Origin of the sequence: Enterococcus sp. PF1-24 (genome assembly GCF_029893325.1) — a bacterium.
Taxonomy (GTDB): Bacteria; Bacillota; Bacilli; order Lactobacillales; family Enterococcaceae; genus HY326.
Genome location: NZ_JARXWL010000002.1, coordinates 115,344 through 162,949 on the forward strand (window position 1 = coordinate 115,344; position 47,606 = coordinate 162,949).

Annotated in this window: 49 protein-coding genes, 2 pseudogenes, 3 riboswitches and 1 other annotated feature (1 of these 55 only partly in view); of the genes and pseudogenes, 47 read left to right on the forward strand and 4 right to left on the reverse strand. The window is 33.7% G+C overall.

Annotation, left to right across the window (positions count from 1 at the left end):
* From M2139_RS01585 to M2139_RS01600, 4 genes are all read left to right on the forward strand, one after another.
* Positions 1-46, forward strand: partial view of a hypothetical protein gene (locus M2139_RS01585; protein WP_280736959.1) — the 3' end only. It extends 536 nt beyond the left edge of the window; the window shows 46 of its 582 coding nt (coding positions 537-582); the start codon falls outside the window, past its left edge; its stop codon occupies positions 44-46.
* 67 nt (positions 47-113) lie between these two features.
* A complete protein-coding gene (locus M2139_RS01590) occupies positions 114-716 on the forward strand; it encodes a hypothetical protein (RefSeq protein ID WP_280736958.1) in 603 nt (200 codons plus the stop codon).
* A 35-nt stretch (positions 717-751) separates the two neighbouring features.
* A complete protein-coding gene (locus M2139_RS01595) occupies positions 752-1,582 on the forward strand; it encodes a hypothetical protein (RefSeq protein WP_280736957.1) in 831 nt (276 codons plus the stop codon).
* A 497-nt stretch (positions 1,583-2,079) separates the two neighbouring features.
* Entirely contained in the window at positions 2,080-2,526 is a 447-nt protein-coding gene (locus M2139_RS01600; protein ID WP_280736956.1) for a hypothetical protein, read from the forward strand.
* Between the two features lie 341 nt (positions 2,527-2,867).
* Here the strand turns inward: M2139_RS01600 and M2139_RS01605 are convergent.
* Positions 2,868-3,681: pseudogene (locus M2139_RS01605) on the reverse strand (SDR family NAD(P)-dependent oxidoreductase).
* Positions 3,682-3,792: 111 nt separating this feature from the next.
* Positions 3,793-4,158, reverse strand: a complete 366-nt coding sequence (locus M2139_RS01610; protein ID WP_280736955.1) for a MerR family transcriptional regulator — start codon at positions 4,156-4,158, stop codon at positions 3,793-3,795.
* A gap of 471 nt (positions 4,159-4,629) precedes the next feature.
* Between M2139_RS01610 and M2139_RS01615 the strand changes: the two genes are divergently transcribed.
* Complete coding sequence (locus M2139_RS01615; protein ID WP_280736954.1) at positions 4,630-5,229, forward strand: hypothetical protein; 600 nt, start codon at positions 4,630-4,632, stop codon at positions 5,227-5,229.
* A 545-nt stretch (positions 5,230-5,774) separates the two neighbouring features.
* Positions 5,775-7,109 carry an FAD-dependent oxidoreductase gene (locus M2139_RS01620; RefSeq protein ID WP_280737086.1) on the forward strand — a complete coding sequence of 445 codons (1,335 nt, stop codon included), beginning with the start codon at positions 5,775-5,777 and terminating at the stop codon, positions 7,107-7,109.
* Positions 7,110-7,158: 49 nt separating this feature from the next.
* On the opposite strand, the gene M2139_RS01625 is transcribed toward M2139_RS01620, so the two are convergent.
* The gene (locus tag M2139_RS01625; protein WP_280736953.1) at positions 7,159-7,563 is read right to left on the reverse strand and encodes a hypothetical protein; all 405 of its coding nucleotides are present in this window, start codon (positions 7,561-7,563) and stop codon (positions 7,159-7,161) included.
* Between the two features lie 466 nt (positions 7,564-8,029).
* Here M2139_RS01625 and M2139_RS01630 point away from each other — a divergent pair, with 466 nt between their 5' ends.
* From M2139_RS01630 to M2139_RS01715, 18 genes are all read left to right on the forward strand, one after another.
* A complete protein-coding gene (locus M2139_RS01630) occupies positions 8,030-9,892 on the forward strand; it encodes an Ig-like domain-containing protein (protein WP_280736952.1) in 1,863 nt (620 codons plus the stop codon).
* 95 nt (positions 9,893-9,987) lie between these two features.
* Positions 9,988-10,209, forward strand: a complete 222-nt coding sequence (locus tag M2139_RS01635) for a DUF2829 domain-containing protein (protein ID WP_280736951.1) — start codon at positions 9,988-9,990, stop codon at positions 10,207-10,209.
* Positions 10,209-10,955, forward strand: coding sequence for a 3-oxoacyl-ACP reductase (locus M2139_RS01640; RefSeq protein WP_280736950.1), 747 nt, complete (start codon positions 10,209-10,211; stop codon positions 10,953-10,955). The genes M2139_RS01635 and M2139_RS01640 overlap by 1 nt, the downstream gene beginning before the upstream one ends.
* A 21-nt stretch (positions 10,956-10,976) precedes the next feature.
* A riboswitch (PreQ1 riboswitch) is annotated at positions 10,977-11,078 on the forward strand.
* A complete protein-coding gene (locus M2139_RS01645) occupies positions 11,076-11,585 on the forward strand; it encodes a QueT transporter family protein (RefSeq protein WP_280736949.1) in 510 nt (169 codons plus the stop codon). Its footprint overlaps the riboswitch before it by 3 nt.
* 301 nt (positions 11,586-11,886) lie before the next feature.
* A riboswitch (cobalamin riboswitch) is annotated at positions 11,887-12,054 on the forward strand.
* Between the two features lie 138 nt (positions 12,055-12,192).
* On the forward strand, positions 12,193-13,134 hold the full coding sequence (nikB, locus tag M2139_RS01650; protein WP_280736948.1) for a nickel ABC transporter permease: 942 nt from the start codon (positions 12,193-12,195) through the stop codon (positions 13,132-13,134).
* The gene (nikC, locus tag M2139_RS01655) at positions 13,131-13,961 is read left to right on the forward strand and encodes a nickel transporter permease (RefSeq protein ID WP_280736947.1); all 831 of its coding nucleotides are present in this window, start codon (positions 13,131-13,133) and stop codon (positions 13,959-13,961) included. The genes nikB and nikC overlap by 4 nt, the downstream gene beginning before the upstream one ends.
* A 29-nt stretch (positions 13,962-13,990) precedes the next feature.
* Positions 13,991-15,571, forward strand: a complete 1,581-nt coding sequence (locus M2139_RS01660) for an ABC transporter substrate-binding protein (RefSeq protein WP_280736946.1) — start codon at positions 13,991-13,993, stop codon at positions 15,569-15,571.
* A 49-nt stretch (positions 15,572-15,620) separates the two neighbouring features.
* Positions 15,621-16,391 carry an ABC transporter ATP-binding protein gene (locus M2139_RS01665; RefSeq protein WP_280736945.1) on the forward strand — a complete coding sequence of 257 codons (771 nt, stop codon included), beginning with the start codon at positions 15,621-15,623 and terminating at the stop codon, positions 16,389-16,391.
* Between the two features lie 30 nt (positions 16,392-16,421).
* Positions 16,422-17,234 (forward strand): dipeptide/oligopeptide/nickel ABC transporter ATP-binding protein, encoded by an 813-nt coding sequence (locus M2139_RS01670; protein ID WP_280736944.1) that lies wholly within the window; start codon positions 16,422-16,424, stop codon positions 17,232-17,234.
* 10 nt (positions 17,235-17,244) lie between these two features.
* Entirely contained in the window at positions 17,245-18,180 is a 936-nt protein-coding gene (locus M2139_RS01675) for a M14 family metallopeptidase (protein WP_280736943.1), read from the forward strand.
* 80 nt (positions 18,181-18,260) lie between these two features.
* Positions 18,261-18,435: riboswitch (cobalamin riboswitch) on the forward strand.
* A gap of 177 nt (positions 18,436-18,612) precedes the next feature.
* Positions 18,613-19,017, forward strand: a complete 405-nt coding sequence (locus M2139_RS01680; RefSeq protein WP_280736942.1) for a hypothetical protein — start codon at positions 18,613-18,615, stop codon at positions 19,015-19,017.
* Between the two features lie 458 nt (positions 19,018-19,475).
* A complete protein-coding gene (locus M2139_RS01685) occupies positions 19,476-20,276 on the forward strand; it encodes an SDR family oxidoreductase (protein ID WP_280736940.1) in 801 nt (266 codons plus the stop codon).
* 17 nt (positions 20,277-20,293) lie between these two features.
* A complete protein-coding gene (locus tag M2139_RS01690) occupies positions 20,294-20,902 on the forward strand; it encodes an HTH domain-containing protein (RefSeq protein WP_280736939.1) in 609 nt (202 codons plus the stop codon).
* On the forward strand, positions 20,862-22,121 hold the full coding sequence (locus M2139_RS01695; protein ID WP_280736938.1) for a PRD domain-containing protein: 1,260 nt from the start codon (positions 20,862-20,864) through the stop codon (positions 22,119-22,121). Before M2139_RS01690 ends, M2139_RS01695 begins: the two co-directional genes overlap by 41 nt.
* On the forward strand, positions 22,118-22,597 hold the full coding sequence (locus tag M2139_RS01700) for a transcriptional regulator GutM (RefSeq protein ID WP_280736937.1): 480 nt from the start codon (positions 22,118-22,120) through the stop codon (positions 22,595-22,597). The genes M2139_RS01695 and M2139_RS01700 overlap by 4 nt, the downstream gene beginning before the upstream one ends.
* Positions 22,598-22,690: 93 nt before the next feature.
* Entirely contained in the window at positions 22,691-23,242 is a 552-nt protein-coding gene (locus M2139_RS01705) for a PTS glucitol/sorbitol transporter subunit IIC (RefSeq protein WP_280736936.1), read from the forward strand.
* A gap of 38 nt (positions 23,243-23,280) precedes the next feature.
* On the forward strand, positions 23,281-24,273 hold the full coding sequence (locus M2139_RS01710) for a PTS glucitol/sorbitol transporter subunit IIB (protein ID WP_280736935.1): 993 nt from the start codon (positions 23,281-23,283) through the stop codon (positions 24,271-24,273).
* 24 nt (positions 24,274-24,297) lie between these two features.
* On the forward strand, positions 24,298-24,657 hold the full coding sequence (locus M2139_RS01715) for a PTS glucitol/sorbitol transporter subunit IIA (RefSeq protein ID WP_280736934.1): 360 nt from the start codon (positions 24,298-24,300) through the stop codon (positions 24,655-24,657).
* Between the two features lie 92 nt (positions 24,658-24,749).
* On the opposite strand, the gene M2139_RS01720 is transcribed toward M2139_RS01715, so the two are convergent.
* A complete protein-coding gene (locus tag M2139_RS01720) occupies positions 24,750-25,031 on the reverse strand; it encodes a metal-sensitive transcriptional regulator (protein WP_280736933.1) in 282 nt (93 codons plus the stop codon).
* A gap of 291 nt (positions 25,032-25,322) precedes the next feature.
* Here M2139_RS01720 and M2139_RS01725 point away from each other — a divergent pair, with 291 nt between their 5' ends.
* The 23 genes and pseudogenes from M2139_RS01725 (at position 25,323) to M2139_RS01835 (ending at position 47,484) form a co-directional block, all read left to right on the forward strand.
* Complete coding sequence (locus M2139_RS01725) at positions 25,323-25,976, forward strand: FusB/FusC family EF-G-binding protein (protein ID WP_280736932.1); 654 nt, start codon at positions 25,323-25,325, stop codon at positions 25,974-25,976.
* A 105-nt stretch (positions 25,977-26,081) separates the two neighbouring features.
* Positions 26,082-26,210, forward strand: a complete 129-nt coding sequence (locus tag M2139_RS01730; RefSeq protein ID WP_280736931.1) for a hypothetical protein — start codon at positions 26,082-26,084, stop codon at positions 26,208-26,210.
* Positions 26,211-26,366: 156 nt separating this feature from the next.
* Entirely contained in the window at positions 26,367-27,950 is a 1,584-nt protein-coding gene (gene abc-f, locus M2139_RS01735) for a ribosomal protection-like ABC-F family protein (protein WP_280736930.1), read from the forward strand.
* 37 nt (positions 27,951-27,987) lie between these two features.
* Positions 27,988-29,181, forward strand: a complete 1,194-nt coding sequence (locus M2139_RS01740; protein ID WP_280736929.1) for an MFS transporter — start codon at positions 27,988-27,990, stop codon at positions 29,179-29,181.
* Positions 29,182-29,238: 57 nt separating this feature from the next.
* Positions 29,239-29,489, forward strand: a binding site (T-box leader).
* A 109-nt stretch (positions 29,490-29,598) separates the two neighbouring features.
* Positions 29,599-30,339 carry a cyclase family protein gene (locus M2139_RS01745; RefSeq protein ID WP_280736928.1) on the forward strand — a complete coding sequence of 247 codons (741 nt, stop codon included), beginning with the start codon at positions 29,599-29,601 and terminating at the stop codon, positions 30,337-30,339.
* A gap of 174 nt (positions 30,340-30,513) precedes the next feature.
* Positions 30,514-30,954 (forward strand): GAF domain-containing protein, encoded by a 441-nt coding sequence (locus tag M2139_RS01750; RefSeq protein ID WP_280736927.1) that lies wholly within the window; start codon positions 30,514-30,516, stop codon positions 30,952-30,954.
* Positions 30,947-31,951, forward strand: coding sequence for a sensor histidine kinase (locus M2139_RS01755; RefSeq protein ID WP_280736926.1), 1,005 nt, complete (start codon positions 30,947-30,949; stop codon positions 31,949-31,951). The genes M2139_RS01750 and M2139_RS01755 overlap by 8 nt, the downstream gene beginning before the upstream one ends.
* A 27-nt stretch (positions 31,952-31,978) precedes the next feature.
* Complete coding sequence (locus M2139_RS01760; RefSeq protein WP_280736925.1) at positions 31,979-32,611, forward strand: response regulator transcription factor; 633 nt, start codon at positions 31,979-31,981, stop codon at positions 32,609-32,611.
* A gap of 37 nt (positions 32,612-32,648) precedes the next feature.
* On the forward strand, positions 32,649-33,356 hold the full coding sequence (locus tag M2139_RS01765; protein WP_280736924.1) for a CbiX/SirB N-terminal domain-containing protein: 708 nt from the start codon (positions 32,649-32,651) through the stop codon (positions 33,354-33,356).
* Positions 33,357-33,608: 252 nt separating this feature from the next.
* Positions 33,609-36,035 carry a nitrite reductase large subunit NirB gene (gene nirB / locus M2139_RS01770; RefSeq protein ID WP_280736923.1) on the forward strand — a complete coding sequence of 809 codons (2,427 nt, stop codon included), beginning with the start codon at positions 33,609-33,611 and terminating at the stop codon, positions 36,033-36,035.
* Complete coding sequence (locus M2139_RS01775) at positions 36,035-36,343, forward strand: nitrite reductase (NAD(P)H) small subunit (RefSeq protein WP_280736922.1); 309 nt, start codon at positions 36,035-36,037, stop codon at positions 36,341-36,343. The genes nirB and M2139_RS01775 overlap by 1 nt, the downstream gene beginning before the upstream one ends.
* A gap of 132 nt (positions 36,344-36,475) precedes the next feature.
* Positions 36,476-37,267, forward strand: a complete 792-nt coding sequence (locus M2139_RS01780) for a formate/nitrite transporter family protein (RefSeq protein ID WP_280736921.1) — start codon at positions 36,476-36,478, stop codon at positions 37,265-37,267.
* A gap of 357 nt (positions 37,268-37,624) precedes the next feature.
* Positions 37,625-38,470: pseudogene (locus M2139_RS01785) on the forward strand (sugar-binding domain-containing protein).
* A 314-nt stretch (positions 38,471-38,784) separates the two neighbouring features.
* Positions 38,785-39,468, forward strand: coding sequence for a fructose-6-phosphate aldolase (locus tag M2139_RS01790; protein WP_280736920.1), 684 nt, complete (start codon positions 38,785-38,787; stop codon positions 39,466-39,468).
* Positions 39,469-39,492: 24 nt separating this feature from the next.
* The gene (locus tag M2139_RS01795; protein WP_280736919.1) at positions 39,493-40,587 is read left to right on the forward strand and encodes a glycerol dehydrogenase; all 1,095 of its coding nucleotides are present in this window, start codon (positions 39,493-39,495) and stop codon (positions 40,585-40,587) included.
* Between the two features lie 117 nt (positions 40,588-40,704).
* Complete coding sequence (yqeK, locus tag M2139_RS01800) at positions 40,705-41,310, forward strand: bis(5'-nucleosyl)-tetraphosphatase (symmetrical) YqeK (RefSeq protein WP_280736918.1); 606 nt, start codon at positions 40,705-40,707, stop codon at positions 41,308-41,310.
* A 521-nt stretch (positions 41,311-41,831) separates the two neighbouring features.
* On the forward strand, positions 41,832-43,688 hold the full coding sequence (locus M2139_RS01805) for a transcription antiterminator (RefSeq protein ID WP_280736917.1): 1,857 nt from the start codon (positions 41,832-41,834) through the stop codon (positions 43,686-43,688).
* 10 nt (positions 43,689-43,698) lie between these two features.
* The gene (locus tag M2139_RS01810; protein ID WP_280736916.1) at positions 43,699-44,034 is read left to right on the forward strand and encodes a PRD domain-containing protein; all 336 of its coding nucleotides are present in this window, start codon (positions 43,699-43,701) and stop codon (positions 44,032-44,034) included.
* Between the two features lie 37 nt (positions 44,035-44,071).
* Positions 44,072-44,431 carry a glycine-rich SFCGS family protein gene (locus M2139_RS01815; RefSeq protein ID WP_280736915.1) on the forward strand — a complete coding sequence of 120 codons (360 nt, stop codon included), beginning with the start codon at positions 44,072-44,074 and terminating at the stop codon, positions 44,429-44,431.
* A 30-nt stretch (positions 44,432-44,461) separates the two neighbouring features.
* Positions 44,462-44,818, forward strand: coding sequence for a DUF4312 family protein (locus M2139_RS01820; RefSeq protein WP_280736914.1), 357 nt, complete (start codon positions 44,462-44,464; stop codon positions 44,816-44,818).
* Between the two features lie 339 nt (positions 44,819-45,157).
* Positions 45,158-45,946: a DUF4311 domain-containing protein gene (locus M2139_RS01825; RefSeq protein ID WP_280736913.1), complete on the forward strand. Its 789-nt coding sequence runs from the start codon at positions 45,158-45,160 to the stop codon at positions 45,944-45,946.
* Between the two features lie 32 nt (positions 45,947-45,978).
* Positions 45,979-46,641, forward strand: coding sequence for a DUF4310 family protein (locus M2139_RS01830; protein ID WP_280736912.1), 663 nt, complete (start codon positions 45,979-45,981; stop codon positions 46,639-46,641).
* Between the two features lie 99 nt (positions 46,642-46,740).
* Positions 46,741-47,484 carry a KDGP aldolase family protein gene (locus tag M2139_RS01835; protein ID WP_280736911.1) on the forward strand — a complete coding sequence of 248 codons (744 nt, stop codon included), beginning with the start codon at positions 46,741-46,743 and terminating at the stop codon, positions 47,482-47,484.
* Positions 47,485-47,606 lie beyond the last annotated feature (122 nt).

Here is a 47,606-nt window from a genome sequence, read left to right on the forward strand (position 1 = left end):
ACCGGTTATAACTTTTATCTTGGGTGTGATTACTAGCAAAATCTAAAATCGAAACATAATCTATAATGTTGTTAGCGATGTATTGTGAAAAAATAAAAAAAGGCGGTATTGGTATGGAGTTAACAGAAAACATTTTCAAATTAATAGGTGGAGCAAACTTAATAGCAATTATTGTAAAATGTGTCTACGATTTTTTTAATGTGAGAGCTTTAAAAAAAAGGGAAGCAGTTTATCAAAAAGATATTGAAAAATTAAAGGCAGTCTTATCAACAAAAACAACTGTTTCGAATATGCAATATCAAAAAGAATTTGATATTTATTTGGAATTATTTGCAAAAATGTCTGAAATGATTCGATTGACTTCTGAGCTAGTACAAGAAGGAAAGGAAAGCACAGGAAATCGTGAAGAGGACAATAAAGGATTTGCGCAGCGATATGAATTTTTTGCAAAAGCAAGAAATGAAATGATTGATACTAAAAGAAAATATTCTCCGTTCTATCAAAAAAATGTAAGTATAAAAATCTCAGAAGTTATTAATCTATGTGATAAAAGAGCAGATTGTTTTAAACAGTGGGTTGAGAATAACTATGTTTTTTCTAGTGGTAAAACATATGAAAAATTGCATAGATTGCTACCAAAGAAAATTACTATTAAAGAGCAAGAAATAGAAAAAGCAGTTAGAGAATATCTAGATAATTTAAGAATCAGTAACTGAAAAAATATTTATAAATTGAATTTGAGGTGATTGCAATGGGGAAAAAAGAAGTTCAAAGAGAAAAACAGAAAGCAAATAAAGAAAATAGAAAAACAGAAATGAAGAACAGTGATGAAAACCAGAAAGAAATCATAAATACTATAAATAAAATTTTAGAAAGTTTGAATAAAAAAGAAAAAATAACCATATTGAGTAAAGTAGGAATATTTTTTCGAGATTTCGCTATTCCAATTGCTAGTATTGTAGTTGCTGCTATTTTCGCTCTCAATGCAAATAGAATATCACAAGAAGGGCAGCCACTACGGGTAAATACGAGTTTTAATTTTTCTAGAAATGAAGAAAAAGAAGAAAAAAACGAATGGGTTTTCGACTTGAACGCAAATATAGAAATTGAAAGAGGTAAAATGCAAGTTGCATATTTTGCGTATTTTACCGAAAGCAATAAAATTAGTAGTTATGAAATTGAGAAAGCGGATTTTGAAAATGGTAAATATAATTTCACTCTGGCTGCGAACTACGAGAAAGTAGCAAATCCTAAATCTCAAATTATTGATTTCTTTCTAATATTTGTAGACGATCAAGATGACCTTCATTTTGAGTATGGAATAATTCCACCCATGTATATAACTTCACTATTAATTAAAGTAGTATCTGATGAAAAATATGTTGAAAAAGAAACTGAAAATGAATTTTTTAAACTAAGTAATGAAGATTTAGTTGGTAAAGCAGGAGCTACAAAAAAACTAAATGAGTTTAACTATAAACATGGCGGCAATTTAGATATGCCTGATGTGGAGGAAATAAAAGAAAAGATTTCTGTTTTAAGAGATGAAATATCTCAAGGATTGTTTTATGAAGAGAATTAGAGCAAACTCCAAATATCTTTTATAATATTCAAAATGATACTAACGCCCCACGTTAGACGAGAATTTTTTGAATGCCATATTGAATGCCATTTAGTTTAAAACTAGAGAGATTTAAAGAAATACAAATCAGCTAAAGATTTTATTTTTTATCATTTTATTAATTGCTGAAATGCTGAAAAACAGGTATTTTAGTCTAAGATGTACAGAAAATAAAAGATAAAAAGGACTTATAAACGTTGTTAAATCAATGAATAAGTGTATGTATCGACGCCACTAAAGAAGATAGATAAGAAGAATCGTGTGATTCAAATGATAGATGGCGCTGAAGTACTACTATCTGTTCGTGCCACGAAGCGATTGAAAATTTAAATGCCTAATATACTGTGTTAAGTAAAACTAAATCTTATAAGCTGATAACTACTTTATTTTTTTAGAAACAATATACAAATAAAAAAATAATTAATTACAGGGTAAGAAAGAAATAGGTGAGAAGTAAAATGAGTGAAATTCAACAATTGTGGGAAAAAGAATGTTTACCAACTAAAGACGGTATATATTTCAAGAATGGTCAGGCACAAGCTATGATTGTAAAATATTTTCCTAAGCCAAACATTGAATTTAAAGAATATTTTAATGATAGTGATTTTATCAAACAGTACTGTGGTGATGAAATTACAAATATAGATACTTTAGATAAGGTTATATTGAAGAATTTACGCGGAACTGTATATGTTGGTGAGGGCAGTTTTGGTTCTGAGGGTTTTATTTCCTATGTGGATAATGACGATAGCTTGACTTGGGTGTTTTATTTTGAAGAATCAAATCCATTTATCAAAGTAACTGAAGCATCAAACGGAAGCATAAATGTTATTTCTAGTGCAGGCTATTCACTGAATATTCCTATAAATGAGCCACAACGAATTAGTATATTGAATTTAGATTAGCGATAAGTAAATGTTATTAAAGTAAATAATAGCTTAATGCTCTTTAACGGTTTTTTTCTTACGTTTTTATAACTATTTTTATTGTGTTCGTCCTTTTAGACTAAAGATATAACTAAGTCTAAAAGGCGAACTAGCAAAATGAAAAATATTAAAATAAATGAAGCTTGTAATGCCAAAGGGTATCAAGAAAAATTTAATCAAGCCACTGCATTGCAGAGTTACAAGTTTTGAATCTTGACGAAATAGTCAGTTACGGAATGTGCCGTTTGCAGAGTGGTATTAGTTATAAATACTCTGTAGTTGTTATCGGCAAGTAATTTATTAAATGAACACCATTACAGTCAATATTGTTTTTCTTCTTCTGGAGAACAATATTGGCTTTGATTATTTTTGGATTGACCTGCATAAGGTAAACGATTATCTGTTAATTCAAAAGTAAAGCTTTCACGATTGACGTGACCAACTGAATAATCACTATCATATAGTTGTAGCAAAAGTTCAGCGATTTCTTTGCTAGTATGATATTTTTGAAAAGCTTGATCGTAATCATAAGTAGTAAGATTATTGGCAATCTGACCGAATTCAGTTTTGGTAGCAGCAGGTGCTAAGACTTTGGCTTTCATTTTTGCCCCAGTTTGAATTAACTCTTGCGCCAAACCTTCTGTAAAAGCACTAACGAAAAATTTTGTTCCACAGTAAACAACAGCAGTTGGAACAAGAGTATATCCACCAGCCGACGGGATATTAATTAATTGCGTACCAACTGTATCATTATATTTTTTAACAAATAGTGTTGAAAAAATAGTTAAGGCTTCAATGTTTAGCTGAAGCATGGCTTCGATTTTCGCCAACTGATTTGTACTAACATCCCCATACATACCAAAACCAGCGTTATTAATCCACGTTTCAAGTTCATATTTCTCTAAATCAGAAAATACTTGATAGACATTCTTCTTAATTGTTAAGTCAAATGGCAAAATAAGTACCTTAATATCAGCTTGATTTTGCAAAATTTCATCTTTTAATTGTTGAAGCTTATTTTTTTCTTTTAGCGATAAGAATTAAATTTTTTCGTCTTGCAGCAAATGCTTTCGCTGCTTCATAACCAATTCCAGAACTAGCGCCAGTGATAACGGTATATTTTTCTTTTGACATTGTGATTGCCTCCTAATTTATGGTTGGGATATATGTGATAGATTACATGCTGGAGTATACTCAATGTCAAGGAAGAAAATAAAAAATGAGCTGAAATCTTTTGATTTCAACTCATTTTTTTTCAGCTAACATCTCTTTATAAATCCTGATTTTCTTTTGAAGAAAATCAAGATGGTTATCAATTTCATTTTTCTGTTCAAGTAAAATTGTAGCTTGTTTTAATAGTAATTCTAAGCGCTCTGAGATAGTTTCATCACCTTGATAGCGTAATTGGGCGTAAACTTTGATGTCTTTCAATTTCATACCTGTCAATTTCAGTTTTTTGATAAAATCCATCCAAATAATATCTTGCTCCGTGAAAACTCTGCGATTGTTAGCATCACGCTTAGGAATAATCAGACTCTCTTTTTCGTAATAACGGAGCGTATCAATTGAAAAACCAGATAGTTCAGCAAATTTTCCGATGCTATAATTCATAATTTATCTCCTTAATGATTAATTATTAGATGCTAATTTATCATAACATTAAAAGCTAGTTTAAGATAAATAAAAATTAGTGATTTAATTTATTAGCTGAGCAGCTATTAAAGATGATTATTTCTTGATTTATAGATTAGAAACTATCTACTTTTTCTCATTTTTATGTTATAATTATTTAGAAATAGAAGATATTAGCAGGAAAAATTTCAGGTTTTGATTTTGGGGAAATTTTAAACTGGAAGTTGTTAATTATTGTTTATTGTTTATTAAAATTAGGCGGATTGTTGCTTGAAAAATAGAAAGCGTTTTTTTGAGTGGCATAGTCTGATTTTTGTACTCATTGAAAAATTAGCTGAGTAGAGAAAATTTAGCAATAGGAGATGACGGCAGTAACAATAGGGGACAGGTATAGCAAGTAATAAGTGTTTAAGTGTAAAAGAAATATAGGAAGAAATGGGGATTTCAAGGATGAAAAAAGAAACAAAAATGATATTAGGCTGTATGACTTTAGGGATGGTGTTGATTGGCGTGAATCAAGCAGTTGAAGCAACGAGTCAGGCACCAGTCGTAGAAATGCATCGCTTATACAATAAAAGCACTGGGGAACATTTCTATACTGCAAATGTAGCGGAAAAAAATAAATTGGTAGCAACTGGTTGGAAATATGAAGGTATTGGTTGGTATGCGCCTGCAACTGGGGATAAAGTTTATCGCCTATATAACGCTAACACTGGCGACCATCATTACACAACAAATTTAGAAGAGCGCAATGTTTTAATTGATAAAGGCTGGATTAATGAAGGGGTTGGCTGGTATTCTGACCCGCATAAAACAGTTCCATTATATCGTGCTTACAATCCTAACGCGAAAGCGAGTAGCCACAACTATACAACTAATAAGCTTGAACAAAAATACTTAGTAAAACTTGGATGGAAAGATGAAGGTTTTGCGTGGTATGGTATTGCTTTAGGAAATGTAGTTGAGGAAGAAAAACCTGAAGAGAGTACTGAGGATACAACTGAAGACTTTGTAGTAACAGAAGATAGTCAAACAGAAGTTACCAAGTAATTATTTTAAATTAATAAAAAAGTGTAACGCCTAAAAATTTTATTTTAGGCGTTTTTTCTATCTATGACAATAACAGAAAATCTTTAAGCGTTAGCTTTCTTTGTTAAAATGTCCGGGATAGATGTTTTTTTGTTATTTAATTTTGGTGATTGTTTGTGAAAAAAGTCATAAGTCGCAAAGTTTGATTGTCATTTTTTTAACGTGAGCATATAAGTTGCGTTGATTTATGATAAACTGCTATAATGATACTTTAGACAGTTGAAAAATCTATGAAATTAAGGTTGTACAATTGTGATTTTAGCTACAAAATCGATAGTTTTTCTCAAAAATTTTTCGTTTTCGATAAAAAAACGAATAAACAAAGGTAATTTTTTGCGGTATACTATTAGTGAAATAAGAAGCAATCAAGTTGTAAAAGTGAACGATTTCACGATTATTTAATTCGTGATTTTTATCATAAAAAATTTATAACTTTGCAAATTAACTTAGCCGTAAATATTGGTGGAACCTTTGCTAATATTTTCCGCTACCAAACACAGGAGGGAATTTCTTTGAAAACTGTAATTGTAGGAACCAACCATGCAGGTATTGCTGCAGCGAACACTTTGTTAGATAGCTATCCTGATCAGGAAGTTGTCATGATTGATCGTAATACGAACCTAAGTTACTTAGGTTGTGGAACTGCGCTTTGGGTAGGCCGTCAAATTGAAGGCTACGAAAATCTTTTCTATACTAATAAAGAAGCTTTTGAAGCAAAAGGTGCTAAAATTAGCATGGAAACTTCAGTAACAAAAGTCGACTTTGATAATAAAGTCCTTTATTGTGAGAAAAAAGATGGTTCAACTTTTACTGAATCATATGACAAATTAGTTTTAGCAACAGGTTCAGCACCAATTTCTCCAAATATTCCTGGTAAAGATTTAAAAGGGGTTAACTTCTTAAAATTATTCCAAGAAGGTTTAGAAGTTGATCGTCAAATCAGCGATCCAGCTGTGAAAAGTGTAGCGGTTATCGGTGCCGGCTATATCGGTGTAGAAATTGCCGAAGCAGCAAAACGCCGTGGTAAAGAAGTCCGTTTATTCGATGCAGAAACAACTTCATTAGCAAGCTACTACGATGAACATTTCTCTAAAGATATGGATAAAAATTTAGCAGAACATGGCATTGAATTGCATTTCGGTGAATTAGCAACAGCTTATAAAGGCGTTGACCATGTTGAAACTTTAGTTACTGATAAAGGGGAATACCCAGTTGATTTAGTAATCAATGCGATTGGTTTCGGTCCAAACAATCTTTTAGGTAAAGATCATTTGAAACTATTCAAAAATGGTGCTTACTTAGTTGACCGTCATCAACATACTAGTGACCCAGATGTTTATGCAGTAGGGGATTGCGCAACAGTTTACTCTAATGCTTTAAGAGAAGAAGCTTATATTGCTTTAGCAACTAACGCTGTTCGTTCAGGTATCGTAGCCGGTCATAATATTGGCGGCACACCATTAGAATCAATCGGTGTTCAAGGTTCAAACGGTATTTCAATTTTTGGATACAACATGGTTTCAACTGGTTTATCTGTAAAAGCAGCTGAAAAAAGCGGCATGAAAGTTAAATTTACAGACTACGAAGACTTACAAAGACCAGGCTTTATGAAAAATAATGCTAATGTTAAAATTCGGATTGTTTACGAAGAAAGTTCTCGCCGAGTTGTAGGTACACAAATTGCGTCTACAGAAGATATTTCAATGGGCATCCATATGTTCTCATTGGCAATTGAAGAAGGCGTAACGATTGATAAGTTGAAACTATTAGATATTTTCTTCTTACCACACTTCAATCAACCTTATAACTATATTACAATGGCAGCTTTAAGCGCTGAATAATAAGATAAAAAGAACCCCCTCAAGAATTTACTTGAGGGAGTTCTTTTCATTATTTACTGATTAGTTCATCTTTATAAAATACTAAATTTTCAGTGATTTCTTCTTTGTCAGCTTTATATTCGTACTGTAAAACTTTAACTTCAGAACCTAAGTCATTGTAGTTTTGTAAGTTAGCAATAGCTTTAATTTTGTCTTCTACTGCTTTATAGTTTTTATCACCTGATTCAAGGCCGTTTAATTCTCTCATAGAAGCATTAAACTCATCCAACAGAACCGTTGCGATTTCTTCTTGTTTAGAAAGAGTTTTACTAGGTTTACCTAAAACTTCAACCACTTTTTCTTCTTTCATACCTTCTTCAACTTTATCAAAAGAGGATGCTTCTAGTGAATTACCACTACAACCTGCCAATAATAAAAATAAGCTTAAGACAAATAAGGATACTGTTTTCTTCATCATAAATCTCCATTTCTTTAAATTGATTACTTATTATAAAAAGATTACCTCATTTATTGAAAAAAGGTAAATATTCTAGCTTAAAATAGTGATCAACAATTGCTAAAATCAGTTTAAAATTTGTAATCACACATTTTGAGCAACTAAACTTCATTATGAAATATTTTTCAAAGCGTGTCAATCTTATTTTTAGAAATCTGGCTAAGTTTTAAATATTTGGAACAACAGAAAGCCCTTTAATTTTAAAAAATCAAAAAAAAACAAAAATAATGAAAAAAATTTACTGGAATATCTTCTAAAATTGTTCAATATTTGATAGAATTAACTTGTGGTGTGTACTTATAAAATATCTTGGCTAATTGATTTATAAAATATCAAAATCAATGACTCAAAAGGTACTGAGTAAATGACCATTTAAAAGTGATTTTTAACATCATACAATAAAATTTAGTAAGGAAGTGTTATCATGAAATTGAAAAAGTTAGGTTTGTTATCATGTTCGGTATTACTACTTAGCGGCGCCTTTGCACCAAGTGTCGTTGCTTTGGCCAATGAACCATCAGCAGAAATTATGGCACAAAAAGATAATGAGGAACTTAATGAAGTCTTGAAAGGGTTTGAATCGAAAAAAATTATTGATAATTTTCTAGAAGAAGGATATTTAGAAAAAACTGATTCTGGAGAATTAGAAGTAACTGAAGCTTACGTTGCAGAAACCCAAAAAGAAATTGGTAATGATTTTGTTGTTAGTGCTGAAGGAAATATGTTATTAATAACACCAAAATCTGCGAGGGTAGCAGTTCCAGCTGGTGGCGTTACAGGGATTATTTTTGAAGGTACTGTAGTTAAACTTTATTTGAGTCAAAGCATATGTGATTTAATTCTTAATGGTTCAACAGGCTTGCTTAAAGGGTTAATTAAAACTATTGTTTCTTTGATTCCAGGCGCTGCTGGTATCGGTGAGATTACAGATGTGGTTATTGATTTTATAGTGAATTCAATTTTGACAATATTAGGTGCTACGGATATTAAGAATGGGATTGTAATTTCATTTGGAATTACAGCAACATTTCCATTTATAGTGTTTGATATCTCTAAACAGGAAAATGATTCAAGTGGTGGTGCTGAAGATGTTAAAGTTAGTAAATTGAAAATTCATCCCGATGCAAAAGAATTATTTGTAGATGAAGAATGGCAATTATTACCAGAATTTACTCCTTCAAATCCGTCAAATAGAGATTTGAAATGGTCAAGTAACAATGTAGATATTGTTACTGTTGATGCAAACACTGGTTTAATAAAAACTAAAAAAGCTGGAACAGCAGTTATTACTGCAGTGACTCAAGATGGTACAGCAATTGAAGCTAAAGCTACAATTACTGTGAAAAATAGAACAGTTCATGCAAATGATGTAACTGTGACTCCTTCTTATCGTGAGTTACCAATCGGTCAAACAGAAAAATTTGAAGCAACGGTAAGTCCTGAAGATGCAGCTAATAAAAATGTAAAATGGTCTTCTTCAGATGAAAAAATTGCTAAAGTAGATGAAACTGGTAAAGTGACTGCTATTGCTGAAGGAGTAGCAACTATCACAGTTACTACTGAAGATGGCGGTAAGACTGGTACTGCAGTTGTTAAAGTAGGTCCAAAAATTATCAGTGTTGAATCTATTAAGGTTACACCAAAAACAAAAGAAATGAAAATTGGTGATACTCAATTATTAGATGCAACAATTTCACCAGCTAATGCTTCAAACCAAACATATACATGGTCAAGTGATACACCTGAAGTAGCAACTGTTTCTTCAAAAGGTTTAGTTACCGCTAAAAAAGCTGGCTATGCTTTAATTACAGCAACTACTAAAGATGGTAATAAAATTGGCACTTGTATTGTTAATGTGAAAAAAGAAGAACCTGTAATTGAAAAATCAGTTGCAATGTTACGTATGTACAATCCAAACAGCGGCGAACATTTCTACACAGCTAACCCTGATGAGAAAAATGTTTTAGTTGATTATGGTTGGAGATATGAAGGTATTGGTTGGTATGCACCTGAAAAAGGCGCAGCCGTTTACCGGATGTACAATCCTAATTCTGGCGATCACCATTACACATTAAATGTTGTTGAAAGAGATAACTTAGTGTTTACTGGTTGGGAATATGAAGGAATCGGTTGGTACTCTGATGTTAATAAATCAGTAGCATTATACCGTTCTTACAATCCGAATGCTAAAACTGGGAACCACAACTACACAACTGTTCTTGATGAACACAAAAACCTACTTAACTTAGGTTGGAGAGACGAAGGAATCGGTTGGTATGGTGTGTAAACGCACCAAAATAATATTATAAAGATAGTATCTTTTCGGAGTGGAGAAATCCACTCCGTTTTTCTACATATATAAATGATTGCGAGGAAGATGAAATGAGCTTTGAAGAAATTTTACCAAAATTAAAACAAGGAGCAAAAATTATTCGTGAAGGTTGGGGTGGTTTTGAAATGTATGTGACTTTAGTTCAAGATGAAAACTATGATGGCTGTCCAGTGACACCTTACTTTTTGATTAAAACTGCTGATGAAGGTTTTTCAAGTTTTGCACCAACGGTTTGTGATATTTTAGCTGATGATTGGAAAGTAGTAGAATAATGAAGGAATTTGAAAATAAAGTCGTACTAGTAACGGGTGCAGCTTCAGGAATTGGTTATGCACAAGCAGAAGCCTTTTTGAAAGCTGGTGCCAAAGTGTTTGCAGTAGATATTCAAGCGGATTTTGGTGATTTAGGCAATGAATATTCAGAGAATTTTGCTACTTTTTCTGGTGATTTAAGTATTGCGGAAAATTGCCAGGCAGCAGTAAACATTTGTGAAAAAATTTTTGGCAAGGTGGAAATTTTACTGAATACAGCTGGTATTTTAGATGAGTATAAACCTTTAATAGAAACAGATGAGCAATTGTGGCATAAAATTCTATCAACTAATTTAGATAGTATGTTTTATTTAACCAAAGCGGTATTGCCGAATATGTTAGATAGAAAAGCTGGCACAATCATCAATATGGCTTCGATTGCTGGGTTAGTTGCTGGCGGTGGCGGTATTGCTTATACGACTGCCAAGCATGCGATTGCTGGTTTTACAAAACAGTTAGCGCTAGATTATGCGGCTGAAGGAATCCATGTTAACGGAATTGCCCCAGGCGCGATAAAAACACCAATGAATGCAGCTGATTTTGCTGGCGACGGAGCGATGGCTAAGTGGGTTGCTGAAGAGACGCCAGTGAAACGTTGGGCACAGCCACAAGAGGTTGCGGAGTTAACTTTATTTTTAGCTAGCGAAAAGTCTAGTTATTTACAGGGGAATATCGTGCCAATTGATGGTGGCTGGCTACTAAAATAAATTCTTGAAAAAATTTTTCTTTCTGTTATGCTTATTAACGGTGGTAAACCACCACTGCGGCACTTCAATCCTTTGGCCGCAGTTATGACCAAGACCCTGTCTTGCAAAGGAGAGAAAAAAATGAATAATCAAGAATCACGTTCAGTGACTCACTGGACAACAGCAGAAATCACCAAAATCGCCTTAGTAGCTAGTTTGTACGTTGCCTTAACTGTTTTATTGTCAGTTATTAGTTTTGGCGCGGTACAAATACGCTTGTCAGAAATGTTCAATTATTTGGCATTGTATAACAAGCGCTATGTATGGGCAGTAACCATCGGTGTATTGATTGCCAATCTGGCTTCCCCTAATGGTTTGATGGATGTAGTTGTCGGGAGTATCTGCACGTTTTTAGTGTTGCAATTTAGCCGCTGGGCAACAAAAAATATCCAGTCTTTAAAACTAAAAATGGTTTTGACCGCAATCATATTTGCAATTTCAATGTTTACGGTTGCCGGACAATTAAAAATATTATTTGATGCACCTTTTTTTGAGAACTGGTGGCTGATTGCTATTGGCGAATTACTTTCAATGACGATTGGTGGACTTATTATCTATTTTGTAGGAGAACGAATTGATTTAACTGAATAAATAAAATTTTGCTATAAGTAAATTAAAGGATTGTTATAGCAAATGAAATAGAAATTTAGCACAGCTAGCAGAAATTGTTAGCTGTGCTTTTTTATATCGATATATTATTATACTAGAAAAATAAAAAACATTTTTTTATTAAATAAATTTATTTTAACATATAAAATTAAGCAATATTAATCAGAATAGAGATGGGGGGTATCCCCATTAAATAACAAAATAATGCTAATTGTTTTGGATTATTATAACAATTTTGTTCTTATCTTTAAAAGTACTGTTTTTCCATTTGAAATAGCTTACAATAAAGAAAAAATAATAATTGCATAATAATCATAGGGAATGAGGTGAGAATCCTCAGCAGCCCCTTTCTACTGTATACGCAGACGAAATCAAAAATGCCACTTAACGGGAAGGCATGAGAGTAGGATGAAGCAAAGTCAGGATACCTAGATTAAAATGCGTATAGGAAATTGGATTGGGAAAATTTTTTATTGTAAATCATTGAACCCTAAAAGGTTTATTTTGAGATGCATAAATTCCTTAAATTCATTTTTGATGAGTTTGAGGAATTTTTTTATCGTTTCTAAGTTTATATAGGGAGAAAAATATGAAGATTTTAAAGAAAAATCAACGATTATTACATATTTTGATTGTACTATTTGGTATCAGCTTTTTAACTTTTTCATTAGTTTATCTTTCACCAGGCGATCCTGCTGAAATTATGTTAACGGAATGTGGTAATATTCCAACGCCAGAATTGTTAGCGAAGGCACGAGCAGATTTAGGATTAGATCGCCCTTTTTTAGTGCAATATGGTAGCTGGCTAAAAGGGGTAGTAACTGGTGATATGGGTCAAAGCTATGCTTTCAAAATTCCAGTAGTTCAAAAATTGATTAGCTGTTTTTTCCCAACGCTTTCCTTGGCTATTACTTCGTTAATTATTATGTTAGCGATTGCGATTCCTTTTGGTATTTTATCAGCTATTTATCAAAATAAATGGCTAGACTATTTTATTCGTGGCTTTTCTTTTATCGGCATTTCAATTCCCAGCTTTTGGCTTGGTTTAGTTTTTCTGCGATTTTTTGGAGTTAATCTTGGTTGGGTGAGAGTTTCTGGAGGAGATACTGGTTTTAGAGGCTTGATTTTGCCTGCTTTGACTTTAGCGTTAGCGATGGCGGCTAAGTATACCCGTCAAATAAGGATTGCTGTGATTGAGGAGTTAAGTAAAGAGTATGTAATAGGAGCTAGATTACGCGGAATTAGTGAAAGAAAAATTTTATGGCGACATGTGTTACCTAATGTTTTATTGCCATTAGTAACGATTTTAGGGTTATCTTTAGGGAGCTTATTAGGTGGAACTGCAGTCGTTGAAATTATTTATAATTGGCCGGGTTTAGGTAATATGGCAGTGAGAGCGATTGCTTGTCGTGATTTTCCACTAATTCAAGGATATGTCTTGATGATATCTTTATTATATATGTTGATTAATTTAGCAGTAGACTTATCTTATCCATTGATTGATCCTAGGAGGCGGGAGGAAAGACATTGATTTCAATTAGTCAGTTTATTAAGAAAAATAAACAGTTTTGTTTTTCAATATTGCTGGTTTTTCTTATTATTTGTATAGCGATTTTTGCAAAACAAATTGCGCCTTTTGATCCACTTGAAGCGGTGATGTCAAAATCTTTATATGCACCTGATAATGTGAATAGGTTAGGTACTGACAAATTAGGGCGAGATATTTTATCACGAGTGATCTTTGGTACGCGAACTTCATTAGGCGCAACCTTAATCATGGTAGGAACAATCTTTTTTATGGGGACGCTTATTGGAATGATTAGCGGTTATTTTGGTGGCTGGCTGGATAGCTTAATTATGCGAATCGCTGATATGATGATATCTTTTCCTGGCTTGGTTTTGGCGATTGCGATTGCTGGTGTTTTAGGACCTAATTTGATGAATGCAGTAATTGCGATTACGGCGGTTAGTTGGACGAAATATGCTCGTCTTTCTAGAAGTTTAGTTTTAAAAATGAAAACAAGTCTGTTCATTGAGGCAGCAATCGTAACCGGTGTTAGAGATGCTAAAATGATTTTTCGCTATCTCTTACCTAATATTTTACCTGTTATGGTAGTGACGGCGGTAACGGATATTGGTACGTTGATGTTAGAAATCGCAGCACTTTCTTTTTTGGGATTCGGAGCTCAGGCACCAACGCCAGAGTGGAGCTTGATGTTAAATGAAGGGCGAACGTATTTACAAACAGCTCCGTGGTTGATGATTTATCCAGGTTTAGCAATCGTTTTTGTAGTCGTGGCATTTAATCTTTTGGGAGATAGCGTTGGCGATTTGCTAAATCCTAAAAGAGAGCAGTAAATAATAGTGTGAGAAATGAGGATAATAAAATGAAAAAAATGTTTAAAAGATTGTTCTTAGTAAGTTGCTTTGCCTTAGTGGCCGCTTCATTAGTCGGGTGTGGTAGCGAAAACAAAAAAGAAGATTCAAAAAATGATACAAAATCAGAAGAGAAATCAATGGTGGTTGGTGTAACTAGTTTTGCAGATACTTTAGAGCCAACTGAACAATATTTTAGCTGGGTGGTATCTCGCTATGGTGTAGGGGAAAATTTAGTTCGTTTTAATGAAAATGGTGAGTTAGAAGCTTGTTTAGCAGAAGAATGGTCAGTGAGTGAGGATCATTTAACTTGGGATTTTAAGATTCGTGAAGGTGTGCAATTTTCAAATGGTACAGAATTAACACCTGAATCGGTTAAAGATTCATTAGAAAGGACTTTTGAATTAAGTCCGAGAGGGGAAACTTTCTTTAAACCGGCAGCAATTGAAGTAGAGGGACAGTCTGTTTTGATTAAAACGGAGGAACCAGTGGCAATTGTTCCGGGAAGCTTGGCAGATCCTTTATTTTTAATTGTTGATACAACGGCAGATACTGAAAAATTTGCACAAGATGGGCCAATTTGTACGGGGCCTTACATTGTTGAAAGTTTCAGTCCGACAGATACCTGTGAATTAGTAAAAAATGAAAACTATTGGGATGGCGAAGTTCCTTTAGATAGAGTAACTATGAAATGTATTGATGATCAAGCAACACGCTCTATGGCATTGCAAAATAATGAAATTCAAATTGCTTATAATTTGAAAACAGAAAACATTGCAGAATTTGAAGGAAATGATGAAATTGTTATTGATAAATTGGACTCTTTACGTTCAACCTATGCTTTTATGAATCAAAATGGCCCGCTAAAAGATAAAAAATTAAGACAAGCTTTACTCCAAGGAATTGATCGTGAAACTTATGTTAAAAATCTTTTGCAAGGTGGTGCGACTGCGGGTAAAGCGCCAATTCCACCAACTTTAGATTATGGCTTTGATGAATTAGTTAATGAAAATACCTTTGATCCAGAAGCAGCAAAAAAAATACTGGTTGAAGCAGGCTATCAAGATAAAGATGGTGATGGCTTTGTTGAAACACCTTCAGGAGATCCATTGGATTTAGAATTTGTTATTTACACAAGTCGTGAAGAACTGAATGTTTATGCTCAAGCCATGCAAGCAAATATGAAAGATATTGGTGTCAAAGTTACTTTAAATACCGTAAGTTATGAAACATTATTAGATATGCGTGATGCTAGTAGCTTTGATTTATTGATTTGGAATGTTTTGGTGGCGAACACTGGTGATCCTGAAAACTATTTAAAAGAAAACTGGTACAGCAGTTCACCATCTAATCAAGCTGGCTATCGCAATGAAAAAGTAGATGCAGCGCTTGATAAAATGGCGGTTACTTTTGAAGAAGAGGAACGTAAAAAATTAGCTATGGAAATTCAACAAAATATTATGGATGATGCTGCTACCATGTTCTTTGGCTATGAAACAACATATCTATTTTCTAATGCAACAGTTGAAGGCGTAAAAATGTTTCCAATGGATTATTATTGGTTAACAAAAGATATAAAATATGCTGATTAATCCGCTATATTTAAAAAATTTATCTGATGAAGTATAAGGAGGCCCGACAATGCTTAAAATAGAAAATTTAACAGTTAATTATCTAAATCAGCAACAAGCAAGTGTGAAAAAATTTAATTTAACTGTTAATTCTGGTGAAATTGTCTGCATTGTTGGTGAAAGTGGTAGTGGTAAAAGTACGGTTTTAAAAACAATTTTAGGCGCACTACCTAAGACCATTCAGATTCAAGCTGACAAATTAACTTTGGCGAAGCAATCATTATTAAGTTATACTGCAAAAGATTGGCAAAAAATTCGTGGCAGTAAGGTATCGTTGATTTTTCAAGATAGTGGGGCAGCATTAAATCCAATTCGTAAAATTGGTGATCAATTTGTAGAGTATATTCAACAGCATAGCAAGCTTTCTAAACAAGTTGCTTATCAAAAAGCTAAAGAGCTGTTAGTCAAAATGCATTTATCAGATGAAGAAAGTATTATGCAAAGCTATCCTCATCAACTAAGCGGGGGCATGTGTCAACGAGTGGGGATTGCTTTAGCAATGACTTTTAATCCAGAATTATTATTAGCTGATGAGCCCACTAGTGCTTTAGATGTCACTACCCAACGGCAAATAGTGAATGAACTTTTAGCTTTGCAGAAAAACTTTAACACATCGATTGTGATGGTTACTCATAATTTAGGCTTAGCAGCGTATATGGCAGATCAATTGATTGTCATGGAAAAAGGTCAAGTTGTTGACAGTGGACCAACGATTAACGTTTTGGAAAATCCACAAAGTGACTATACTAAAAAACTTTTAGCAGCTGTACCTGAAATATAATTTTCTTAAATAAGAAGGTGGTTGATGATAGTGAATGAAATTATTTTAGAAGTGAAAAATTTAACGAAAAAATATCAACTACCTAATGAGAAATTTTTAACAGCTTGTAACGAGATTTCTTTTCAAGTTGAAGCTGGCAAAACAATTGGAATTGTTGGTGAAAGTGGTTCAGGGAAATCTACTTTAGTAAAAATGTTAATGGGAATGGAAAGTGTCACGGCTGGAGAAGTTTATTTTCGAAAACAGAATATTTTGAATTTGAACAAACAAGCGCTATGGAAATTACGCCCACAAATTCAAATGGTTTTTCAATCACCAGTAGCTTCTTTACATCCTAAAATGAAAATTATTGATATTGTGACAGAACCATTGTTTAACTACAAGCGTTTGAAACGTAGTGAAAAGCTAGCTAAAGCTAAAGAATTATTAGCGATGGTGGAGTTATCAGAAGAATTTCTAAATCGATATCCTCATAGTTTAAGTGGTGGCCAGTGTCAGCGGGTAAGTATTGCTAGAGCTTTGGCGTTGAAACCAGCAATTTTAATTTGTGACGAAGCAACTTCTGCTTTAGATGTTTCTGTTCAAAAAAATATTGTTGATTTATTACTTAAACTACAAGCCGAACAGAAGATGAGTATTTTATTTATTTGCCATGATTTGGCGCTGGTTCATTCTTTTGCTCATAAAATTTTAGTTATGGAAAAGGGAGTTTTAGTTGATGAACTTTCAGAAGGAGAATCTTTGACAGAATCAACTGAAGAGTATACGCAAGCCTTAGTTGATTCTGTTTTTTCTTTAAAAGAAATCAAGAGAAATCTACAAATAAATAATGCTAGAAAGTAGGCCTATTTTAATGATAAAACCTGCCTTAAATACAAAAGAAATGACTTACTATTCTGTTCCAGAAACTGATTTGCAATTACCGATGATAATTATTCAAGGGGCGGAAGTGGGCCCAACTTTATTAATCACTGCTGGAATTCATGGTTCGGAATATGCGGGAATGGAAGCTTGTCGACGATTTGCTCAGGAAATTGATTCACGAAGACTTAAAGGTAAAATAATTATATTACCTTGTGTTAATCAGCCGGCTTTTCAAGCAGGGACTGCTTTTCTTAATCCATTAGATCAAAAAAATTTAAATCGTTGTTTCCCAGGAAATATTGAAGGAACTGTAAGTGAAAAAATTGCTTATTATTTAGAAAAGGATTTTTTCACTGCTGCTGATTTTTATCTGGATTTACACAGTGGGGATTTACCAGAAGCTCTATCGCCATTTGTATTTATTCCGACAGTTGGCAAAACTGAGGTTGTCGCTAAAGCACAAAAAATGGCTGAAGTTATAAATGTTCCTTATGCTGTGCTCTCACAAGCAATAAGTGGTGCTTACAATTACGCTTGTAAAAAAAGCATACCTGCTTTGTTGATTGAAAGAGGAGGTTTCGGTAATTGTGATGAAAAAGATGTCTTCGCATTCATGGAGGATATTTATCGGATTTTAAGTTATTTGAAAATGATGAATTTCTCTGATCAATTACCAAAAGAAAAGAATTGGCAGCTGTTGACTACAGTTGTTTATGAAGAAGCACAATATGCGGGGATTTGGCGCCCAAACTATCAGGTAGGAGATCAAGTAGTAGCGGGAGCTGTCTTAGGTGTAATAGAAAATTTCTTTTCTAAGGAGATTATGTGTTGCTATGCTAAGGAAACGGGCGTCCTTTTATATCAATGGTATCGTTATTCTTTGCCAAAAGGAGCTCCATTATTTGCTTATGGAAATCAAGGCTAATTCTTTGACAATTAGCGCAATATTTTGTTATAACTAGTTTAGTGAAAACCCTATCAAGTTGAAGGGTTTTACTATATAATGAAGTAGTAATTAAAATTAATTTAAAATGTATTCTTTTCAGGGAATGAGGTGAGAATCCTCAGCAGCCCCTTTCTACTGTATATGCAGACGAAATCTATAATGACCACTTTACGGGAAGGTCAGAGACTAGGATGAAGCAAAGTCAGGATACCTGTTAAGAATATTAGCGAAAAAATTGGATTGGGAAGATTTTGGTGCTAAATACTGATGTTTGATAAGAAGACTGACTTTTTCTTTTCAATTGCGGTGTCTATTTTTGATAGGCTTATTTAGCATAATTATTATACTCCCAAGAAATCATTTCGATGAAATCTTGGGAGTATTTTTTATTGAAGGAAGAGGTGAAGGTTTATGCCAGCTTTAAAAGAAACACCTGAAGTTGCTTCTAAAGTAATTGAATTTTATGAAAATCAGGAAAAGACCATTCGTTTTCCTTTAGCTAGAGTCACTGGGGAAAATGCAGGTGCTTGTTTATTAGTTACGATTGGTTTTGAAGGATTATTTCCAGAAGTATTAGGTGCTTTTCAGCGATTAGTTTCTGAAATTTCGGTAGCTACCATTACTGGCGAATTGATTTTATTACCTTATGTTGAAGTGCCAACCTGTCGTTTTACAGCTTTTGATGCTGACGGTATGAATATTATTTATAGTAATCAAAAAAATTTGAAAGAGAGTCTGAAAAACTTTTTCGATGAAAATTTTTTAAAAGCAATTGATGAGGTGATTGACGTCCATATAAATGATTTTTTTATGTAGATAATCTACTAAATATCATTGAAGATAAGGGATTTAGTTAGCTGTTCAATGGTGAGCCAGTTAAGCATACAATGGCGTATGATGACTAAATCCTAACAATTGATCAATGTTATGTAGGTTTAATGATGAGAACTAACAGTGGGCACAAAGATGTGCTGAAAATACAAAGTGGTATCACTAGTTCTTCAATATAAAAGCAATGAAATAAGTGTAAATGACGAATGATGTCATTTACACTTATTTTTTGAAATTATTTAGTGATGTAAATTTGATAGCAATTAAATATTTATTTTAGGGAACGATATATTTTTTAGTTCTAAGTTTATTTAGAAAAAATTAGTAACTATTTTAAATAGTTCAAAAAAATTTTGATTCTAAAAAAAAATATTGTATTAATTTTTTTTTTTTAAGAGATAAACTTTACATCATAAAGCAATTAAATATTAGGAGTGATGTAAATGAGCAATTGGTTAAAAATTAAAGGAATGACAGTAATTGTTACAGGAGGCTCATCTGGGATTGGTGAAGCTGTTGTTGATGCACTGTTGGAACAAGAAGTGAATGTTGCTAATTTTGATATTCAAGATAATGGAAAAAAGCATGATCGATTACTATTTGTACAAACTGATGTGAGTTCACAAGAAAATATTGAAGCATCTGTTCAAAATGTTGAGGATTACTTTGGAACTGTTGATGGATTAGTCAATAATGCTGGAATTAATATTCCACGATTACTGGTTGATGGAGATAAACCTCGTGGAAATTATGAACTTAATATTGAAGTTTTTGATAAAATTTTTGATATTAATCAAAAAGGACTGTTTTTAATGAGTCAAGCAGTTGGTCGGATTTTGATAACTAAAAAGAAAGGAGTGATTATCAACATGTCTTCTGAAAGTGGACTAGAAGGTTCAGAAGGACAAAGTGCTTATGCAGCAACTAAAGCAGCCATTAATAGTTATACGCGTTCTTGGGCTAAAGAGCTAGGAAAACATAATGTAAGAGTAGTTGGTATTGCACCAGGAATTATGGAAGAAACAGGTTTGCGAACATTAGAATACGAAAATGCATTAGCGTATACTAGAGGTATCACAGTTGATGAGTTACGAGCAGGATACAGCAAAACTTCAACGACCCCTTTAGGTCGAAGTGGAAAATTAAGAGAAGTTGCAGATTTGGTTTGTTATTATCTTTCAGAACGGTCAAGCTATATTACTGGAGTGACAACCAATGTTGCAGGAGGTAAGACACGAGGTTAAAAAAGTGGGGGATAAATGTGGCATTAGTTAATCGTTGGTATCAAATTCTCCAATTATTTGTTTCTCATAGAAATTTATCTATTGATGAGTTGAAAATAGCTACTCATACAAGTGCACAAACAATAAAGAAAAGTATAGAGTTGCTAAATGAACAAATTATTGGCATTGCTGAAATTGTTCAAGAAGAAAATAGGTATTGTTTAATCATTCATAATTTTGAAGCTTTTGATAAAGTTTTAACAGGGAGTTTGAAAGAAAAAACAGACTTTAACTCCTCTTCAAAAAGAGTTGCCTATATTGTAAAAGAATTACTTGTGGCCAAAAAGTATTTGCTAATTGATGATTTGGCAGAAAATTTAGAAGTTAGTAGAGGCACTGTTAATAAAGATTTACGAACAATCAAAAGTTTAATGGAAGATTTTAATGTTAAGTTGGAAGGAACACCTAACCGTGGATTACGAATTAATGGAACAGAATTTGACTTGAGATTATTATATTTACAACATGTTTATGACTATTTTCCTTTAGAGATATTAACTCCAAAAGTTTTACTTTTTGTTGAGAAACTAATCAAAAAATTTCATATTGAAAAAAGTATTAGCTTTGACCGTCCAACGAATTCATAGTAATCATAGTTTAAATCAACCAATAGAGCACTATGTAAATACTTTAGAGAAAACACCAGAAGTTGATGAATTTTTTTATCAAATTGAAAGTGATTACCAAATCACTTTGGGGCAATATGATATTGATTTTTTGATTTTTCCATTGAACATTAGTCATGCTAATCCAATAAAAATTCAAGAAAAAGCTGTTCGTAAGATCTTTGATAAGATGTTAAATAAAATTCATGAAACTTTGATTTTGGATTTGAATGATGAACAAATTTTTTATGAAATGAAAAATCATTTGTTTTTTATGATCAATAGATTAGTCTTTAGATTACGACCAGCAGATTTATTTCATGGGGAAATTGAAAAAAATTATCCGTTTGCTTATGAATTGGCTTATACAGGAATGAAAGTATTGGAAAAATATTTGAAGCGTAAAGCATCTAATTCAGAAATTAGTTATTTAGCAATTTATTTTGAATTAGCCTTACGTCAGCATCATAAACAGACAAAAAAAGAAATTGCCATTGTATGTACGACTGGAAGAGGGACAGCTGCACTAATTCGAAGACAAATCGAAAATGTGTTAGGCCCGAAAGTAGAGATTCATCAATATACGGAAGAAGATTATGAGAAACAAGATTTGGATCATTTTTTTGCAATTTTCACAACAATTCCGTTAAAAAATATTCATCCAACTACACCAGTCATTCAATTAACAAATTTGTTTAATGATGAATGGTTACGCAGTGAATGGAGTCGTGTAAATCAAGTGCAACAGCTGAAATTTGATTATGTGGATTTTTATTTTCGGCGACTAGATCCAGCTGTTGAATATCAAGAAAATTTAATTTTATTGTTAGACGAATTAGTTGCAGAGAATTTTGTTGGTGAAACTTTTCCGCAAAATATTCTTGAACGAGAAGCAAAAAATACTACGGTCTTTAGTCACGGTGTGGCATTTCCTCATGCGATTAAGGAAAATTCTGACCGAATATTATTTTCTCTAGGAATTTTCGATACACCACGATCAACTAAAGATGGGGAAGTAGAACTAGTTTTTCTAGTGGGAATTCCTGAGGTGATTACAGAAAAAAATGAAATAGAGTTATTACAATTGTATGATGCAATATTTACTTTTGCTGCAGAAGATAAAAATAGGGAAGAAATCCTTAAATTAGAGAGTGTTCAAGAGTTTCTAACGTTTTTGAGAAGAAAGGAGGTTTTTATATGAGCTTCATTTATGTTTTTGGCTTTTTTGCAGTGATAGCATATATTGCCCAAATTATTTTTGGAATACAACAAATTAAACATTTTAATAAGACTTATCAAGTACTAAGAAAACAAGGGAAAGTAGCTATTGGTAAGCGTCCAGGGAAAATTCGTGCAGGAATAATAGTTATGTTCGCTGTAGACGATAAAGGAATTATTTTAGACTGTGTTAAGATGCAAGGGGTAACAGTATTAACAAAGTTTAAAAAGATGCCAGAATATATAGGCGAAGATATTCACTATTTAGATAAATATCATCCGATTGTACGACAACAAAATAAATTAATTGTTAAAGTCATTGAAAATGCTCGAGAAATATATTTACGAGTAGCAATGGGAAATTATGTTGAAGAACAACCGGTTTCAACATTTTCAGGGTTAATGACACAAGTACAAGGAATGACGTTGTCTTTAAAAAAAAGCAAAAAAAGATACTAGTTCTACATAAATGAGCTAGTGCTGTTAGATTGTGATTGAGTTAATAATTAAGAAAAAATGAAATAGATTAAAATTATAAAAGGAGTGTTATTAATGGAGTTTATTACAAAATTCGCCGAAGGTTTTATGAAATTATTTCAAACAGGTGCTGAGACATTTATTAGTTGGATGACAGGGATTGTGCCTGTAGTATTAATTTTGATGGTATTCATGAATACTATTATTGCTTTTTTAGGTGAAAAAAGAGTAACAAAAATTGCTCAGATTTCTGCAAAAAATCCTTTTACAAGATATTTGATTTTACCATTTTTAGCTGCATTTATGTTAGGTAATCCTATGTCATTTACGCTAGGGCGTTTTTTACCAGAATATTATAAACCAAGCTATTTTGCTTCGTTAGCACAATTTTGTCATACAAGTAACGGTATTTTCCCTCATATCAATCCAGGTGAGTTATTTGTTTGGTTAGGTATTGCACAAGGTATTGATCAATTAGGATTGAATTCAATGGAGTTAGCAGTTCGTTATTTACTGGTCGGACTAGTTATGAATTTTGTTAGTGGTTGGGTAACTGACTTTACCACTGCGTTTGTATGTAAACAACAAGGTGTTCAATTGAGCAAAACAGTAAAAATTGTAGAATAGTCTCAATCGCACAATTTTATAAATAAGGAGGAATTATAATGGTTTATAATAGTATAAAAGTAATCAAAGGTAGTGGAGGATATGGTGGTCCATTAGTAATTACACCCACAGAAGAAAAGCACAAATTTATTTATATTACTGGTGGAGGTGAGAAACCAGCAATTGTTGATAAAATTGAAGATTTAACTGGTATGGAAGCTGTTAACGGATTTAAAACATCAATTTCTGATGATGAAATTGCGTTAGCAATTGTTGACTGTGGTGGAACTTTACGTTGTGGCATCTATCCTAAAAAAGGAATTCCTACTATTAATATAGTTCCAACTGGAAAAAGTGGCCCTCTGGCACAATATATTAATGAAGATATTTATGTTTCTGCCGTAGGATTAGAGCAAATTGCATTAGCTGATGGTAACATGGTAATAGCGGATGTTGAAAGCACAGGTGATAAGAAACCTAAATATGATACTAGTAAAAAAATAACTGAACAAAGAGCCGAGCAAAATAGCTTTATTGCGAAAATTGGTATGGGAGCTGGGAAAGTAGTTGCAACATTTAACCAATCTGCTCGTGAAGGTGTGCAAACAATGATTAATACGGTAATTCCGTTTATGGCATTTGTTTCATTATTAATCGGGATTATTCAGGGTTCAGGAGTTGGGGAGCTATTCGCTAAAATTATGAGTCCGTTAGCAGGAAATGCAATTGGGCTGATTATAATTGGTTTCATTTGTTCATTACCATTTCTATCACCACTATTAGGCCCAGGTGCAGTAATTAGTCAAGTTATTGGAACTTTAATTGGAGTTGAGATTGGTAAAGGAAATATTCCGCCACAGTTAGCTTTACCAGCGTTATTTGCTATTAATACTCAAAATGCTTGTGATTTTATTCCGGTAGGATTAGGATTAGAAGAGGCTGAAGCAGAAACAGTTGAAGTAGGTGTACCTTCTGTTCTTTATTCTAGATTCTTGAATGGTGTTCCCCGAGTAGTTGTTGCATGGTTAGCAAGTTTTGGTTTATATAGTTAATAAAATGGATAGGTGGTAGTTTAGTTGAAGATTTTTGAAACGAAGGTGACTGAGATTGGTTCAGAAGCTGAATTATTTAAAGAAGAGAAAATGATGATTTTATTTGGAGAAAATGCTCCTAATGGTTTGGCTGAATACTGTTATAAGATCATTATGAACAAGACAATATCTGAAATAGAAAAGGGGATGAGTCTTTGTTTTGATGAGCAACTTTATAAGATTACAGCTGTTGGAAATGTAGTAACCAGCAACTTAAATGAGTTAGGGCATATTACCATTAAATTTACAGGGGATGAGATAGCTGAATTACCTGGCAGCTTATATGTTGAAAATTTACCAATGCCATTAATTGAATGTGGTGGTCTAATTAGGATATTAGAGTAGCTAATTTTAACAACTACGATAGCTATTAAATAGAAAAAGTGATAGTTCAGTAACATTAAGTGTACTAACTAGCACTTTTTTCTATTTTCAATTTAATTCATCTTAGTATATTGTTTTAAAACTTTGCGAAGTGTTTCCATCTCATCTTCTAGAGCCGTTCCTTCGGCAACATTCATTAAAGAATGGTCAGCTTGAGCTTCTAAAAGAATTTTGCTGATATTTTGAATGGCTGAGCGGGCAGAATTTAGTTGGATAATAATCTGATCATAAGGTTGTTCTTCAATAATCATTTTTTTTATGCCACCAATTTGGCCTTCAATCCGATTAATGCGAGTAACTAGATTTTTCGTTTGATGTTCAGGTAAATGACTCATATCTTTTTCCCCTTTATAAAGCGGTAGGTGCTTGCTTTTTGGTCTACTTAAATTCAATATAGCATAACCATTTTGAAAAAGCTATGACAAAAAATTGTGCTGCTAAAGGCAGTGTTCTTCTTTAAAATATTTAACAGACAGAGTAATGTCTGCTATAATGAAACAAGTTTTAAAGGGGGTGATGGGATGTTGCAAAAATCCGTATTAGTACTCACTGGTGGTAATAGTTAACTCTTCTTTGTTGGTAAAATTTTCCAGCAAAGAAATTACACACAGAGAGGAAAATTTGCAATGAAACCAACAATTCAAGCGTATCAATATGTTTTTATCAGAAAAGAAGTCGAGCAATTACTAAATACGTATTCATCAGTTAATGATCAAAAAACGGTTAAAACCGTACAAGCTTTTGCAGAGGAAAGAATCAGTCAGCTTTTTCCAGAAAATCCATTTGAGATTACAGCCTTTTTAAAGGAAATCTTGGATATTCGTTTGACGAAAGCTAAAGCAGAAAAAGCCTTATTAGATTTAAAGGTTTTTATTGAACCTTTTCAACAACCAGAAAAAGCTCAGTTAGAAAAAGTTTTTAAAAAGGTCAAAAAGTTACCTTTACCAGAATGGGGTGCTTTAGATTTATATGAACATACTTATGTGGGCTGGAATGATCCTGCGAGCCAAAGAAAATATCTAACTTTTTATCAAGACGGTAAATTAACGGGGATTAGTGGTCGACTTTCACCAAATGTTAGTAAAGGGATTTGTTCAATCTGTCAAAAAACTTCAAGTGTTGCTTTGTTTTTGGCAACAACGAAGGCTTCTTCTGATGGGACTTATACGAAAAAAGGCAATTATATTTGCCAAGATAGTAGTTCTTGTAATCATCAATTAAGCGATTATCAACAGTTTCAAGATTTTATTCAGTTGGTACGTTTTCAAGATAAAAAATAAAAGGATATTGCTTTTCAAATAAGTTGTAGTAAAATATAGGCATAAGTGTTTTTATTTAAAATAATTAAATCGTTTTATGATATTTAAGATAGGGGGGAATATTGAATGGTTAGCATTGCAAAAATAACTGATAACACAAATGAAGTGGCTATTTTTTCAAGCTTTTTGCATGCAATTATCTTCAGATTTGCTGTTCAAGGGGAAAGTGTGTCTAAAAACAGCATAAGAAGATAAAATTCAGTGACCATTGAATGTTTCCGTAACAAAAATTAAATAACAAGGTCATGGATTATTAACCATGGCCTTTTTTGTTGTTTGTTATCTTATGCACTGCTGATACAGTTTCCGCTTTTTATCACTTTTAAATAAAGAATAGCGGAGGAAAGATAAATGTTAGTACAAGTAAATCAAGTAACGAAAAATTTTGGTGGTGAAGCCCTTTTTGAAAAATTAGATTTAGTCATTCACCCTGGCGAAAAAATTGGCTTAATTGGCATGAATGGTACAGGCAAATCAACTTTACTTAAAATTATTTTAGGGGAAGAGGGAATCAATGCAGGTGTCATCAGCTATCAAAAAGGTTTGAAAATCGGTTATATCCAGCAAAGTCATCCACAAATTAGTGAAACGGTTTTAACTTATATTTTGCAAAGTTTCACAGAAATTTTAGCTGTGAAGGAACAGTTGGCATATTTAGAAGAGAAAATGGCACAAGCTGATAGTGATTTTGAAAAAGTTTTGCAACGCTATGGTTTGTTGCAAGAGCAATTTGAAAAGCTGCGAGGCTATACGATTGAAGATGAAATTGTCAGTATGTTAAAAGGCCTAGGGTTAGCTGAAAAAATCAATGAGCCTGTAAATAATTTAAGCGGTGGTCAGCGAGTACGGGTGGAGCTAGCAAAAACCTTAGTGGCTGAGGGTGAACTTTTATTGTTAGATGAACCAACCAATCATTTAGATTTAGCCGGCATTCAGTGGTTAGAAAATTATTTGCGCTATAGTAAAAAAGCTTTTGTAATTATTTCTCATGACCGCCAGTTTTTAGATAATGTTGTCAAAAAGGTGACTGAAATTGATGATGGCACACTTTATCACTACCCGGGCAATTATTCTCGTTATGCGGAACTGAAAAAAATCCAAATTGAGAAGATGCAAAAAGATTACGAGTTACAGCAAAAAGAAATTTTGCGTTTGAAAAATTTAATTCGTCAGTTTCGCCAGTGGGGCAATGAAAGTGATAATGAGAAATTTTATAAAAAAGCCAAAATGTATGAAAAGCAATTAGAAAAAATTCAACGCTTAAAGAAACCTATGGCGCCACAAAATAAAGTCCGTCGTAAAATTTCTGAAGCTAGCCGTTCTGGTTCAGAAGTGTTAATCGCCGAAAATCTTGGCAAAATTGTCGGAGAAAAACTGCTGTTTGCTGATAGTTCTTTTAAACTCTATCGCCAAGAGCGAGTGGCTTTAATGGGTGAAAACGGCAGTGGCAAAAGTACCTTGATTAAAATCATTAACGATGAAGAAACATTAGATGAAGGGCAATTAAAATTAGGGGCAGCAGTCAAAATTGGTTATTTACCACAAAAATTAGTTTTTGAAGAAATTAATCAAACATTATTGCAATATGCAGAAAACTTATTAGGAAATCAGCAGAAAAGTCGTGAAGAATTGGCTCGCTTTGGTTTTTATGCTGGCGATGTCAGCAAACGGTTAAAAGACTTATCAGGAGGAGAAAAAGTCCGGTTATACTTGTTAAAACTCTTCCAAACAAAAATTAATTTTTTGATTTTAGATGAGCCAACCAACCATTTAGATATTTATGCTCGTGAAGAAATTGAAGAAATCCTACAAGAATTTACGGGAACCTTGTTAGTTGTTTCTCACGACCGCTATTTCTTACAAAAAAGTTGTCAGCAAGCGTTAATGATAGAAAATCAAACAATTAATGTACTGGCAGAGTTACCTGTAACATAGAAGATAACTTTGCTAAATAAAGGAGTTTTTTGAAAAAATGAAAAGTAAAAAAGTCAATTTGTTTTTCCTGTTAGTTATTTATATCATCTTTATTAGCTTAGGCTTACCAGATTCTGTGTTAGGTGTGGCTTGGCCCACCATGTACGAATTTTTTGGTGTGAAAATTAGTGCTGCGGGCATGGTAACGATGATTTGTTCATTTTGCACGATGATTTCCAGTTTAAATACTGGTCGTTTAGTTAACTGGCTGGGGATAGGTAAGGTAGTCACTCTAAGTGTGACTTTAACAGCGGGGGCTTTAATCGGTTTTGCTTGCTCAAGTCATTTTATTTTTCTCTTATTATTAGCTATCCCTTTAGGAACGGGCGCTGGGGCAATTGATACGGCCTTAAATGATTATGTGGCATTAAATTTTAAAGCCCATCATATGAATTGGCTCCATGCGTTTTGGGGTGTGGGTGCAACGTTAGGTCCGATTATTTTTGGCGGCATATTAAAAAATGGTTTAAGTTGGCGTGTAGGTTATGGAATTTTAGGTGGCGTGCAAATTTTAATTGTCTTTTTATTAATTTACTGCTTACCTTTATGGAAACAAGAAGAAAAAATTCCGGTAAAATCAGTTGCTAAAAAGGAAGCGGCGCCTAAAAAAGAAGTTGGTTTACTAGCAGCTATTCGAGTGCCAGGAGTTATTTATAGTGTCTTGTGCTTTGTTTTTTATGTGGGGATTGAAGCCAGTATTGGCTTGTGGGGAAGCACGTATTTAATTAGCGAAAAAGGCATTTCTGTTGCAACGGCAAGTTTTATTGTCTCTTTGTATTTTGCTAGCTTAACGGTTGGTCGTTTGCTTTCAGGCTTTTTGACTTTCTATTTATCAAACAAACAAATGCTTATTTTAAGCGAAGTGCTGTTAGTTATCGGTGTAGCTTCTTTGTTTGTTTTAAGTGGCGGTGGCGTGATGATTGCAATGGTATTTATTGGCTTAGGCAGCGCCGCAATTTTTCCAACGATGCTCCACGAAACCCCACATCGTTTTGGTTCTGAAAATTCAGCAGCAGTTATGAGTTTACAAATTGCGCTGTCTTCCGTGGGAACGATTGTTTTACCACCGATTTTAGGATTATTAGCAGAAGCTTTATCAATTGCTATTTTCCCGGTTTGCTTATTATTCTTTGCTATTATTTTATTATTTTCTACCTATCGGATTGCCCAAGTGACGAATAAAACAGAATGATAAAAAAAGAATTTGACAACTGTGATAGCGGTTGCTATAGTGAAATTAAGTAAATATTAAAACACGTTGAAAAAGAAAGTAAAAGCATAGTAATTTCTATTAGAGAGTCTCGTTTGCTGAAAAGAGATGAAATTAACTGACTTTGAAAATGGCTTTTGAGTGGATTTCCTGAAGGTTTAATCTAGGGGAATACGGGAGTTCCGTTAACAAACAACAGTTTCTAAAATTTTATTTTAGGTACTGACTGAGGTAATATTTGTGAAAATATTGCAAGTTAAGGTGGTAACGCGTAAGTTTATGCCCTTAAGTGTCTTTTGAGATGCTTAAGGGTGTTTTTGTATAAAAAGCTGCGGTGCAAAGCCCTGTAGCTAGATTATATAGTTATACATCAAATATTATTTAAAAAGGAGTAGGATGATGACAACGATTTTAGAAAGTATCGCATTTTTAAAGGATCAAAAATGGGTTGATTTAACTCATGAAGTAACTGGGGAAATTCCTTATTTTGCTTCTTTTCAACCACTGACTGAAAAGACTTTATTTACTGTAGAAGCAGATGGTTTTTTAGCAAAAGAATATGGCATTGTTACCCAATATGGTACACATTTAGATGCCCCAGTTCATTTTTCAGTAGGCAAACGTTATTTAGAAGAAATTGGTTTAAAGGAATTAGTTTTACCGCTATATGTGATTCATAAAGAAAAAGAAGTGGCTGAGAATCATGATTATACCTTAACAGTTGAAGATATTTTAGCCTTTGAAGCAGTCAATGGAAAAATTCCAGCGGGAAGTTTTGTGGCTTTCGCTAGTGATTGGTCTAAGCGTTGGCAAGATCACCAAGCTTATTATAATAAAGATGAAGCAGGTCAAGCTCATACACCAGGTTGGTCAATGGAAGCTTTGAAATTTTTACATGAAGAGCGAGATGTTTTAGCAATTGGACATGAAACCTTAGATACTGATTCTGCTGTGGATTGTACTAAAAATGCCGGTCTTTTAGGTGAGTTGTACTGGCTTTCGCAAAATAAATTTCAAGTGGAAGTTTTAAGTAATTTAGCTGAAGTGCCAGCAACTGGTAGTGCAATTTTTATTGGTTTACCTAAAATCAAGCAAGCACCAGGTTTTAATGTGCGGGCATTTGCGATTGTTCCTGAATAAAATAAAAATATTTGTTAAGCTCATTGAAATTTTTCGCTAATTGAAAAACTTCAATGAGTTTTTTATAACTACTTGCAGCTAAAGCTAGCTTTTTTTTGATTATTGGTTAAACTATAAATAGTGAAAGCGATAAAAGTGAAGTATTATATATATAAAATATTGAGGGATAAATAGATGAGTGAAGTAAAGCAGTGGCTAGATGAAAAAAGAGTAGCTTGGCAAAGTGATTTTGTCGGGATTGCTGTCAATACAGCTCCCAGTAATCAAGCAAAAGAAATTCGTTGGAATTATGTTTCTGGCAATTTAAATCAACACTACCAGTCTATTCGCTTGCGGGTGGGGCGAGGAATTGCGGGGATTGTTTGGCAAACTGCTCGAGAACATCAAGATAATCATATTTTTAGTCAGCCTGATTTATTGTTGGAATATCCGATTGCCCGGTTAGAAAAGTTAGAAGCAGTTATTGGGATTCCGATTATGCAGGATAATTTAGTGATGGGGATTCTTTTGTTAGGGAGCAGGATACCAAAAGTTTTTTCCAATGAAGAAATTGCTAATGTGAAAAAAGAGTTGTCAATTGTTGAAGCACTTTTAGCAGGTGAATTAAATGAATGAAAAAATTTGGGAAGCTTATTTTAATCAACAATCAGCAGCTTGCTGGTTACTAAGTCAAGATTTTAAGCTTTTAGCAGAAAATGTAGCTGCTCAACAGCTTAAAGAAAACTTTCAAGTCCGCTTGGCGCAAATTATTGATGTGGGCTTAGGAAAAGGTTGTGCTTTACATCCAACAATGGCAGACTGTCAACAGTGTCCAATTGATAAAGAATGGCAACAAAATCAATTTCCCATTAATTTATTAGCAAATGATGGTAGTTTAGAACAGTTTACTGGAGAATTACAGAATTTATCTGCAAATGGTTGGAGTTTAACATTACGACAAACGACGGAAAAAATTGTTGATCAGCATAATTTAGAAATGGTGAACTATGTTCAAAATGCGCAAGAAAATGAGCGAAAACGGATTGCACGGGATTTACATGATGGCTTAGCGCAAAGTGTTTATAGTTTAATGCTAGAAACGCGTGGGTTAAAATGGACGCCACTTGAAAACGTAAAAGATAAACTGCAAGGAATTGATGCCCATTTTGGAGAAATTTTACAAGAAATTCGTACTTTAGCCCGGGAGTTGCGACCTTCAGCAATTGATGATTTAGGTTTAGTACCGGCTATTCAACAGTTTGTTGAGCAAATAGAAAAGATGACGGCTTTTATTATTGAATTGACCATCGAGGGCGTGGCGTGTTCGTTACCAACTGAGCAAGAAATTATTATTTATCGAATTATTCAAGAAGCAACAGCCAATGCTTTAAAATACTCTGGAGAAAATTCGGCGACTTTAGAGCTGGATTATCAGGCAGAACAACTAATTATCACTTTTAAAGACTGTGGTGTGGGCTTTGACATGAAGCAACATCAAGCTGGTTTGGGTTTGCTGAATTTGAAAGAGCGAAGTGCTGTGATTGCAGGAGAATTGGTTATTACTTCAGCAGTCGGTGAAGGAACTACCATCACTTTACATTTACCTTTAGCTACGACTTTTGATGAAGAATAATGAGAGAAAAAATAAAGGGGAAACAATATGCGAATATTAGTAGCTGATGATCATGCATTGGTGCGAAATGCTTTATCTTTTTTACTAAATGCACAGCCAGATATGGAAGTGGTTGGGGACGCAGCCGATGGTCATGAAGTTTTTATCAAAATTGAATCCACCCAAGCTGATATTGTTTTGATGGATATCAGTATGCCACCTGGAGAAAATGGGTTATTGACCACGCGTCGCATTAAAGAGGTCAATCAAGCCATTAAAATTATCGTACTAACCATGCATGATGATGAAACTTATGTTAGAGAAGCTTTAAATGCTGGGGCAGAAGGCTATATTTTAAAAAATGCCAATGATGAAGTGTTGTTGGAAGGCATTCGAGCAGTTTGTCAGGGAAAAAGATATTATTGTGGTTATACAGAAAAAATGTTGGCTAAATTGGAAAGTACTAGTGAAAAACGTTTATACGATAACTTATCCAAACGAGAAAAAGAAATTTTACCGTTAATTGCTTTAGGGCTAAATAATCGTGAAATTGCCGAAAAATTATTTATTTCTGTTAAAACGGTGGAAGTTCATAAAGCTAACATCCGTAAAAAATTGGAAATTGATAGTTATGCCGGTTTATTACGCTATAGCATGAAAAATAATTTAGTTGAGTTTTAAATTCATAACCAGAAGATTGTAGATAAGGATGAGCAATATGAAAAAAACAGGGATTGTTTATGTATTACACGGTAGAAAGACCGGTGTAGCAACTTCAAACGTTGAAACGATTAAAGAGCTTTATGGAAATTATCAGCAGTTGCAACGAATTGCTTTTTTAGAAGGTGATGAGCACGCTTTAGAGGACGTGATTCAAGAGTTATTAGCACAAGCAACTATGCATTTTGTTTTTGTACCAGTTTTATTATTTCCAGCTACTCATGCACGAGAGGATTTACCCAATCGGGTTGCTGCAACTTTAAAAGCTAGCACTGCTACTTATGAAATTTTAGCAACACTGGGTAGCACAAATGCTATTAGTGAATTTATTATTCAACAATTAAAAAAAGTGACTCTAGCAGAAAAACGCGATGTTTTGTTAATTGCCCATGGTACCCCGCATTTTCCAGAACCGCAACAAGAGTTAGTGGCGATTGCTAAAAAAGTAAGTCAAGCAACAGGCTATCAAGTTTTTACTGGAAATTATTTAGGGGAGCCAAGTTATCAAACTTTTGCTAAAGAGCATTCAGATGTATTAATTGTTCAGCGCGTTTTTTTATCTGAAGGCTTTATTGCTCGCAAAATCACACGTTGGTTTAAAGCTGAGCGGGGGGAAAAAGATTTAATTTTAGCGACTTTACAAGATTCTAATTATTTGAAATTAGCTATTATGGAAAGATTAACTGCAGCGGGATTTGTAAAATAAATAAAAATCTCTAACAAATTGCATTTATTTGCAGTTTGTTAGAGATTTTTTTGTGGGAGTAAATATTAGGAGATTCCCTAATATAAAAGTTTCTATAAATGGAGTATTGTGAAATATATAACAAAACTATTTTAGATGAACTGCTGAAACAAGCTTATGTACTGAGATATTTTTAAAGATGTCGCTTATTGAAAAATATTTTAGTTAGCATTTGCACAAATTTGTTCGTGGTTCAACAGAAGGTGGCCCAAAATGAAAGAGCAGTTAGTTCTGATTGGCAATGGTATGGCTGGTGTGCGTACGATTGAAGAAATTTTAGAGCGAGATGCAAATCGCTATGAAATTACTATTATTGGTAAAGAAGAGTATCCAAATTATAATCGCATCATGTTATCTAATGTTTTACAAAACAAAATGACGGTGGATGAAATTATCACCAATCCTTTAAGCTGGTACGAAGAAAATGAAATTACTTTAATTAATCATGATCCTGTTGTTGCTGTGGATTTAGCCGCTAAAGTGGTTAAAACAGCCTCTGGTAAATCTGTCAAATATGACAAATTAATTTTTGCAACAGGTTCTCATCCGTTTATTTTACCAATTCCCGGTGCAGATAAAGACGGCGTTTTAGCTTTTCGCACGATTGATGATACGGCAGCAATGTTAGCAGCCGCTGGTCAATACAAAAAAGCGGTAGTTATCGGTGGTGGTTTATTAGGTCTAGAAGCTGCTAAAGGTTTGCAAGACCAAGGGATGGATGTAACTGTTGTTCATCTAGCGAAATGGTTAATGGAAACACAATTAGATGAAAAAGCTGGTAAATTATTACAAGCTGATTTAGAAGCACAAGGTTTAAAATTCTTGATGGAGTATGTGACTGAAGAAATTCTGGGAGAAGAGCGCGTTGCTGGTTTGAAATTTAGTAATGGCGAATCTATAGAGACAGATTTAGTGGTAATGTCAATTGGGATTCGACCAGCAACAGAATTAGCGAAAGCAATTGATTTAGAAGTAAATCGCGGAATTATTGTTGATGACTTTATGGCAACAAGCTGTGCTGATATTTATGCTGTGGGTGAATGTGTGGAGCATAATGGCAATTGCTACGGTTTAGTGGCGCCGCTATTTGAACAAGGAAAAATTTTAGCTGATGTTTTAACGGAACAAGCTGATATTAAAGCTTATCAAGGTTCAAAAACCTTCACTTCTTTAAAAGTTTCTGGTTGTGATTTATATTCAGCGGGAAATATTATGAATACGGAAGGTTTACAATCAATTGAAGCTTTTGATAGCTTAAATAATTGTTATAAGAAAATCTTTATTAAAGAAAATCGCATTGAAGGTATTGTTTTATATGGCGATACGGAAGATGGTAGCCGCTATTACAATATGATGAAAAAAGGTCAAGAAATTGACGATTTACAATCAATTGCGGTGTTAGCTTCGGCTGACGGTGGACAACAAGACAATGTTGTTGATTGGGCTGATGACGAAACGGTTTGTGGTTGTAATGGTGTAACCAAAGGAGCGATTGTAAAAGCAATTCGTGAAAAAGGCTTAACAAGTGTTGGCGAAGTCGGCAAAGTAACCAAAGCTGGTACTTCTTGTGGTAAATGTAAAGGCCAGGTTCAAGCTTTGCTAGAGCATGAACTGGGAGATGCAGTTAGTACAGCAACTGGGATTTGTGGCTGTACTGATTTAAATCGTGATCAAGTGATGACTCAAATTTATGCGAAACATTTAACAACTACTAAAGAAGTTTTTGCAGCACTGAATTTTAAAAATCCTGAAGGCTGTAATAAATGTCGTCCCGCAGTTAATTTTTATTTAGCAGTTGCTTTTCCTGAAGAACATAAAGATGAGCGGGATTCTCGTTATGTCAACGAACGCTTGCATGCTAACATTCAAAAAGATGGTACTTTTTCAGTAGTACCAAGAATGCGAGCTGGTCAAACGAATCCGCAACAGCTAATTAAAATTGCCCAAGTTGCTGAAAAATATAATGTTCCGTTATTAAAAGTAACTGGTAGTCAACGAATTGGTTTATATGGCGTAAGAAAACAAGATTTACCAGCAATTTGGGAAGAATTAGATATGATTGCGGCGCAAGCTTACGCGAAAGCTTTCCGTTCAGTAAAAACTTGTGTCGGCCAACAATTTTGTCGTTTTGGCACTAAAGATACCATGGGCTTAGGTTTAAAAATTGAAGAACGTTTTGAATACATTGATACCCCTCATAAATTTAAAGTTGGTATTTCTGGTTGCCCACGAAGCTGTGTGGAATCTGGCGTTAAAGATTTTGGTGTGATTAGTGTTGAAAATGGCTATCAGATTTATATTGGTGGTAATGGCGGAACAGAAATTCGTGAAGCTGATTTATTAACTACAGCTGAAACCGAAGAAGAAGTCATTGAATTATGCGGCGCAATGCTACAATATTATCGAGAAACTGGTATTTATGGTGAGCGGACAGCACCTTGGGTTGAAAGAATCGGTTTTGAAAATATTCAAACCGTCTTATTAGATCCTGAAAAACGTCAGAGCTTAGTTGCAGCACTAGATGAAGCAACAGCTGCTAAACGTCAAGACCCTTGGCATCAAATAACCGAAAATCGCGATCTTCGTGAAAAATTATACTCTATTGAAAACCGTGAAATCGTAATGGCAGGTGAAAGATAATGAGCAAACAAGTTTACTTAACTGATTTTGATAAATTAGTTCCGCGGGTAGGACGATCTGTAACGATTAATGGTGAGAAAATCGCAATTTTCTTGCTAACTGATGGTACTGTTCATGCAGTTGAAGATAATTGCCCAATTACCAATTGGCCAATTCTTGAAGGAACAGTCGCAGAGCATTATGTTTATGAACCTATGAGAGATTATAAAATATCTTTATTAGACGGCAAAATTCAAGAGCCAGATGAAGGTCAAATTAAAGTTTATCCAATCGAAATTAGTGATGGAAAAATTTATACAACAATCTAAATGTAAAAGGGAGTAGAGGTTCTTTTTGAACCTCTGATTTTCCTTACAAGTTAGCAATTATTAGTTTATTTAAATTTGCATTTATTTGTGAAATATTATACAAAAAGTTGATTGAAAGAAGGAAGATTTAAAATGGGATCATTAACACCAAAAGATTTAGTGGATGAAACAATTAAACGGGGAGAACAGAAAGCAAATTACAGCTTTTTAACAATGGCAGTTTTAGGAATTATGGCGGGGATTTTTATTGGCGTGGCTGGAGTAGCGATGATTCGTACCATGGGAACTATGCCAAAAGAATGGGGAACATTAGTAAATTTAATCGGTGCAATTGTTTTTCCAATTGGCTTGATTTGCTTGCTTTTAGTTGGTGGCGAATTAGTTACCGGTAATATGTTAGTTGTATCAATGGCTTTATTTGCTAAGAAAATTACGGCTAAGCAATGGTTGCGAAACATGATTGTTGTAACTTTCTTTAATTTAGTAGGTACTTTACTAGTTGCATATTTCTTTGGTTATTTATCAGGTACTTTACAAGGTAACTTTACTGAAAGAACAATTATGGTAGCTCAAGGTCGTGTGGCTGATGGGCCACTGCAAGCTTTTTTAAACGGAATTGCTTGTAATATCTTAGTTTGTACAGGTGTTTACATGAATATTTGCGCCAAAGATTTTATTGGTAAAATTTTTGGTACTTGGTTGCCAGTAATGGCTTTTGTTGTAGCTGGTTATCAACACGTTGTAGCAAATATGTTTTTAGTAGCAGCAGGCGTTTTTGCTGGTGGCGTAACAATTAGTGAATACATTCAAAACATTGTCGTTGTTTGGGGTGGTAATTTAGTTGGCGGTGGCTTAGTGCTTGGTAGTATGTACTTCTTAGCCTTCAAAGTTGGTTTTGGTGAAACGAAAAAAGAATTGAATTAATGAACTAATAAATTATGATGGACTTTCTTAAACTATTTTAAGAAGGTCTTTTTTTTTGCAATGCGAGAATTTATACTTTTCGATAAAGAGGAAAAAGAAATTTATGATATAAAACGTTGCTATAATTTTTTTACAGTATTCTTATGACTAACAAGCTTTGCATTTTTGAAAATGTAAAAAATAATTAAAATTTGTGATAAACTAAAACCAAAGGGCTAATGTAGGGGAACGGAGGATACTAAAATGAATGAAAAGCAAAAGCTTCTGGCTAAAATTGCTTATATGTATTATGTGGAAGGCATGAATCAATCACAAATATCTAAAGAGCTGGATATTTATCGTACTTCAGTCAGTCGAATGTTAACGCAAGCCAAAGAAGAAGGGATTGTGGAAGTAAAGATTAATAGCTTTGACTCTGAAATTTATGATTTAGAAACTAAGATGAAAGAAAAATATGGTTTAAAGAGGATTGAAATTGTTCCGACAGATGAAACTGATTCGGTTTACGAAAAGGAAGAAAAATTATCTAAAGTTGCAGCAAATTTTATTAGGAAACATATCGAAAATGGTAGTGTTGTTGGTCTTTCTTAGGGATCAAGCGTGGGAGATGCTGTAAATAAGATTGAAAAAAAATATTTAGAAAATACGATGTTTCTGCCTATTGTTGGTGGCCCCAGCCATATTAATTCAAAATATCATGTGAACACTCTTGTTTATGAATTAGCCAAGAAATTTCACGGAGAAAGTATTTTTGTCAATGCTTCAGTTATTCAAGAATCTAAGGAGTTAGCTGAAGGCATTTTAAATTCCAATTATTTTGAAGAGTTAAAAGGTTACTGGGAACGATTAGATACAGTGATAGTTGGAATTGGCGGACCTTTAAGCTATAAAAAAAGTAAGTGGCGCGATTTATTAAATGATGAAGATTTTGAAGACTTAAAAATGAGAGAAGCAATTGGTGACTGTTGCTGTTGCTTTTTTGACCGAGAAGGAAAAGTTTCTAAAGGGAATTTGTATAAAAGAAGAATCGGAGTATCTTTAGAGACCCTTCAAAAAGTTCCTTGTTCAATCGGAATTGCTAGAGGAAAGGTAAAAGCACGAGCAATTCTGGCTTTACTTAAAAAGGGCTACATTAACACATTAATGACTGATCAAGAAACTGTGTTAGAGATATTACGAATTGATAAAAGAAATATCATTTAAACATATTGTTAGCTGCTGGCTTAGATTAGGCGTTTTTTATTAAAAATAGCTAGTAATTGATTTTTAAAAGTTAGCTCATTTCCATAAAATAAGAATATTTTGAAAAACCGTTTCTTATAAAGTTAGGAGGCGGTTTTATGTTACATAAATCATTGTGTTGCACAAATGTGCTGACTTGAATTTGTTTTTTCCTCTTTATGATTGATTTAACAACGTTTTCTAAAAGTGGCTAAATTGAAAAGAAGAAAGCAAGAACGATTGATGGTATTCTAAAATTGTGTTAGTAAATAATTGAATGTAGAGGAGAGTTACTTATGGAATTTATGTTGGATACAGCCAATATCGAAGAAATCAAAAATTATGTGGAACTACTGCCAATCGCAGGCGTAACTTCGAACCCTTCGATTGTTAAAAATGAAGGGAAAATTGATTTTTTTAATCATATGAAAAAAATTCGTGAAATTCTTGGTGCTGAAAGATCATTACATGTGCAAGTTGTTGCAACAAGTTATGAAGGTATGCTTAAAGATGCAGAAGCCATTTTAAAAAATATTGATTCAAAAGTTTATATTAAAGTTCCTGTAAGCACAGAGGGATTGAAAGTGATTAAGACACTTAAACAACAAGGTATAAATGTAACCGCTACAGCAATTTATACTAAATTTCAAGCTTATTTAGCAATTGCAGCGGGTGCAGATTATATTGCCCCTTATTATAATCGCATGGAAAATTTGAATATTGATCCTAGAGACGCTGTTGGTGAAATGGCAAAAGAAATTGCTCGTACCAATAGTAAAACCAAAATTTTAGCTGCTAGCTTTAAAAATGTCGGACAAGTAAATAGTGCTTTAGAAAATGGCGCGCAGGCTGCCACAATGGGTGTAGATATAATTAAGCAAGCTTTTGCAATGCCATCGATTAAGCAAGCTGTCGCTGATTTTACAAGCGATTGGGAAGTCATTTTTGGTGAAGGCGTAACGATTTCTTCACTTAAATAATAAAAATTTTAGGAGGTTTTAGTTATGGAAAAAGTATTTGTAAGCCCAGCAAAATATGTTCAAGGAAAAGGTGTTTTATCTACAGGGATTTCTCACGTTAAAAGTTTAGGCGATAAGGGTCTGTTGCTTTGTGATGATGTTGTTTGGGGAATTGTTGGGGAAGAGTTTAAAAGCAATTTAGAAAAAGCTGGCATGACAATCACACGGGTTCCTTTTAATGGTGAAGCTTCAACTATAGAAATTAATCGCGTTACTGAGATTGCTAAAACGAACCAATGTAATGTAGTAATTGGTTTAGGTGGTGGCAAAACAATTGATTCTGCAAAAGCAATCAGTGATAATTTAACGGTTCCTGTGGCTGTAGTGCCAACCATTGCTTCAACTGATGCACCGACCTCTGCTTTATCAGTTATTTACTCAGAAGAGGGTGTTTTTGAGCAATACTTATTCTACAAAAAAAATCCAGAATTAGTTTTATTAGATACTGCAGTAGTTTCGAAAGCACCATGTAGACTGTTAGCATCAGGAATTGCGGATGCTTTAGCAACTTGGGTGGAAGGCCGTTCAGTTATTGAAGCACATGGTAAAACAATGGGTGGTGCTACACCTACTTTAGCCGCAGAAGCGATTGCTGCTAAATGTGAAGATGTGTTGTTCACCAATGCTTTTCAAGCGATGGAAGCTTGCCGTGCCAATGTTGTTACGCCAGCTTTAGAGGCTGTTGTTGAAGCTAACACTTTATTAAGTGGAATTGGTTTTGAAAGTTGTGGCCTAGCAGCAGCTCATGCGATTCATAATGGCTTTACCGCTTTACATGGGGAAATTCATACTTTAACTCATGGAGAAAAAGTAGCTTATGGTACTTTAACACAACTGTTTTTAGAAAATAAACCCAAAGCAATGTTGGATAAATTTATTGCTTTCTATCAAGCATTAGAGTTACCAACAACGCTTAAAGATTTGAAAATTGAAAATATCACTTATGAAGAACTTTTAAAAGTTGGTAAATTAGCGACACAAGATGGCGAAACAATTCATCAAATGGCAGCTGATTTTTCTGCCGAGGATGTAACAGATGCTTTGTTTGCAGTAGATGCCTACGTTCAATCATTAAAATAGATTTGTTATAAAAGGTGCTTTCTTATCTTCGGATAAGGAAGCTTTTTTGCTAAAGAAAAATGACAATTTCTACTATAACTGTTAAAGTTTATAAAAAGACTTAATGGAGATAGCGAGATGCTTGTAGATTACAAAATAGATTTTTCCACGTCGATACTTGAAGAGCAAGTCGCAGAATATTTGCATTTTTTCAAAAAAGAAAAAATTTATCAACATTCTTTGGAGGTTGCCAAAGAAGCTGAAAAATTAGCGAGAAAATTTGGTGAATCCGAAGAGTCAGCTTATTTAGCAGGCTTGTTTCATGATGTTAGTGGCGTAATTCCTAATGAAAAAAGAATCCAGTTCCATGAAGCATTAAACTTAGAAATTTATCCAGCCGAAAGACAGTTGCCAATGATTTTGCATCAAAGACAGTCAGCCATTTTAACAACAGAAATTTTTAATTTAACTATTTCTGAAGTGAACTCTGCAATTGCTTGTCATACTACTTTGAAGAAGCAAGCCACGCAGCTAGATAAAATTGTTTTTATTGCTGATAAAATACGCTGGGATCGAGAAGGGCAGCCACTTTATTTAACTGATTTGCTGGCTAGTTTAACAGAATCGTTAGATAAAGATTGTCTTTATTATATTGAATGGCTATTGGCTAACGACATAATTGTTGTTCATCCTTGGTTAATAGAGGCCAAACAAGATTTAGAAAAACAAATTGCTTTAAGTTAAATTTTTATCTAATACCTTTTAATTACTCCAAAAATAATAGCTAGTCAATTTCAGGAAAATATACTTATTTTTTTGAAATTGACTAGCTTCATCTAAATTCTTCGCTATTTTTCTTTATTATTCATTATATTTCTTGTTTATATTAATTAAATATTTTTATAAAACGATCCTTAAAATGAGTTTATCCAAAAATGCAATTGCACTAACTAGCAGAAATTATCAAACAATAATTTTTTTTCAAAAATAATGAGAGGCAACTTTATAAAATTTGATGTTAAAATGAAACCATTGATTTCAATGATTGTTAAAAGTAAAGCTGTCGTTTGTTTAACAATTCAGCTATGAAAGTGCAATGATAAATAAATTTGCTAATTTCTATTATTGCACTTATCGGGATTTATTTTTGCACTTAGTTTTTTTACAAATAAAAATAAATATGAAATTGCACTTATATAGGTGCAATGATTTTGTGTTGAGGCTTTAGGCAACACAATTTATGATGATAATGGAAGGTGAAAACAATGATTCAATTGGATAATCGCGAACAAGCTATTCTTGCTCATATTTTAGAGATTGACTCTTCCATTACCGGGAAAGAGTTGGCGGATAAGTTTAATGTCAGTCTTCGTAGTGTCAAATATGATCTTGATAATATTAGAGACTGGTTGAAAGAACAAAATTGCCAATTATTTTCAAAGCGTAGCAAAGGGTATTGGTTAGAGATTTCTGAAAAACAACGACAATCTTTGAAAAAAGCCTTAAGCAAGAGTGCTGCAGTCGCGCCACTCCCTGTACAGGATAATCGTGTGAAAAGTTTAATTTTTCGTTTGTTGCAATCAAATGGTTATGTTTCTACCCAAGAAATTGCTGACTGGTTGGAGGTTTCTAAAAATACGATTACTAGTGATTTAGAAGAAGCAACTGCGATGTTAGCTAAGTATAATGTAACTTTGGAGAAGCGTTCAGGTTATGGCTTATCAATTGGCGGGGTGGAAAAAAATCGTCGTAATGTTTTAGAGGTTTTGCTACAAAATGAGTTGTCAGAATATGATATTTATCAAATTATGAATCGTTTAGTTAGTGAAGAAAAGCCTTTAAGTGACAGTATTTATTTTAGTAAAGAATCAACTTTTTTCAGCATTTTTAAAAATGTAATTGAAACGCTAGCAAATTTATTAAAGAATCTTACCTTCAACCAATTGAATTACGCTGAGTTGCTATCACTTTCTTTTAGAGTAACCATTGCGACTTCAAGAATGTTGTTAAATCAAACGATTGGTTCTTACAAGATGTTAGCAAATCAAAATCGATTATCTGAAAGAAATGATTTGACCTTCCAACTAATGAAAGAAGTTTTTCAGCTATATGAACTACCTTTATTAGAAGATGAATATTCTTATCTTTTTAGTGATGCTTTTGAATTTAATAACCAGCAAGATATCGTTCAAATTACTAAAGAAATTATTGATGCGGTTTCAAAAAAACTGAAGATTAGCTTTGCTTCAGATCCGCAATTATTTACAAATTTATTTGCCCATCTCTCTTTACGTTTAGGTAAAAAAAGGGTTTTTGTAAATGAATATAATCCTTTTATTGAAGATATCAAACGGATGCATCCGGAATTATTTGAAGCGATTGAAGAAGCTTGTAAAGAAATCATTACTAGCGCACCTAATTTAGTTAATGAATCCTTTGTGGCATACATTGCTTTACATTTTCTGGTTTTCTTTGAGCGAGAGCAAAAGGAAAAACAATTTGTGCGAGCTGTTTATATTTGTTCAACAGGTTTAGGAGTTACCAGCTTAATTAAGCAAACAATTATGGAAGAAATTCCAAATATTGAAGTGGTTGATTTTGCCTCTGTTTTAAATGCTGAAGATATCATTAAAGAGAAAAAGCCAGATTTAGTTATTAGTATTTTCCCGATGGAAGATATTGGCGTTCCTTTTGTCAAAGTTCATGCTTTACCTACAAAGGAAGATATTCAAACAATTAAAACAATCATTAAAGGGATGGCTTCAGAAACCATCGCAGTTCAAAAGAAACAAAAAATCAGTAAACGTGGCAATTTTAAAGAGTTGAAGGAAACAAGTCTAGATTTAATTGTTAAAGGTTTTGTTATCTATCAAAAATTAATGAGTCTTTTCTATGATGAATTAATTGATGAGTTTAAAGATGCCTTTTTACTTCATGTTTTTTTGATGGTTCACCGGATTTATTTTGATGAACAGTATAAAGATGAAGGTTACATCTCAAAAGAAGATTTTTATAGTTATGGCAAATATGTCGAACATATTGAAAAAGTTTTTATTGAAAATGAGTTATCCGTCAGCCAAGCTGAAATAATTGCACTTTTACAATATATTCAAAAGAGGTGAGGAAAGTAGAATGGAACATTTATCAGCAGATGCAAAGAAAATAGTTGAAGAAAGCCCTCATGCCAGTCAATTGACTGAAGTTGTTGTTTTTACTAAAGCAGCCCTTGATGAATTGGCAATTCAGCCAACTGAATTACAATGGACAATCTTAGTTAATCATTTAAACGAAATGATTAAACGCTGGCTTAACAAAGAAGAATTACAAAATGTCGATATTTCACTATTTACAGAAGTATCAGCAGAATCAATTGCTTTGGCTGAAAGAATTGCTGAAAAAATAGGTGGTATGCCTAAAGAAGAAGCTTATGTGTTATCAATTCATTTTGAATCAGCAAAAATGAATTAGTGAATAAAAATAATCTAAAAAGATGGAGGAATTTCAAATGATTACAGTAGTTATTGCCGACAGATTAGGTAAAGGTCAAAACGTAGCAAAAGGTGTTGAAGCAGCAGGCGGCCGTGCAGTTGTCGTTCCTGGTATGGGAGCAGATATGCGTTTAGGCGATGTGATGCAACAAGAAAATGCTGATATGGGTATTTCTTTCTGTGGTAGTGGTGGCGCGGGTGCCTTAACAGCTGCAACAAAATATGGCTATCCTGAAAGACATGGTATGCGTTCAGTTGAAGAAGGCGTAACTGCCATTGAAGAAGGTAAAACTGTTTTAGGTTTTGGTTTCATGGATCAAGAAGAATTAGGCAAACGTTTAACAGCAGCTTACATCAAAAAATATGGTGATCAATAATTTAAAGTAAAAAAATTGGAGGGTTAACTGGTGGCGATTGAAGAGAAAAAGAATAAGGTAGTACGAGTTAAAGGACGAGCTGAAACGAAAGCAGCAGCTATCTCTGATGGACTAACTAAAATTCAAAAGACAATTCTTAAAGAGCATCCTGATCAGGTAATTTTACGAATTGAACCAAAAAGTGTGGAAGTTCTCTCAGCTAAAGAAGTTTGCTATACTGAAAAATTTCTATTCTTTTTCATGCCCAGAGAGCGCATCTCTTATGAAGTTGAATTACAAGTAACAACAGAAATGTTAATGATTCAAGCAGAAGCACTAGCTTTTGAAAAATCTAGTGAACACGAGGCAACTTCAATTCGTATCCCTTTTACTTCAAAAAGAATTTAATAAAAATATTATCTTAAAATGAGCAAGGATGTCAGTTCCGCTTATCAAAGTGTTAAGTTAGTTGAATGGTATGCGTAGTGAAGATAGCATTAAATTTTTGTGAAAAAATTTAATACTAAAGCATGAACTAGCTTCCTTTTATTCAAAAAATTAATGGAATGATATACAGCGTGAAAATAAGACTAATTTTTCGTCAGAAAAACTAAGACTTTAAAATGAGCAAGGATGTCAGTTCCACTTATCAAAGAATTAAACTAGTGGAATGATATACGGCGCGAAAATAGGACTAATTTTTCATCAGAAAAATTATTACCTTAAAATGAGCAAGGAGGAAAAACAGTGGATTTATTTCTTATTTTGACTAAATCAGTAATTATTGGTGGCTTACTTGGTTTTGCTGCTGGTGCTGGTGCAGCGAGAATGTATCATGCACCAACATCTCAGGGGCTTGGAGCCTTTCGAACAATGGGTGAGTTGAACGCCGCAGAAGGCGATGCAGCATCACATTTTTCATTTGGATTAGGGTTCTTCTTTAATTCATGGGCATCTGCTTTAGGTGCGGGGGCATTTACACAGGATGTTACTCACCGGATTATTCCTAACTGGGCAGCTGCAGTGTTATTAGCTAAAAATAAAAATGTTGAAGAAACATTACATGATCCTAAAAAAATGGGGATTGTTGGCGGTATTATCGGAATGTTAGTTGTAACTTTCCTAAATGTTTCAGCAGGTGCAGCAATGCATGTTTCACCAGCTTTACAAGTAACCGCAACAGCCGTATTGGTACCAGCAGCAACAACGTTAATTAATGTTGTAATGCCTGTACTATTTTGGTTAGCAGCTTTAGATGCAGGTAAACGTTCAGGCTTTTGGGGTACACTTTTTGGTGGTGTTGCTCAAATGATCATGGGGAACGCGGTACCTGGTGTTGTATTAGGTATTTTAATTGGTAAAGGTGTTGACGATCAAGGTTGGACAAAAATCACTAAAGTTATTTTAGTAGCAGCAATTTTATTATTTGTATTTAGTGGTTTCTTCCGTGGATTTGATATGAACTTATTAGAAAGTTTCAAAGTGGAAGTACCAACTTGGTTAGAAAACTTGCATAACGTCTTTACAGTAAAATAAAAATTAGCAGCTTATGAGGGGGTTCTATCTTAATGGAACAATTAACAGAAGAACAAAAAAAGAAAAGTTTTTGGTACGCTGATTGGTCATTTCCGATTTTAGTGGGTTTAATGTCAGCAGCAGTATTTGCAGGAACACATATGTATGTGCAACATGGCGTAGGGGCCTTTAATGAAGTTTCAATCGTTGCGATGTTAAAAGCTGGTTTAGATGGCGGTTCTTATGGAGCAGCGGCAGCTTTTGGTGCTAGTTTCTTATTCGCACGTATTTTAGAAGGCTCTTTAGTAGGGATTTTGGATTTAGGTGGCTCAATCTTAACCGGTATCGGTATTGGGGTCCCAGCAATTCTTCTAAGTATGGGGATTAATGCTCCTGTTGAAAACTTTGCGTTATCTTTATTAACTGGTGCAGGTTTAGGTGTAGTTGTTGGTGGCGTAATTATTTTGATTCGTAAATTTACGATTAATCAATCTAATTCAACTTTTGGTGCTGATATTATGATGGGAGCAGGGAATGCTTCTGGCCGTTTCTTAGGTCCATTAATCATTTTAAGTGCGGCTTCAGCTTCTATTCCAATCGGAATTGGTTCAACAATTGGCGCGATTATTTTCTATATGTGGAAAAAGCCAATCGCTGGTGGCGCAATTTTAGGCGCAATGCTTTTTGGAACAATTTTCCCAGTAGAATTAGGTTAATTAAAGTGTAAAAATATAAGCTGTCGAAACTATCAAGCTGATTTTTTCAGCATGCTTCGGCAGCTTTAAATAAATAGTGAACTATAGAAGGGACTAAAAATGAACGTACAACCAAGTTATTTAGAAAATCGAATTTGTTTAAATGTTTTAGCAAACTCAGTAGCAAACGCTGAAGCTTGTTACGAAGCAGCGGAAGGTTATGTAGTTTTAGGAGTATTATCAAAAAATTACGCAACTGATGAAGCAGCCATTGAAGATATGAAAAAATATCAAGCAGCCACTAACAATGCGTTATCTGTTGGCTTAGGTGCCGGCGACCCTAATCAAAGCCAAATGGTTTCACGAATTTCTGGCGTTTTACAACCGCAACACGTGAATCAAGTTTTCACTGGCGTAGGGACTTCAAGAGTCTTGTTAGGTCAAAGTGATACGGTGATTAACGGTTTAGTTTCACCAACTGGCAAAGTTGGCTATGTTAATATCGCAACTGGTCCTTTAAGTTCACAAGGAGTAGAAGGCATTGTACCGATTGAAACAGCGATTAAGTTGTTGCAAGATATGGGCGGTAGCTCAATTAAATATTTCCCAATGAAAGGTTTAGCTCACATTGAAGAATACAAAGCGGTAGCAGCGGCTTGCGCGAAATATGATTTCTATTTAGAACCAACTGGCGGTATTGATTTAGAGAATTTTGAAGAAATTGTTCAAATCGCCGTTGATGCAGGTGTGAAGAAAATCATTCCCCATATTTACAGCTCAATTATTGATTCAGCAACTGGTGACACGCGTCCGGAAGATGTGGCGACGTTATTAGTGATGGCTAAAAATACTTTAAAAGCATAAAGAAAAAAAGTTAAGCAAATTACTAATAAAAGGAACTGACCCAGAATAGTGGGACATAATAAAAAAGCACTTCTTGTTGAATTCAAGTAAAATGAATTTAACAGGAGGTGCTTTTTAGCATG

Excerpts from the sequence above, each read along its gene's own strand:
- M2139_RS01590 (WP_280736958.1), top strand. The coding sequence starts at position 114 with ATGGAGTTAACAGAAAACATTTTCAAATTAATAGGTGGAGCAAACTTA.
- M2139_RS01750 (WP_280736927.1), top strand. The coding sequence starts at position 30,514 with ATGAGTGAAGTAAAGCAGTGGCTAGATGAAAAAAGAGTAGCTTGGCAA.
- M2139_RS01810 (WP_280736916.1), top strand. The coding sequence starts at position 43,699 with ATGGAACATTTATCAGCAGATGCAAAGAAAATAGTTGAAGAAAGCCCT.
- M2139_RS01700 (WP_280736937.1), top strand. The coding sequence starts at position 22,118 with ATGAGCTTCATTTATGTTTTTGGCTTTTTTGCAGTGATAGCATATATT.
- M2139_RS01640 (WP_280736950.1), top strand. The coding sequence starts at position 10,209 with ATGAAGGAATTTGAAAATAAAGTCGTACTAGTAACGGGTGCAGCTTCA.
- M2139_RS01790 (WP_280736920.1), top strand. The coding sequence starts at position 38,785 with ATGGAATTTATGTTGGATACAGCCAATATCGAAGAAATCAAAAATTAT.
- M2139_RS01795 (WP_280736919.1), top strand. The coding sequence starts at position 39,493 with ATGGAAAAAGTATTTGTAAGCCCAGCAAAATATGTTCAAGGAAAAGGT.
- M2139_RS01765 (WP_280736924.1), top strand. The coding sequence starts at position 32,649 with ATGAAAAAAACAGGGATTGTTTATGTATTACACGGTAGAAAGACCGGT.
- M2139_RS01595 (WP_280736957.1), top strand. The coding sequence starts at position 752 with ATGGGGAAAAAAGAAGTTCAAAGAGAAAAACAGAAAGCAAATAAAGAA.
- M2139_RS01635 (WP_280736951.1), top strand. The coding sequence starts at position 9,988 with ATGAGCTTTGAAGAAATTTTACCAAAATTAAAACAAGGAGCAAAAATT.
- nirB (WP_280736923.1), top strand. The coding sequence starts at position 33,609 with ATGAAAGAGCAGTTAGTTCTGATTGGCAATGGTATGGCTGGTGTGCGT.
- M2139_RS01660 (WP_280736946.1), top strand. The coding sequence starts at position 13,991 with ATGAAAAAAATGTTTAAAAGATTGTTCTTAGTAAGTTGCTTTGCCTTA.
- M2139_RS01805 (WP_280736917.1), top strand. The coding sequence starts at position 41,832 with ATGATTCAATTGGATAATCGCGAACAAGCTATTCTTGCTCATATTTTA.
- M2139_RS01830 (WP_280736912.1), top strand. The coding sequence starts at position 45,979 with ATGGAACAATTAACAGAAGAACAAAAAAAGAAAAGTTTTTGGTACGCT.
- M2139_RS01730 (WP_280736931.1), top strand. The coding sequence starts at position 26,082 with ATGGTTAGCATTGCAAAAATAACTGATAACACAAATGAAGTGGCTATT.
- M2139_RS01720 (WP_280736933.1), bottom strand. The coding sequence starts at position 25,031 with ATGAGTCATTTACCTGAACATCAAACGAAAAATCTAGTTACTCGCATT.
- M2139_RS01780 (WP_280736921.1), top strand. The coding sequence starts at position 36,476 with ATGGGATCATTAACACCAAAAGATTTAGTGGATGAAACAATTAAACGG.
- M2139_RS01705 (WP_280736936.1), top strand. The coding sequence starts at position 22,691 with ATGGAGTTTATTACAAAATTCGCCGAAGGTTTTATGAAATTATTTCAA.
- M2139_RS01615 (WP_280736954.1), top strand. The coding sequence starts at position 4,630 with ATGAAAAAAGAAACAAAAATGATATTAGGCTGTATGACTTTAGGGATG.
- M2139_RS01775 (WP_280736922.1), top strand. The coding sequence starts at position 36,035 with ATGAGCAAACAAGTTTACTTAACTGATTTTGATAAATTAGTTCCGCGG.
- M2139_RS01600 (WP_280736956.1), top strand. The coding sequence starts at position 2,080 with ATGAGTGAAATTCAACAATTGTGGGAAAAAGAATGTTTACCAACTAAA.
- M2139_RS01755 (WP_280736926.1), top strand. The coding sequence starts at position 30,947 with ATGAATGAAAAAATTTGGGAAGCTTATTTTAATCAACAATCAGCAGCT.
- M2139_RS01630 (WP_280736952.1), top strand. The coding sequence starts at position 8,030 with ATGAAATTGAAAAAGTTAGGTTTGTTATCATGTTCGGTATTACTACTT.
- M2139_RS01680 (WP_280736942.1), top strand. The coding sequence starts at position 18,613 with ATGCCAGCTTTAAAAGAAACACCTGAAGTTGCTTCTAAAGTAATTGAA.
- M2139_RS01815 (WP_280736915.1), top strand. The coding sequence starts at position 44,072 with ATGATTACAGTAGTTATTGCCGACAGATTAGGTAAAGGTCAAAACGTA.
- M2139_RS01645 (WP_280736949.1), top strand. The coding sequence starts at position 11,076 with ATGAATAATCAAGAATCACGTTCAGTGACTCACTGGACAACAGCAGAA.
- M2139_RS01725 (WP_280736932.1), top strand. The coding sequence starts at position 25,323 with ATGAAACCAACAATTCAAGCGTATCAATATGTTTTTATCAGAAAAGAA.
- M2139_RS01710 (WP_280736935.1), top strand. The coding sequence starts at position 23,281 with ATGGTTTATAATAGTATAAAAGTAATCAAAGGTAGTGGAGGATATGGT.
- M2139_RS01745 (WP_280736928.1), top strand. The coding sequence starts at position 29,599 with ATGACAACGATTTTAGAAAGTATCGCATTTTTAAAGGATCAAAAATGG.
- M2139_RS01665 (WP_280736945.1), top strand. The coding sequence starts at position 15,621 with ATGCTTAAAATAGAAAATTTAACAGTTAATTATCTAAATCAGCAACAA.
- M2139_RS01675 (WP_280736943.1), top strand. The coding sequence starts at position 17,245 with ATGATAAAACCTGCCTTAAATACAAAAGAAATGACTTACTATTCTGTT.
- M2139_RS01610 (WP_280736955.1), bottom strand. The coding sequence starts at position 4,158 with ATGAATTATAGCATCGGAAAATTTGCTGAACTATCTGGTTTTTCAATT.
- nikB (WP_280736948.1), top strand. The coding sequence starts at position 12,193 with ATGAAGATTTTAAAGAAAAATCAACGATTATTACATATTTTGATTGTA.
- M2139_RS01740 (WP_280736929.1), top strand. The coding sequence starts at position 27,988 with ATGAAAAGTAAAAAAGTCAATTTGTTTTTCCTGTTAGTTATTTATATC.
- M2139_RS01685 (WP_280736940.1), top strand. The coding sequence starts at position 19,476 with ATGAGCAATTGGTTAAAAATTAAAGGAATGACAGTAATTGTTACAGGA.
- M2139_RS01625 (WP_280736953.1), bottom strand. The coding sequence starts at position 7,563 with ATGAAGAAAACAGTATCCTTATTTGTCTTAAGCTTATTTTTATTATTG.
- abc-f (WP_280736930.1), top strand. The coding sequence starts at position 26,367 with ATGTTAGTACAAGTAAATCAAGTAACGAAAAATTTTGGTGGTGAAGCC.
- M2139_RS01835 (WP_280736911.1), top strand. The coding sequence starts at position 46,741 with ATGAACGTACAACCAAGTTATTTAGAAAATCGAATTTGTTTAAATGTT.
- M2139_RS01760 (WP_280736925.1), top strand. The coding sequence starts at position 31,979 with ATGCGAATATTAGTAGCTGATGATCATGCATTGGTGCGAAATGCTTTA.
- yqeK (WP_280736918.1), top strand. The coding sequence starts at position 40,705 with ATGCTTGTAGATTACAAAATAGATTTTTCCACGTCGATACTTGAAGAG.